The 57,181-nt window shown below is 67.1% G+C and carries 50 protein-coding genes; 31 read left to right on the forward strand and 19 right to left on the reverse strand.

What is annotated here, in order from left to right:
• Positions 1-438 precede the first annotated feature (438 nt).
• The 3 genes from ASC87_RS03890 to flgA form a co-directional block, all read right to left on the reverse strand.
• Complete coding sequence (locus tag ASC87_RS03890) at positions 439-765, reverse strand: hypothetical protein (RefSeq protein ID WP_235582041.1); 327 nt, start codon at positions 763-765, stop codon at positions 439-441.
• Between the two features lie 133 nt (positions 766-898).
• Positions 899-1,222, reverse strand: a complete 324-nt coding sequence (flgM, locus tag ASC87_RS03895) for a flagellar biosynthesis anti-sigma factor FlgM (protein ID WP_056656992.1) — start codon at positions 1,220-1,222, stop codon at positions 899-901.
• A gap of 115 nt (positions 1,223-1,337) precedes the next feature.
• The gene (gene flgA / locus ASC87_RS03900) at positions 1,338-2,081 is read right to left on the reverse strand and encodes a flagellar basal body P-ring formation chaperone FlgA (protein ID WP_235582042.1); all 744 of its coding nucleotides are present in this window, start codon (positions 2,079-2,081) and stop codon (positions 1,338-1,340) included.
• 141 nt (positions 2,082-2,222) lie between these two features.
• On the opposite strand from flgA, the gene flgB reads away from it, so the two are divergent.
• From flgB to ASC87_RS03975, 15 genes are all read left to right on the forward strand, one after another.
• A complete protein-coding gene (gene flgB / locus ASC87_RS03905) occupies positions 2,223-2,624 on the forward strand; it encodes a flagellar basal body rod protein FlgB (protein WP_056656995.1) in 402 nt (133 codons plus the stop codon).
• A gap of 2 nt (positions 2,625-2,626) precedes the next feature.
• On the forward strand, positions 2,627-3,043 hold the full coding sequence (gene flgC / locus ASC87_RS03910) for a flagellar basal body rod protein FlgC (protein WP_056657450.1): 417 nt from the start codon (positions 2,627-2,629) through the stop codon (positions 3,041-3,043).
• Positions 3,044-3,074: 31 nt separating this feature from the next.
• Positions 3,075-3,725: a flagellar hook assembly protein FlgD gene (locus tag ASC87_RS03915; RefSeq protein WP_056656997.1), complete on the forward strand. Its 651-nt coding sequence runs from the start codon at positions 3,075-3,077 to the stop codon at positions 3,723-3,725.
• Positions 3,726-3,765: 40 nt separating this feature from the next.
• Positions 3,766-5,031 (forward strand): flagellar hook protein FlgE, encoded by a 1,266-nt coding sequence (flgE, locus tag ASC87_RS03920; RefSeq protein ID WP_056657000.1) that lies wholly within the window; start codon positions 3,766-3,768, stop codon positions 5,029-5,031.
• A gap of 47 nt (positions 5,032-5,078) precedes the next feature.
• Positions 5,079-5,813, forward strand: a complete 735-nt coding sequence (gene flgF / locus ASC87_RS03925) for a flagellar basal-body rod protein FlgF (RefSeq protein ID WP_056657003.1) — start codon at positions 5,079-5,081, stop codon at positions 5,811-5,813.
• Between the two features lie 30 nt (positions 5,814-5,843).
• A complete protein-coding gene (gene flgG, locus ASC87_RS03930) occupies positions 5,844-6,626 on the forward strand; it encodes a flagellar basal-body rod protein FlgG (RefSeq protein ID WP_056657005.1) in 783 nt (260 codons plus the stop codon).
• 43 nt (positions 6,627-6,669) lie between these two features.
• A complete protein-coding gene (locus ASC87_RS03935; RefSeq protein ID WP_056657008.1) occupies positions 6,670-7,350 on the forward strand; it encodes a flagellar basal body L-ring protein FlgH in 681 nt (226 codons plus the stop codon).
• A gap of 53 nt (positions 7,351-7,403) precedes the next feature.
• Positions 7,404-8,549: a flagellar basal body P-ring protein FlgI gene (locus tag ASC87_RS03940; RefSeq protein ID WP_056657011.1), complete on the forward strand. Its 1,146-nt coding sequence runs from the start codon at positions 7,404-7,406 to the stop codon at positions 8,547-8,549.
• A 1-nt stretch (position 8,550) separates the two neighbouring features.
• A complete protein-coding gene (flgJ, locus tag ASC87_RS03945) occupies positions 8,551-9,483 on the forward strand; it encodes a flagellar assembly peptidoglycan hydrolase FlgJ (protein ID WP_056657014.1) in 933 nt (310 codons plus the stop codon).
• A 13-nt stretch (positions 9,484-9,496) separates the two neighbouring features.
• A complete protein-coding gene (flgK, locus tag ASC87_RS03950; protein WP_056657017.1) occupies positions 9,497-11,455 on the forward strand; it encodes a flagellar hook-associated protein FlgK in 1,959 nt (652 codons plus the stop codon).
• Between the two features lie 193 nt (positions 11,456-11,648).
• Positions 11,649-12,842: a flagellar hook-associated protein FlgL gene (gene flgL / locus ASC87_RS03955; RefSeq protein ID WP_056657020.1), complete on the forward strand. Its 1,194-nt coding sequence runs from the start codon at positions 11,649-11,651 to the stop codon at positions 12,840-12,842.
• A 60-nt stretch (positions 12,843-12,902) separates the two neighbouring features.
• Positions 12,903-14,108 (forward strand): EAL and HDOD domain-containing protein, encoded by a 1,206-nt coding sequence (locus ASC87_RS03960; RefSeq protein ID WP_056657023.1) that lies wholly within the window; start codon positions 12,903-12,905, stop codon positions 14,106-14,108.
• Between the two features lie 85 nt (positions 14,109-14,193).
• Positions 14,194-17,814 carry a PAS domain S-box protein gene (locus ASC87_RS03965; RefSeq protein ID WP_056657026.1) on the forward strand — a complete coding sequence of 1,207 codons (3,621 nt, stop codon included), beginning with the start codon at positions 14,194-14,196 and terminating at the stop codon, positions 17,812-17,814.
• Positions 17,815-17,835: 21 nt separating this feature from the next.
• Positions 17,836-18,360 (forward strand): glutaredoxin family protein, encoded by a 525-nt coding sequence (locus ASC87_RS03970; protein WP_056657029.1) that lies wholly within the window; start codon positions 17,836-17,838, stop codon positions 18,358-18,360.
• A gap of 76 nt (positions 18,361-18,436) precedes the next feature.
• Complete coding sequence (locus ASC87_RS03975) at positions 18,437-19,033, forward strand: response regulator (RefSeq protein WP_056657032.1); 597 nt, start codon at positions 18,437-18,439, stop codon at positions 19,031-19,033.
• A gap of 302 nt (positions 19,034-19,335) precedes the next feature.
• On the opposite strand, the gene ASC87_RS03980 is transcribed toward ASC87_RS03975, so the two are convergent.
• On the reverse strand, positions 19,336-20,940 hold the full coding sequence (locus ASC87_RS03980) for an ATP-binding protein (protein ID WP_056657035.1): 1,605 nt from the start codon (positions 20,938-20,940) through the stop codon (positions 19,336-19,338).
• Between the two features lie 155 nt (positions 20,941-21,095).
• Here ASC87_RS03980 and ASC87_RS03985 point away from each other — a divergent pair, with 155 nt between their 5' ends.
• The 3 genes from ASC87_RS03985 to ASC87_RS03995 all read left to right on the forward strand — a co-directional run bounded on the left by ASC87_RS03985 (position 21,096) and on the right by ASC87_RS03995 (position 28,487).
• Positions 21,096-24,317, forward strand: coding sequence for a response regulator (locus ASC87_RS03985; RefSeq protein ID WP_157603834.1), 3,222 nt, complete (start codon positions 21,096-21,098; stop codon positions 24,315-24,317).
• A 1-nt stretch (position 24,318) separates the two neighbouring features.
• A complete protein-coding gene (locus ASC87_RS03990) occupies positions 24,319-26,583 on the forward strand; it encodes a bifunctional diguanylate cyclase/phosphodiesterase (RefSeq protein WP_056657041.1) in 2,265 nt (754 codons plus the stop codon).
• A 65-nt stretch (positions 26,584-26,648) separates the two neighbouring features.
• A complete protein-coding gene (locus ASC87_RS03995; RefSeq protein WP_056657044.1) occupies positions 26,649-28,487 on the forward strand; it encodes a diguanylate cyclase in 1,839 nt (612 codons plus the stop codon).
• A gap of 19 nt (positions 28,488-28,506) precedes the next feature.
• On the opposite strand, the gene ASC87_RS04000 is transcribed toward ASC87_RS03995, so the two are convergent.
• Positions 28,507-29,631 (reverse strand): DNA alkylation repair protein, encoded by a 1,125-nt coding sequence (locus tag ASC87_RS04000; RefSeq protein WP_056657047.1) that lies wholly within the window; start codon positions 29,629-29,631, stop codon positions 28,507-28,509.
• Positions 29,632-29,793: 162 nt separating this feature from the next.
• On the opposite strand from ASC87_RS04000, the gene ASC87_RS04005 reads away from it, so the two are divergent.
• Positions 29,794-32,064, forward strand: coding sequence for a diguanylate cyclase domain-containing protein (locus ASC87_RS04005; protein WP_056657050.1), 2,271 nt, complete (start codon positions 29,794-29,796; stop codon positions 32,062-32,064).
• Positions 32,065-32,134: 70 nt separating this feature from the next.
• On the opposite strand, the gene ASC87_RS33665 is transcribed toward ASC87_RS04005, so the two are convergent.
• The 3 genes from ASC87_RS33665 to ASC87_RS04020 all read right to left on the reverse strand — a co-directional run bounded on the left by ASC87_RS33665 (position 32,135) and on the right by ASC87_RS04020 (position 33,931).
• Positions 32,135-32,581 (reverse strand): DUF4279 domain-containing protein, encoded by a 447-nt coding sequence (locus ASC87_RS33665; protein ID WP_082568376.1) that lies wholly within the window; start codon positions 32,579-32,581, stop codon positions 32,135-32,137.
• A gap of 283 nt (positions 32,582-32,864) precedes the next feature.
• Positions 32,865-33,500: an NAD(P)-dependent oxidoreductase gene (locus ASC87_RS04015; RefSeq protein ID WP_056657056.1), complete on the reverse strand. Its 636-nt coding sequence runs from the start codon at positions 33,498-33,500 to the stop codon at positions 32,865-32,867.
• A gap of 11 nt (positions 33,501-33,511) precedes the next feature.
• Positions 33,512-33,931, reverse strand: a complete 420-nt coding sequence (locus ASC87_RS04020) for a DoxX family protein (protein ID WP_056657059.1) — start codon at positions 33,929-33,931, stop codon at positions 33,512-33,514.
• Positions 33,932-34,025: 94 nt separating this feature from the next.
• On the opposite strand from ASC87_RS04020, the gene ASC87_RS04025 reads away from it, so the two are divergent.
• Complete coding sequence (locus ASC87_RS04025) at positions 34,026-34,412, forward strand: helix-turn-helix domain-containing protein (protein WP_056657061.1); 387 nt, start codon at positions 34,026-34,028, stop codon at positions 34,410-34,412.
• Between the two features lie 32 nt (positions 34,413-34,444).
• Here the strand turns inward: ASC87_RS04025 and ASC87_RS04030 are convergent, their stop codons facing one another.
• Positions 34,445-35,506, reverse strand: coding sequence for an ABC transporter substrate-binding protein (locus ASC87_RS04030; RefSeq protein ID WP_235582049.1), 1,062 nt, complete (start codon positions 35,504-35,506; stop codon positions 34,445-34,447).
• Positions 35,507-35,830: 324 nt separating this feature from the next.
• On the reverse strand, positions 35,831-36,823 hold the full coding sequence (locus tag ASC87_RS04035; protein ID WP_082568378.1) for a LysR family transcriptional regulator: 993 nt from the start codon (positions 36,821-36,823) through the stop codon (positions 35,831-35,833).
• A 137-nt stretch (positions 36,824-36,960) separates the two neighbouring features.
• On the opposite strand from ASC87_RS04035, the gene ASC87_RS04040 reads away from it, so the two are divergent.
• On the forward strand, positions 36,961-37,365 hold the full coding sequence (locus ASC87_RS04040) for a RidA family protein (RefSeq protein ID WP_056657067.1): 405 nt from the start codon (positions 36,961-36,963) through the stop codon (positions 37,363-37,365).
• Between the two features lie 35 nt (positions 37,366-37,400).
• Here ASC87_RS04040 and ASC87_RS04045 read toward each other — a convergent pair whose 3' ends face one another.
• Positions 37,401-38,168: a coniferyl-alcohol dehydrogenase gene (locus tag ASC87_RS04045; protein WP_056657069.1), complete on the reverse strand. Its 768-nt coding sequence runs from the start codon at positions 38,166-38,168 to the stop codon at positions 37,401-37,403.
• Between the two features lie 25 nt (positions 38,169-38,193).
• Positions 38,194-39,672 carry a benzaldehyde dehydrogenase gene (locus ASC87_RS04050; protein WP_056657072.1) on the reverse strand — a complete coding sequence of 493 codons (1,479 nt, stop codon included), beginning with the start codon at positions 39,670-39,672 and terminating at the stop codon, positions 38,194-38,196.
• A gap of 267 nt (positions 39,673-39,939) precedes the next feature.
• On the opposite strand from ASC87_RS04050, the gene ASC87_RS04055 reads away from it, so the two are divergent.
• From ASC87_RS04055 to ASC87_RS04065, 5 genes are all read left to right on the forward strand, one after another.
• A complete protein-coding gene (locus ASC87_RS04055) occupies positions 39,940-41,739 on the forward strand; it encodes a sigma-54-dependent Fis family transcriptional regulator (RefSeq protein WP_056657075.1) in 1,800 nt (599 codons plus the stop codon).
• Positions 41,736-42,194: a hypothetical protein gene (locus tag ASC87_RS32670; protein WP_200954302.1), complete on the forward strand. Its 459-nt coding sequence runs from the start codon at positions 41,736-41,738 to the stop codon at positions 42,192-42,194. The genes ASC87_RS04055 and ASC87_RS32670 overlap by 4 nt, the downstream gene beginning before the upstream one ends.
• Positions 42,195-42,266: 72 nt before the next feature.
• Complete coding sequence (locus ASC87_RS30555) at positions 42,267-42,662, forward strand: VOC family protein (protein ID WP_082568379.1); 396 nt, start codon at positions 42,267-42,269, stop codon at positions 42,660-42,662.
• A gap of 160 nt (positions 42,663-42,822) precedes the next feature.
• Positions 42,823-43,296 carry a GNAT family acetyltransferase gene (locus tag ASC87_RS04060; protein WP_056657078.1) on the forward strand — a complete coding sequence of 158 codons (474 nt, stop codon included), beginning with the start codon at positions 42,823-42,825 and terminating at the stop codon, positions 43,294-43,296.
• A gap of 164 nt (positions 43,297-43,460) precedes the next feature.
• Positions 43,461-43,748, forward strand: coding sequence for a hypothetical protein (locus ASC87_RS04065; protein ID WP_056657081.1), 288 nt, complete (start codon positions 43,461-43,463; stop codon positions 43,746-43,748).
• A 241-nt stretch (positions 43,749-43,989) separates the two neighbouring features.
• Here ASC87_RS04065 and ASC87_RS04070 read toward each other — a convergent pair whose 3' ends face one another.
• Both ASC87_RS04070 and ASC87_RS04075 read right to left on the reverse strand, forming a co-directional pair.
• Positions 43,990-44,754 carry a hypothetical protein gene (locus tag ASC87_RS04070; protein ID WP_056657084.1) on the reverse strand — a complete coding sequence of 255 codons (765 nt, stop codon included), beginning with the start codon at positions 44,752-44,754 and terminating at the stop codon, positions 43,990-43,992.
• A gap of 268 nt (positions 44,755-45,022) precedes the next feature.
• On the reverse strand, positions 45,023-45,232 hold the full coding sequence (locus ASC87_RS04075; protein WP_056657087.1) for a hypothetical protein: 210 nt from the start codon (positions 45,230-45,232) through the stop codon (positions 45,023-45,025).
• Between the two features lie 96 nt (positions 45,233-45,328).
• Here ASC87_RS04075 and ASC87_RS04080 point away from each other — a divergent pair, with 96 nt between their 5' ends.
• The 5 genes from ASC87_RS04080 to ASC87_RS04095 all read left to right on the forward strand — a co-directional run bounded on the left by ASC87_RS04080 (position 45,329) and on the right by ASC87_RS04095 (position 49,086).
• Positions 45,329-45,730: a pentapeptide repeat-containing protein gene (locus ASC87_RS04080; protein ID WP_056657090.1), complete on the forward strand. Its 402-nt coding sequence runs from the start codon at positions 45,329-45,331 to the stop codon at positions 45,728-45,730.
• Positions 45,731-45,818: 88 nt separating this feature from the next.
• On the forward strand, positions 45,819-46,181 hold the full coding sequence (locus tag ASC87_RS31570) for a hypothetical protein (RefSeq protein ID WP_157603835.1): 363 nt from the start codon (positions 45,819-45,821) through the stop codon (positions 46,179-46,181).
• Between the two features lie 100 nt (positions 46,182-46,281).
• Positions 46,282-46,917, forward strand: coding sequence for an SGNH/GDSL hydrolase family protein (locus ASC87_RS30560; RefSeq protein ID WP_082568390.1), 636 nt, complete (start codon positions 46,282-46,284; stop codon positions 46,915-46,917).
• A 153-nt stretch (positions 46,918-47,070) separates the two neighbouring features.
• Positions 47,071-47,628, forward strand: coding sequence for a dihydrofolate reductase family protein (locus tag ASC87_RS04090; RefSeq protein WP_056657096.1), 558 nt, complete (start codon positions 47,071-47,073; stop codon positions 47,626-47,628).
• A gap of 174 nt (positions 47,629-47,802) precedes the next feature.
• Positions 47,803-49,086 carry a glycosyltransferase family 4 protein gene (locus tag ASC87_RS04095; protein WP_056657099.1) on the forward strand — a complete coding sequence of 428 codons (1,284 nt, stop codon included), beginning with the start codon at positions 47,803-47,805 and terminating at the stop codon, positions 49,084-49,086.
• A 35-nt stretch (positions 49,087-49,121) separates the two neighbouring features.
• Here ASC87_RS04095 and ASC87_RS04100 read toward each other — a convergent pair whose 3' ends face one another.
• Genes ASC87_RS04100 through ASC87_RS04120 form a run of 5 tightly spaced genes read right to left on the reverse strand, consistent with a single transcriptional unit; the run spans position 49,122 to position 56,760 of the window.
• Positions 49,122-50,075: an alpha/beta hydrolase gene (locus ASC87_RS04100; protein ID WP_056657103.1), complete on the reverse strand. Its 954-nt coding sequence runs from the start codon at positions 50,073-50,075 to the stop codon at positions 49,122-49,124.
• Positions 50,056-52,533: an RND family transporter gene (locus ASC87_RS04105; RefSeq protein WP_056657106.1), complete on the reverse strand. Its 2,478-nt coding sequence runs from the start codon at positions 52,531-52,533 to the stop codon at positions 50,056-50,058. The genes ASC87_RS04100 and ASC87_RS04105 overlap by 20 nt, the downstream gene beginning before the upstream one ends.
• A gap of 42 nt (positions 52,534-52,575) precedes the next feature.
• Entirely contained in the window at positions 52,576-53,664 is a 1,089-nt protein-coding gene (locus tag ASC87_RS04110) for a YCF48-related protein (protein ID WP_082568380.1), read from the reverse strand.
• Complete coding sequence (locus ASC87_RS04115; protein WP_056657112.1) at positions 53,664-55,013, reverse strand: DUF1329 domain-containing protein; 1,350 nt, start codon at positions 55,011-55,013, stop codon at positions 53,664-53,666. The genes ASC87_RS04110 and ASC87_RS04115 overlap by 1 nt, the downstream gene beginning before the upstream one ends.
• A 19-nt stretch (positions 55,014-55,032) precedes the next feature.
• A complete protein-coding gene (locus tag ASC87_RS04120; RefSeq protein WP_235582043.1) occupies positions 55,033-56,760 on the reverse strand; it encodes a DUF1302 domain-containing protein in 1,728 nt (575 codons plus the stop codon).
• Between the last annotated feature and the right edge of the window lie 421 nt (positions 56,761-57,181).

Consider the following 57,181-nt stretch of genomic DNA (forward strand, 5'->3'; position numbering starts at 1 on the left):
CCGCGCAAGCCTTCGCCGCCGCCCAACCGCCCCTGTTCAACTGAGGGGGAAATTATTCCGGACAGTAGTGGGCGTTCGCCGGGATGACCCGAGATTTTCCCCGGACAGCAGTGGGCCTGCGCCGGGACGACAGGGCTGTGCGGGGAAACGCATTGGCGTTTGCGCAGAGCCGGTCTCTCAGGATCAGGCCCTCTGCCTGATTCGGCTTGCTTTGCACATGTTGCGCGGCCCTGTTGCTGATTCAGTTGGCGCTCCGTGCGGTTCCGGGGCGTTGCATCGCTTCGCTCGCTCGCCGTGCGGCCTCATCCCCTTGATGGGATGAGCCCGCAACAAGAGGCGAGCAAAGCGAAGCCGCAGATCAAGCTACCGCCGAGCCCGGGTCCCCCGGGCGACCGCGGGCGCCCCCATGGGGGGCAGGAGCGAAGCGACGTGGGGGCCCTATGCAGTAAGGTTGGTCCGAGCGCCGCGGTCGGCCTGGGTGCCGCCGTAGACGGGGGCGGGGCTGGTGCGGGGCATCAGGACGTCGATGGCGCGGTCGAGGGCGGCGGTGGCACGGGCCAGCGATTCGCGCTGGGAGGCCACGAGGCCGCTCGCGCGCATCAGGCGTTCGCGCAGGGCGGGGGGCACGGGGCCCGAGCGGGCGGCGTGCGTGAAGTGGTCCACCGCGCGGGCGAGCGCGCGATGCAGTTCAGACGCGTGATGGTCCACGGCGCCCATGTCGTTCGCGCGCAGCGAGTCGCCGAGCGAGTTCAACTGGCTTTCCACGGCCGCCAACGTGGTTTCGAGCTCGAGCCCGGGACCGTTTGGCGTTGGCAGTTGGGAAGGATGCACCGGGTTCGGCATATCGGGCCTGAAGGTAAAACTCAAGAGGGACAGGAGCGCGAACGAAAGCCCGCGATCAGTGTTGCGATTTTCCCAGGACTTCCTGGGCATTGGCCAACAGCTTGTCGGCGATGGCGCCAGCGTTGACCTGGTACTTGCCGTCCGAGATGGCCTGCGCAATGCGCGCCACCTTTTCGGCGTCGAAGTCGCCTGACACACCTTCGGTGCTCGACATCAGCTGCGTGGCGGCGCTGGACAGCGCCACTTGCGTGCTGGCTTCGGTGCCGGCCTCTTGCGTGGCGGCGGTCTGGGTCTTGCCGGCCCCGGTGGCCGACGTGCGGCCGGGGGTGACCGCCGCCGGTGCGGCGACGGGTTTGTCGTTCGGGTTGCCAATCTTCATGGTGTGCTCCTTGGGAGGGGGTCTTGCCCCCGTCCTTTCAACATGAACGGTATTTCGACCCGTCCAGGGGCAACTTTAATGTTTTTTGGCAGAAGCTTTTTGCGACAACTCGTTTTCACAATGTGATCTCCACGACCCGTTCGCCCACCGGCATGCCGCTCACCACCTTGCCGTTGTCAGTGCGCACTCGCACCGGCTGGCCTTCCATGCCGGCGGTGAGCGCTTCACCGGAGCCCACGATGGCAAAACCACCGCCCACGGCGCGCACCTGCACGGTTTCGCCTGGCCCGAACCACTGGCGGCTTTTGAGGGCCACTTCGCGGAGGGCCTGGCCGGCCGACAGCGGCTGCCCCAGGGTGCGGCCCAGCACGGCCTGCCCATCGGGGATGGCGGGGCTGCGCTGTTCGCTCAGGTTGATTTCGGTGGACCGCAGGTCGGCTTGAGCCAGGACGTGGCCGGCCGGCAGCGGTGCGGCCGCCACCCAGCCGGGCCCGAACACATGGACCGTGACCGGCAGGTAGACGTTCCACGGGGTGGGGCCGTCGACACACCGCAGGCCCACGCGGCTGCTGCCCCACAGGCGGGTGCCGGAGGGGATGTAGGCGTCGACCTTCTGGCACGCGGCCAGGCGCAGCCTCGGGTCGAGGCGGCCCAGGGCCACCTCGGCGCGTGGCGTGGCCGGGCCGACGACCCGGCCGAGGATGAGTTGGCGAACCTGCGCTTCGAGCGGGGCGCCGAGTGCTGGCCCGCCGGTGGGCTGGGCCAGCGCGCCCACGGCCGTGCAGGCGAGCACCGCGGCCGCCACGGGGGCGAACGCGGCACGGCGCGAGGGACGGAGGGTGGGCAGGGGGGAGTTCACATCTCCAATGTACGCGGGGCGGGCGGCGCACCGGTTGCGAAAAGGCCGGGAAACGGCCCGCTATTCGCGCTTATGTTTTCGCCCCTGCTGACCACAATCCTTTCAATTGCCCCTCGTGGGGCGCCCGCCGAGGGATGCACCATGCTGAACCGACTCACCAACTCGCTCGATTTCCACGGACAGGCCCTGAGCCTGCGGTCCGAGCGCCAGCGCCTGATCGCCAGCAACATCGCCAACGCCGACACCCCGGGGTATGTCGCCCGCGACATGAACTTCTCCCAGGCGCTGAAGGAAGCCACCGGCATGCAGGCGTCCGCCGGCATGGCCGCCACCCGCCCGGGCCACATCGCCACCGCCGGCGGCGCCCGCGCCGAGGCCAACCTCGAGTACGCCGTCGCCAGCCAGACCAACCTCGACCGCAACACGGTCGACATGGACCGCGAGCGCGCCAACTTCGCCGACAACTCGGTTCGTTTCGAAGCCACGCTGCGGTTCATCAACAGCAACGTGCGCACCATGATCGACGCCATCAAGGGTCAATGACCATGAGCATGTTCCAGGTCTTCAACGTCACCGGCAGCGCCATCAGCGCGCAGTCGCAGCGGCTCAACGTCGTCGCGTCCAACCTGGCCAACGCCGACACCGTGGCCGGCCCCGACGGCTCGGCCTACAAGGCCCGCCAGGTCACCTTCCAGGCCGAACTGATGGGCCAGATGGGAGACGCGGCCAGCACCGGCGTCAAGGTCAGCAACATCAGCGAAGACCAGACCCCCGGCCGCCGCGTGCACGACCCGAAACACCCGTCGGCCGATGCCGAGGGTTACGTCACCTACAGCAACGTGAACCCGGTCGAGGAGATGGTCAACATGATCGCGGCCTCGCGCTCGTACCAGAACAACATCGAGGTCATGAACACGGCGAAGAGCCTGCTGCTCAAGACCATCCAGATGGGCCAGGGCTGATCCCTGACGCCCTGACCTGAAGGACACCTCCATGGCAGCCGTCGGCACCCTCAACTCCAACACCCTGGCGAGCCTCAACGGCACCGGCGCCACCACGCAGACCGCGAACGAGGCCGGCAGCGCCGATCGCTTCCTGAAGCTGCTCGTGGCCCAGATGCAGAACCAGGACCCGCTCAGTCCCATGGACAACGCGCAGGTCACGACCCAGATCGCCCAGATCAACACCGTGAGCGGCATCGAGAAGCTCAACGGCTCCGTGCAGGGCCTGTCGGGCCAGTTCTCCCAGATGCAGGCGCTGCAGGGTGCGGCCCTCGTGGGCCGCGAGGTGGTGGTGCCCGGCGACGACCTCACCGTCAAGGACAACGTCGGCTCCGGCACCTTCGAACTCGGCTCGGCCGCCGACGAGGTGCAGGTCGAGATCCTGAACGCGCAGGGCAACGTGATCGAGAAGTTCCAGCTCGGCGCCCGGGCCGCCGGCATCAACGACTTCGACTGGAAACCCACCAGCACCGCTGGCGCCGCCACGTTCCGTGTCACGGCCAAGGCCGATGGCGCCACGCTGACCCCCACCGCGCTCGTGCGCGACACGGTGCGTTCCATCAGCACGTCAGGCAACCAGCTGACCCTCGAACTGAAGAACAACGGCAACGTGGCGTACAGCGACGTGCGCTCGTTCACCTGATTCTCCCGACGCACGCGTCAACAGCCTCCAGGAACATCCCATGAGCTTCCAGCAAGGTCTCTCCGGCCTGAACGCATCGAGCAAGAACCTCGACGTCATCGGCAACAACGTGGCCAACGCCAGCACCTACGGTGCCAAATCGTCGCGGGCCGAGTTCGCCGACATGTACGCCACCGCGATGACCGGGGGCGGCAGCAGCAACATCGGCATCGGCGTGAACCTGGCCGCGGTCACGCAGCAGTTCACGCAGGGCAACATCACCACCACGGCCAACTCGCTCGACCTCGCCATCAACGGCCAGGGCTTCTTCGAGGTGCAGTCGCCCGACGGCCAGACGCTCTACTCGCGCAACGGCCAGTTCCAGGTGAACAAGGAAGGCTACCTGCAGACGAACGGCGGCATGAAGCTGCTCGGTTACCCGGCCGACGGGCAGGGCACCATCCAGCCGGGCCAGGCGCGCCCGCTGCAGCTGCCCACCGCCGGCATCGATCCCAGCAGCACCACCGAGATGAACATCGAGATGAACCTCGATTCGCGTGTGGGCGCCACGCTGCCGGCCACCACGCCCATGATCAACTTCAACGACGCAGCCACGTACAACAACGCCACCTCGGTGACGGTGTTCGACGACAAGGGCCAGGACGTTGCGCTCACCTACTACTTCCAGAAGGCATCCACCGACACCTGGAACGTGTACGTCACCGCCAACGGCTCGCCGGTCAACGTCGACGGCGCCGGGGATCCGCAGCCGCTGACTACCATGACCTTCCCGGCCAACGGCGGCACGCCCACGGCCCCGGCCGGCCTCGTCACGCTCGACATCCCGGCGTCCACCAACGCGTCCGGCGCCCAGACGCTCGCCATCCCCGGCATCCAGCTCGACCTCTCCGGCGCCACCCAGTACGGCGCCACGTTCGGTGTCACCGACATGGCCCAGAACGGGTACGCCCCGGGCCAGCTGTCGGGCCTGTCCATCGAGAAAAACGGCATCGTGATGGCCACTTACTCGAACGGCCAGTCGAAGCCCGCCGGCCAGATCGAACTCGCCACGTTCCGCAACACCCAGGGCCTGAAGCCGCTGGGCGGCAACAACTGGGCGCGCACGTTCGAATCGGGCGACCCGATCGTCGGCACGCCCAGCCAGGGCAACCTCGGGGCGCTGCAGTCCGGCGCGCTGGAGGAGTCCAACGTCGACCTGACCGCCGAGCTGGTGAACATGATCACGGCCCAGCGCATCTACCAGGCCAACTCGCAGACCATCAAGACGCAGGACCAGGTCATGCAGACCCTGGTGAACCTGCGCTGATGAGCCGCACGGGCCCCCGAACTGACCTGACCTGACCGGAGCCGCCGATGGACCGCATGATCTACCTGTCGATGTCGGGTGCGAAAGCCAGCATGCAGCGCCAGGACACGCTCGCCAACAACCTGGCGAACGCGTCCACGCCCGGCTTCCGGGCCGAGCTGCAGGCGTTTCGTGCGGTGCCGGTGCAGGGCAGCGGGGCCAGCACCCGTGTGTATGCACTCGAATCCACGCCCGGCTACAACGATGCGGCCGGCCCCATCACCAGCACCGGGCGCAACCTCGACGTGGCGGTGAAGGGCAACAGCTGGCTGTCGGTGCAGGCGCTCGACGGCAGCGAGGCCTACACCCGGGGCGGCGCGCTCGATGTCACGTCCGACGGCACGCTGGTCACCCGCAGCGGCCTGCCCGTGCTCGGTGACGGCGGCCCCATCCAGGTGCCGCCCAACACCGAGGTGAGCATCGGCAGCGACGGCACCATCAGTGCCAAGGACCGCACCGGCCGCAGCACGTCGCTCGGCAAGCTCAAGCTCGTCACGCCCGAGGCCAAGCTCGACCGCGGCGAGGACGGCCTGTTCCGCGGCGCCGAAGGCAACCCGCTCGACGCCGACCCCGATGCCCGCGTGCAGGACGGCTCGCTCGAAGGCTCCAACGTGAGCGCCATCGAGACCATGGTGTCGATGATCGCCGCCGCGCGCCAGTTCGAGGCGCAGATGAAGATGGTGCAGACCGCCGAGGCGGACGAACGCGCCGCGTCACAACTGCTGTCCAACGCGCCGCGTTGACCCGCTGAACCGAAACTGAGGACCCCCGCCATGATGCGCTCGCTCTGGATTGCCAAGACCGGCATGGAGGCCCAGCAAACCCAGCTGGACCACATCTCCCACAACCTGGCCAACTCGGCCACCAACGGCTACAAGAAGTCGCACGCGGTGTTCGAGGACCTGATGTACCAGAACCTGCGCCAGACCGGCGCGGCCAGCACCGAACAGACCCAGCTCCCCACCGGGTTGCAAGTGGGCCTCGGCACCCGTGCCGTCGCCACCTCGCGCAGCTTCTCGCAGGGCAACCTGCAGACCACCGAGCGGTCGCTCGATGTGGCCATCCGCGGCAACGGCTTCTTCGAGATCCAGATGCCCGATGGCACCACTGGCTACACCCGCGACGGCTCGTTCCAGGTCAACGCCCAGGGCCAGATGGTCACGAACAACGGTTTCCCCGTGCAGCCGGGCATCACCATCCCGGCCAACGCCACCAGCATCTCCGTGGGCCAGGAAGGCATCGTCAGTGTCGTGGTGCCGGGCCAGGCCCAGCCGCAACAGGTGGGCCAGCTGCAGTTGACCAACTTCATCAATCCGGCCGGCCTCGAGCCCAAGGGCCAGAACCTGTACACCGAAACCGCCGCGTCGGGCACGCCCAACACCGGCACGCCCGGCCAGGAAAGCTTCGGCCAGCTCCAGCAGGGAGCCCTCGAAACGTCCAACGTGAACGTGGTCGAGGAACTGGTCGGCATGATCCAGACGCAACGCGCCTACGAGCTGAACTCGAAGGCCATCCAGACGTCCGACCAGATGCTCCAGCGCCTGACCCAGCTGTAAACCGGCCATCGCGCATCCCGAGTGATCCCCGAGTGACCCCCCGATGAAAACCACGCTCCTCGCCGCCGCTTCCGCCTCCGTGCTGCTCGCCCTCACGGGATGTGCCACGCCGTACCCGGTGCCCGAGGTGTCGGTGGCGCCCGGGGCCGACACGCGGCCGTTGCCCGTGGTGGCGCCGGTGGCCAGCAACGGGTCCATCTACCAGGTGGCCCAGTACCGCCCGCTGTTCGAGGACCACCGTGCCCGCCTGGTGGGCGATGTGGTGAATGTGCAGATCGTGGAGAAGGTCACGGCCAGCCAGAAGAGCACCAGCTCCATCAACAAGTCCGGGTCGGTGGAGGCGGGTGTCACCGCGCTGCCGATGCTCAAGGCCACTTCGCTCACCCGCGCCAGCGCGTCCGGGTCGTCCGCCAACGACTTCCAGGGCAAGGGCAGCACCGAAAACACCAACGACTTCTCCGGCACCATCACCGCGGTGGTGACCGAGGTGCTGCCGAACGGCCACCTCGTGATTGCCGGGGAAAAGCAGATCGGCGTGAACCAGAACGTGGATGTGCTGCGGTTCTCGGGCCAGGTGGACCCCCGGTCCATCCAGCCGGGCAACAGCGTGGCCTCTGCCCAGATCGCCAACGTGCGCGTGGAACACCGCGGGCGCGGAGCCCAGGCCGATGCGCAGGGAATTGGCTGGATCGGACGCTTCTTTTTGAACGTTCTCCCGTTCTAAAGTTCTCCAGAATCGGTGCCATGGGGGGGTTGACTCCTCCCGAGGTGCACCGAATGGAAACGACGTCCGACAACCTGCGCAAGACCCTCCTCCAAGGCCTCATCGGCCTGATCGCCGTGATCTTGAGCGGCGTGCTGTGCTGGCCCGTCGACGCCCACGCCACCCGCATCAAGGAAGTGGCGTCCGTCCAGGGCGTGCGCAACAACCAGTTGGTGGGCTACGGCCTTGTGGTCGGCCTCGACGGTACCGGCGACCAGACCACCTCCACCCCGTTCACCGCACAGAGCCTGAACGCGCTGCTGCAGCAGATGGGCGTGACCGTGCCTCCGGGCACCAACATGCAGGTGAAGAACGTGGCCGCCGTGATGGTGACCGCGCAACTGCCTCCGTTCGCGCAACCCGGCCAGCCCATCGACATCAACGTGTCGTCCATGGGCAATGCCAAGTCGTTGCGCGGCGGCACGCTCATCGCCACGCCACTCAAGGGCGCCGACGGCCAGGTCTACGCGCTGGCCCAGGGCAACCTGATCGTGGGCGGTGCCGGCGCGTCGGCAGCCGGCTCCAAGGTGCAGATCAACCACCTTGCCGCCGGCCGCATTCCCGAAGGCGCCACCGTCGAACGCGCGGTGGCCACGCCGCTGATGCAGGGCGAGTTCCTGCAGTTCGACCTGAACGCCAACGACTACAACACCGCCCGTGAAGTGGCCCGCGCCATCAACAAGAAGATGGGCGACGGCACGGCCCAGCCGCTGAGTGGCCGCACCGTGCGCGTGCGCATGCCGTCGTCGCTCGACGCCCGGGTGGGTTTCCTCGCCGACGTGGAAAACCTCGCGCTCGAACTGGCCGCGCCCGCCGCGAAGGTGGTCATCAACGCCCGCACCGGCTCCGTGGTGATGAACCAGGCCGTGTCGCTGAGCGCTTGCGCGGTCGCCCATGGCAACCTGTCGGTGACCATCAATTCGACCCCCGTCATCAGCCAGCCCGCACCGTTCTCGCGCGGGGAGACCGTCTCGCGCGACCGGGCCGACATCACGATCAAGCAAGAACCCGGTCCGCTGGTCCAGCTGCCGGCCAGCACGAAGCTGGCCGACGTGGTCAAGGCACTGAGCGCCCTCGGCGCCACGCCGCAAGACCTGCTGGCCATCCTCCAGGCGATGAAAAGCGCGGGTGCGCTGAACGCCGAGATCGAGGTGATCTGACATGAGCATCTCGTCGACCGGCCAGACCAGCAACGCCCTCGCGGGCGACCTGGGCCAGATCTCGAAGCTGCGCAACAGCGCGTCCACCGATCCGCGCGCCGCCATCAAGGAAGCCTCGAAGCAGTTCGAGGCGATCTTCATGCAGCAGATGCTCAAGGGCATGCGCGACGCGAATGCGACCATGTCGCCCGGCATGCTGGACAACTCGGGCACGAAACTCGGCACCGAAATGCTGGACCAGCAGTTCTCGAAGGAGATGACCGGGCGTGCCGGCGGCCTGGCGGAACTGATCGAGAAACAGCTTCAGCGCCAGATCGGCGACCCGTTGGCCACGATGGCCAGCGAAGCCGCCGCCAACCCGGCGCAGCCCGAACCTGCACGCAAGTCGTTCCTGAGCCGCGTGTTCTCGCGCGACACGGAAACCGCCGCGGCGCAGAAGCCCATCTCGCTGCAAGGCCGCGAGAAGCAGGTCGATTTCCTGAAACGCCACGAGGACGCGGCCAAGGCGGCCGAAGCCAGCTCCGGCATTCCCGCCACTTTCATGATGGCCCAGGCCGCCCACGAATCGGGCTGGGGCCGCCGCGAGATCAGGAACGCTGACGGCAGCACCTCGCACAACGTGTTCGGCATCAAGGCCGGTCCCGGCTGGACCGGCAAGACCACCGACGTCACCACCACCGAGGTGATCGGCGGCCAGGCGCGCAAGGTCACGGCCAGGTTCCGCGCGTACAGCAGCTACGAGGAGTCCTTCAAGGACTACGCGAACATGATGAAGAACAACCCGCGCTACGCGAAGGTCGTCGAGAACAGCGAGTCGGCCCAGGGCTTCGCGAAGGGCCTGCAGCGCGCCGGGTACGCCACCGACCCGCAGTACGCCGACAAGCTCACGAAGATGATCAACACCACGCTGCGCCTGCAGCGCGCCACGGCCTGATCGGAGAGACGGCATGTCCAGCTTGATGGGTCTCGGCACGCGCGCGATGTTCGCCAACATGGCGACGCTGCAAAGCATCGGCAACAACATCGCGAACGCCAACACCAAGGGGTACTCGCGGCAGGAAACACAGCTGGAGACGGCCGGCGGGCAGTTCACCGGCGCGGGGTTCTTCGGGCAGGGCGTCAACATCACGACGATCACCCGCTCGTACGACCGCTTCCTCACCACGCAGTCGGCGGCGGCCGCCTCCGTCGCGTCGTACGACAGCACCCGCGCGAGCCAGCTGTCCCAGCTCGAGAACGTGTTCACGCTCGGCGAAAAGGGCCTCGGGCACGCGGCCGGCCAGTTGCTCAATTCGTTCGTCGACATGGCCAACAACCCGAGCGACGCGTCGGCGCGCCAGGTGGTGCTGACCCGTGCGCAGGAGCTGTCGGGCCGCTTCAAGGCGGCCGGGGAACAGCTCGACGCGTTGCAGGGCGGTGTGGCGCAGGACATGAAGACGGCCACGTCCACCGTCAACGCGCTGGCCCAGCAGGTGGCGGCGCTCAACAAGCAGATCTCCGCGCAGAACGGCACCGGCCATTCGCCCAACGACATGCTGGACCAGCGCGACCAGCTGGTTGCGCAGATCAGCAGCTACATCAACGTCACCACCATCCCGGCCAGCGACGGTTCGGTGGGCCTGTTCGTGGGTGGGGGCATGTCGCTCGTGCTCGGCGGCAACGCCAACACGCTCAAGGCGGCCACCGACCCGTACGACCCGTCGAAGCTGCAGCTCGCGTTGCAGGAAGGTGGCGTCGACCGCCTCGTGCCCGGTTCGGCGATTGCCGGCGGCTCGATCGCCGGGCTGATGAAGTTCCAGAACGAGGATCTGACCGACGCCCGCAACCTGCTCGGCCAGATGGCCGTGTCGATCAGCGGTGCGCTGAACCAGCAGCAGGCCCTCGGCCTTGACCTCGGCCAGCCCGCATCGATGGGCGCGCCCCTCTTCAGCGTGGGTGCCCCGAAGACGCTGCCGGCCAATTCGAACAGCGGCAATGCCGCCATCGGCGTCACCGTCAGCGACTTCACGCACGTGCAGGCGAGCGACTACGAGGTGCGCTACGACGGCAGCGACTATTCGATCGTCCGCCTGTCGGACGACCAGGCCGTCACCGGCAGCCCGTTCTCGGCCGCCGCGCTGGCCGCCGGCGTCAACGTCGAGGGCCTGACGATCCAGCTGAACGCGGGCACGCCCGCCTCCGGTGACCGCTTCCTGCTGCAGACCGTCACCGGCGCCGCGCAGGACATGCGCACGGTGCTGAACGACCCAAAGGGCCTGGCCGCCGCGTCGCCCGTGACCGCGTCGTTCGGTGCGGACAACAAGGGCACGGCCACCGTGGCGTCGCTCGGTGCGGTCAACAACACACTCGACCGCACGCTGACGGCCAACTTCACGTTCACGTCCGACACCGGCGACTACAACTGGGAGACGGTGGATGGATCCGGCACGGTGACCGGCACCGGCACCGGCACGTGGACCGCCGGCCAGCCCATCTCGGTCAACGGCTTCGAGCTGAAGCTGAACGGCGTGCCGAAGAACACCGACACCATCAGCGTGAAGCCCACGCTCTCCACGGCCGCCAACAACGGCAACGCGCTGGCGCTCGCCAACCTCGACAAGGTGGCGTTCGTGGGGGCCCGGACGCTGCCGGACGGCACGCTGGTGCCCGGCAAGACCATCACCGATGCCTACGCGAGCGCGGTGTCGAGCATCGGTGTGCGGGTGCAGAGCGCGAACTCCGCCGCCAACATTTCCAGCTCGTTCGCGGCGGCGGCCGAATCGGCGCGGGTCAACAAGGCCGGCGTCAACCTCGACGAGGAAGCCGCCCGCCTGATCCAGTTCCAGCAGGCCTACCAGGCGTCCGCCAAGGTGCTGCAAGTGGCCCAGACGCTGTTCGACACACTGCTGCAGGCCGCTGGCGGCTAAGAGGCTGAGAGTCTTTCGATCATGCTCGCTCATCACGCCAAAAGACGGCCGCTCGTCGTTGCGAATGCTCGCCATAGCCCGAGCTATGGCAAGCATTCGCGCCTAGATCGGCCGCCTTTTGGCGTGCTGCTCGGGCACGCTCGAAAAACTCTCGGCCTCTGACCGTTCCTGAAGACTCCATCCGGGTGACCCCATGCGCATCAGTACAGCCAACGCCTATGACCTCTCGGTCGACGTCCTTGCCAAGCGGCAGATCGACCTGGCCCGCGTGCAGGAGCAACTCTCCACCACCAAGCGCGTGAACCGCGCGAGCGACGACCCCGCCGCGGCGGCGCGCGCCGAGCGTGCGCTGGCCGCCGAGATGCGCGTCGACGCGAACCAGCGCGCGGTGGATGCGAGCGCCAACGCCATGACCCTCACCGAAAGCGCGATGGGGGATGCGAACGACCTGCTCCAGCAGGCGCGCGACGCGCTGGTGAAAGCCGGGAACGCGAGCTTCAGCGACGCCGAGCGCAAGGGCATTGCCGACGAACTGGCCGGCCTGCGCAAGCAACTGCTGGCGGTGGCCAACCGCACCGACGGCGCAGGCACCTACCTCTTCGGCGGCCAGGGCAGCGACCAGCCGCCGTTCGTCGACGCCGCCGGTGGTGTCGAATACCGCGGCACCAGCGGCGAGGTGCAGGCCGTCTCCGGCGAAACCCTGCCGCTCACCGTGGACGGCGAAAACGCCTGGATGCGCGCGCGCAGTGGCAACGGCGTGTTCGAGACCGTCGCGGTGACGAGCGGCGGCACCGCCTGGGTCGACAGCGGCCGGGTGACGAACCCCGCGCTTGTCACCGGTTCCACCTACAGCATCCAGTTCGACGTCACCGCCGGTGTCACCACCTATTCGATCCTGCAGGACGGCAACCCGACCGCCGTGGCGGGCGCGCCGTTCAAGCCGGGCCAGACGATCGAGATCGACGGCATCGCCGCCAACATCACGGGGAGTCCCGCCACCGGGGACACCTTCGAACTGCGCCCGTCCGAGGCCGACCAAAGCATGTTCGACGTGATCGACCGTGCCATCGCCGACCTCAACACCCCCATGCGCACCGCCGCGCAGATCGCACAGTCCAACTCCTCCAACATCCGCGCCCTCGACGGGTCGATGAGCCAGCTCGCCGCGTCGCGCAGCAAGGTGGGGGAGACGCTGAACCGCATCGACAGCGTCACCGGCCGCCTGGAAGACTCCCGCCTGGCGAGCCAGACGGAACGCGCCGCAGCAGAAGGGCTTGACATGGTCAAGGCCATCTCCGAGTTCCAGAACAAGCAAACCGGCTACGATGCGGCGCTGAAGAGTTACGCCATGGTCCAGAAGCTCTCGCTTTTCAATTACGTCAGTTGAGTTGCCTGTGCCTTCTGTGCCTGCCTTGACGCCATCTTTCCTGAACCCGGGAGCTCCCGCGTGAGTGACAACAACATCCTCGGCCAGGTGGCCCTGGGTTATTCCCCCTTCATCGACAAGAGCCGCGCCGTGTCCGCCACCCGGCTCACGGTGTTCCCGCTGCGCCCCGAATCGCCCCCCGACATCGCCCAGTTGCTGAACGCCGTGGGCAACGTGTGGCCGGCCACCGGTGGCCGGGTGTCGCTCAACGTGCTGAACGAGGGCCTTCTCACCGACCTGATGAAGGCCGAGCCTGCGGCCAACCTGATGGTCGAGGTGCCGTCGTTCATGGCGTCCGATCCGGTCAACATCGACGCATTGCAGGCGCTGCACAGGGCCGGCAACACGCTGCTGATCAAGGGGCGCCCGGTGCGCGAAGTGCCGCGCGAAGTGCTGCACTGCTTCACGTACTCGATCGTCGACCTGGCGGAAGACCGCCGCATCAACGAAACCGCCGCCACCGCACCCACCAACATGGGGCGTTCCATTCCTCACGTGCAGGCTGGCGTGCGCACGCTGGTCGAGATGGAAGGCAGCTTCAACCGCGGCGCGGCCGCCGTGCTCGGCTGGCCCATCGATGACGCCATCACCGAGTCCCAGTCGAAGGGCAAGGCCGCGTCGACCGACCTGCAGGTCATCGTCGAGCTGATCCAGCGGGTGGATGCCCAGGAGCCCATCGAGCGCCTGGAAGCCACCCTCAAGCGCGACCCGTCGCTCGCGTTCAAGCTGATGCGCTACATCAACTCGCCGGCCTTCGGCCTGCGGGTGGAAATCAGCTCGTTCCGCCACGCCATCATGATGCTCGGTTACCAGCGCCTGAAGCGCTGGCTGGCCCTGCTGCTGTCCACCGCCGGCAAGGACACCAACATGAAACCCGTGATGTTCGCCGCTGTGCGGCGCGGGTTGCTGATGGAAGAGCTGGTGCGTTCGTCGGGCGACGAGGAGATGCGCAACGAGATGTTCATCTGCGGCGTGTTCTCGCTGCTCGACCGCATGTTCAAGCAACCGTTCTCCGAGTTGCTCAAGACCATCCCGGTGCCTGAGCGTGTGTACCAGGCCCTCGTGGACAACACCGGCCCGTACCAGCCGTACTTCAACGTGGTACAGGCGGTCGAGAACGAATCGCTCTTCGACTTCCGGGCGTCGGCCGAGGCCCTGATGCTGAGTGTCAGCGAGATCAACCGCTCGGTCCTCACCGCGCTGACCGCCGCCGCCGAGATCGAGTGACGCCCGCAGGGCCCGGCCCTGCGTACACTGCCGGAATCCCCCGGCCTCGCGGCCGGGCCCGTTCCCGCTTGCCGTTCCCCCGACCATGGCCGACCCGAAGGCGCTGCGTCATTTCCTCGATGTGGTTTCCGACGCCGTGGTCGTGCTCGACCGCGGCGCGGCCGTGCATTTCGCCAACACCGCTGCCACCCGCTTGTTGCACTGCCGCGCGGGCATGCCGGTGCGCGACCTGGCGCCGCTGCTCGGCGACGCCGTGGTGGAGGCCGTGTCGCAGACCTTGTCGCGCGGGGTGCCGCGCCTCGACGCACCGCGCCCGAACGTGCCCGAGCGCCTGGTGCTGCCCGATGGCCGCCCGTTCGACGTGGCCTTCGTGCCGTTCGAGGGCGAGCGCTGGGCGCTGCGCCTTGCACCGGCCGGGCCGGCCCAGGTCATCGACCCGCCGGCGGCCGGTGAGCTGATCGGCCTGTTCTGGGATTCCCCGTTCCCGGTGATCGTGCAGGCCCCGGATTTCCGCATCACCCACGTCAACCCCGCGTACGTCGATTTCACCGGGTACACCCCCGACCAGCTGATCGGCCTCGACCCGCTCGACCTGCAACCGGAGGAAGACCGCGAGTCGAACCGGGTGCTCCGCGAAGAGTCGCGCGCGGACCTGCCCGGGGCGGCCAGCGAACGGCTGGTGGAACGGCGCATCGTCGATGCCATGGGCCGCGAGCGCTGGTTCCGTGCCGCCCGCCGCACGCTGGCCGACGAACACGGCGAAACACGGTTTGTCAGTGTGTTGCAGGACAGCACCGCCGAACACGTCGCCCGCGAGCGGGCCGACCGGTCCGTGCGCGAACTCGACGACTGGTTCGACCTGAGCCCGGTGGCCATGGTGCTGTTCGACGACCAGGGGCTCGTCGTGCGCACCAACCCGGCCTTCGAGGGCCTGGCGGGGCACGTGCCGGTGCTGATGTCCGACGCGGACCCCCAGGTGCAGCAACTGCTCGCCTGGCAGGACGACGGGCCGTCGCCCGCGCTGCGCCCCGGTTCGACGCCGGTGGAATCGGTGGCCTGGTTCCCGCAGCCCGATGGCAGTGTCGTGCGGCTGCGTTCGCTCGTCCGGTGTTACCTGAGCGCCAGCGGCCAGCGCCGCTACATGGCGGTGATCGAAGACCGCAGCGTCGAGGAGGAACGCGACCTCGCCCAGGTGCAGATCGGTGCGCTGATGGACACGGCCGGCGTGGGCCTGGCCACCTTCGAGGAGTCCGCCGGCTGGGTGCAACACGGCAACGCGTTCGGCGCATCGGGGGGCGGGCAGGGCGGGGTGGTGTCCGCCGCGCTGCAGTCCATCCGGCGCGAGGTGGTGGTGCCCGAATCGCTGCCCGAATACGAACGCCTCCAGGCGGCGCTCCGGCAGTCGCAGCGCGCCGAGGTGCGCTACGCCATCCACCACCCGGACCTGGGCCAGCGCTGGCTGCTGACGCGGGTGGCGCCGGCCCGGCTGGCGTCGGGCAAGCAGACGCTGTCGGTGGTCACGCTCGACATCACCGACCAGCACCAATCCCACCAGCGCAGCGAACTGCTGCTGCGCGAGATGACCACCATCCTCGAAAGTGCCACGGTGGGCATCGCCTACCTGCGCGGCAACCGGCTCGTGCGTTGCAACCGCCGTTTCGAGGCGCTGCTCGGGTTCGGTGCGGGCGAGTCGATCGGCAACAGCCTGCAGGAACTGCTGGCCGGGCAACCCGATGCGGCGCGCCTCGTCGACGGCATCGAACGCGCCGTCGCGGATGGCACGCCGTTCGAAGCCGAGGTGGCGGTGAACCTGCCCGGGCGGCCGGGCCAGTGGTGCGGGCTGACCGTGCGCGCGGTGGGCGGGGCCGAGGGCGCGCCCGAGGTGATCGCCGTCCTCAACGACATCACGCGCCTGAAGGCGCAGCAGATCGAGCTGGAAGCCCTCGCGCGCGACCGCGAGCTGATGTTCAGCGTGTCTGACGTGGGCATTGCGTTCGTCCGCGGCGACCGCATCCAGCGTGCCAACGAGGCGCTGAGCCGGTTGACGGGCTACGAGGCCGCGCAACTCGGGCTGGCGCCGCTGGCCGAGCTGTTCGTCAACGCCAACGAGTACCGGCGCCTGCGCCAGTTGTCCGAACACGGGCTGCACCATGCCGGCCGCTGGAGCGGTGAACACCTGATCCGCCGCCGCGACGGTTCGCTCGTGTGGGTGCAGGCGAGCCAGCGGCTGGTGGTCGACGGTGACCCGGCGGGTGGCTTCATCGCGTCGTTCGTCAACGTCGACGACCGGCACCGCGCCCAGCAGGCTGTCGGGCTGCAGGCCGAACGCACGCGGGCCATCCTCGACTCGGTGCTCGTGGGCATCGTCACCGTGGGGCCCACCGGCATCGAGTGGATGAACCGCTCGGCACGGCGCATGTTCGGCGGCGACCTGGCCGACTTCGTCGACCAGCCCATCAGCACGGTGGCCACACCTGACGCGGACCACCCGTTTCGCCGCACGCAGTACCTCAACGACCTGGTCGAGGGCCAGGCCGAAACCTTCGAATGCCGCGTCAAGGCACGCGACGGCCGCGAGTTCTGGGTGGTGGGCAACGCGGTGGCCACCGGCCGCGAATCCACCGGCCGCCAGCTCACCTACGCGCTGCTCGACATCGAACGCCGCCGCCAGGCCGAGGCCCGCACCGCGCAGGCGCAGTCGTCGCTGCAGCGCATCATCGGTACCGCGCCGCTCGCCATCACGCTGTTCGACGCGGCGAGCCTGCGCATCCTGGAGGTGAACGGGGTCGCGGCACGCAGCGCCGAACACGTCGCGCACCAGATGGTGGGCCGCCTGCCCGAGGACATCTACCCGCCGGACGTGGCTGCGGTGCGCCGCGCCGACATGACCCAGGCGCTGTTCTCGATCGACGTGACGCAGCGCGAATACCGCGTGACCACCCTCGGCGAGAAGCGCCTGTGGGACGCCCGCTACCTGCCCCTCGCAGCACCCGGCCAGCCGCCCGACCAGCTGCTGCTGGTGGCCACCGACGTCACCGAGCAGCGCGCGGCGCAGGAAGCCCGGTTCGAGGCGGCCATCGCGCAGCGCGAGATGCTGGTCAAGGAAGTGCACCACCGCATCAAGAACAACCTGCAGGGTGTTGCCGGGCTGCTGCAGCAGATCGGCGCGCGCAAGCCCGAGATGGCCGATGCGATGGCCGAGGTGGTGGGCCAGGTGCAGGCGATCGCCCAGGTGTACGGGCTGCAGGTGGGCGTGGCGGGCCCGCTGCGGCTGCGCAGCGTGCTCGAGGCCATCACCGGGTCGGTGCAGCGCACCTTCGGCCGGGCCATCGTCTTCCAGGTTGACGGCGCCGTGCCAAACGCCTGGGGGCTGCCGGAGGCCGAGTCCATTCCCATCGCGCTCTCGCTGAACGAGCTGCTGACCAACGCGATCAAGCACAGCCCACCCACCGAGGGCGGTGCGCCGGAGGTGACGTGCCGCCTGGTCAGCAACGAGGGTGGGGTGCAGATCGTGATCGGCAACGTGGGGCAGTTGCCGGCGGACTTCAACCTCGCCCGGTTTCCTGGCGGGGTGTCGGGACTGGGGCTGATCCGTGCACTATTACCACGCCGCAGTGCCAGCCTGAAGATCGAGCAGGACGACAATCACGTGGTCGCCACCGTGGCCATCGTGCCGCCGGGAGTCACCCGGCTCGGCGACCCCTGAGTCCTGAGTCCTGAGCCGCCGATGACGACCACCTGCCCCAAGTGCCGCCATGTCCGTGAAGCCCACGCCACGGTGCCGTCGTGGCAGTGCCCGAAATGTGGCGTGGCGTACGCGAAGGCGGCCGACGCCGTGGCGCCGGCGCCGAACGCCACCAGCTGGACACCCTCTGCACGCAGCCGGTCGGCCGACGGTGCGCCGTGGGGCAAGATGCTGCTCGGCGCGGTCGTGCTGGGCGCCGCGCTCACCGCGTTCCAGCGTTTGCCGGCCATGGCGTCGGGTCCGGACGTGGCCAAGCTTGCCTCCGCCACGGGCCCCGGAGACGTCGTGATGTTCACCACCAGCACGTGCCCGTACTGCAAGCAGGCGGCGTCCTGGATGAACCAGTACGGTTTTGCCTTCACCGAATGCAATACCGAGACCCATGCGGCGTGCGCACAGACGTTCCAGTCCTATGGTGGCAATGGCGTGCCGTACCTCGTGGTGAAGGGCCATCACATGAAAAACGGCTTCAACAGCGACGAATTCCTGGAAGCTCTCACACCTTGAGACCCCTGCCGCCGACTCGATCGGCCACAATGCGGGTGTGTTGCCCTCATTCACTTTCCGCGCTGAAAGCCCATCCGTGAGCGCCAAAGGCAAGATCCTCGTGGTCGACGACGACCGGCTCGTGCTTGCCACGCTCACCCATGGCCTTTCGCAAGCCGGGTATGAAATCCTCGACGCCGACAACGGCGACGATGCCATCCTGCTCGCCCGGCAGCACCGCCCCGACCTGGCCTTGCTCGACATCCGCATGGAAGGCAAGAGCGGCTTCGACGTGGCGGAATACCTGCGCGACTACTGCCAGATGCCGTTCATGTTCCTGTCGGCGTTTTCGGACGACGCCACGGTGAACCAGGTCAGGGCGCTCGGCGCCGTGGCCTACCTCGTCAAGCCGCTAGACGTGCGCCAGATCGTGCCGGCGGTGGATGCCGCGTTCTCCGAGATCGGCCGTGCCGCCCGCGCCAGTGCCAGCGCGGCCGATACCACCGACCCGGTGGTCATGGCCGAGGTGCTGGCCCAGGCCGTCCCCATGGCCGTGGGCGTGCTGATGCACCGCTATTCGCTGTCCCGCACCGTCGCCTACGAACGCCTGCAACGCCAGGCCGTCGCCGAAGGCCGCCCTGTGCAGGAACAGGCCGAACGGCTGCTGCAAGCCGTGGAACTGCTGGGCAGCTGATCCCCGCAGGCATCGAGGTGCCGGCCTCGGCGCACACGCTGCGATTCGATTCGCAAGCCGCCTATCCTGTCGTCCCGGCGTAGGCCCATTGCTGTCCGGGGAAAATCTCGGTCATCCCGGCGAATGCCGGGATCTCCAGCGGTGGACGGGAACGCTGCTGTTGAGCGAGAAGGTGGAGATCCCGGCCGGACAGCAGTGGGCGAAGGCCGGGATTCACAACGGTGGCCGGAAACGCTGCTGATCAGCGAAACGGTGGAGATCCCGGGCCATGCATCGGGGATGACGGTGCATTCACCGCGCCGTCAATTGCCTAACCAGAATTGAAAGCGGGCGCCGCGGTCGACCTCTGCTTCCGCCCAAATATCGCCCCCATGCCGCCGCACGATGCGCCGCACCGACGCCAGCCCGATCCCGGTGCCCTGGAAATCGTTGGCGCTGTGCAGCCGCTGGAACACGCCGAAGAGGCGGTCGGCGAAGCGCATGTCGAACCCCGCACCGTTGTCACGCACGGTGATGGCGGGGCGGCCTTCGTGCTCGCTGCCCTCGAACCAGATGCGGCCCATGCGGCACTTGCCGGTGTACTTCCACGCGTTGCCCAGCAGGTTCTCGAGCACCACCCGCAGCAGCGTGGCATCGCCGTGGGCCTGCAGGCCCGGTTCGATGAACACCTCCACCTCGCGTTCAGGCGACTGGCGGCGCAGGTCGTCGATGATGTAGCTCGCGAGCATCGACAGGTTCACCGGCTGGCGCGACAGCGGCCGCGACGACAGCTGCGACAGCGCCAGCAGCGAGTCGATCATGCTGTTCATGCGGGCCGCCGCGGCCAGCACCCGGTCGAGGTGGTCGTTGCCAATGCGGTCGATGGCGTGGCCGTAGTCTTCCTTGACGATCTTCGTGAACCCCTCCACCACGCGGATGGGCGCGCGCAGGTCGTGCGACACCGTGTAGCTGAACGACTCGGCGTCGTCGGCGGCGGGGTCGATGCGGGCGGGCGAGGCGTCCATGCGCTGGAAGATGGCGAGCACTTCCTCGTCCTGCGCACCGGGGCAAGGCAGGCGGTGCAGGCGCAGCGTCCAGCCGCCGGGCACGTCGATGGGGGTGTCCACCGGGTGAGCCACGGCGCCTTCGAACACCGGGCGCACGGCTGGCGGCATGCCGCCCAGCAGGTCGTCCCATTGCGCGTCGCCACCGGGCGACGGTTCGCCGAGCCAGGGGCCGCTGGCGCAGTTGTACTTCAGGAGCCGCGGCGGTTGGCCGCGTCGGGGCAGGCCGATGCGGAATACGGGGCTCGGCAGGGCTTGCAACACGTCGGTCAGCAGGGTGGTGACACCGTCCTGCACCAGCCGGGCCGTGCCCACGTAACCCGCAAAATGCCCCTCGGCATCGAGCACCGGCTGGGCCTGCAGCACGAAGCTGGCCGCCGGCCCGCCCGACGCCACGGTCACCTGCAGCCCGGGCAACGGGGACGCCTGTTCGAGGCGCTCCTGGAGTGGCGCGCCGGACCCGTTCGACAAGGTGAAGACATCCCACAGCCGGGCACCGGGGCGCAGCACGGGGCCGCCCGGTGAGGCCGCTGGCGCGCGCCACTCGGTCAGCCGGTGCTGGGCGTCGCTGCGCCATTGCCAGACGTCGAGCAGGCTGCGCAGGGCGTGCGCTTCCGCACGGCACTGCTGGAGCTGGTGGGCGTTGTCGCGGGTGCGCCGGTGGGCGCGCAGGGCCCAGCCGATGATCCCCGCGGTCAGGGTGAGCGAGAGCAGGCTCACCACGGTGGCGGCCGGGGTACCGGCGTCGGCCGCCTGGGCGTAGGCGGGCAGCGCGGTCAACAACTGGGCCGAAGCCAGCGAGACACCGCCGGCGCGGAGCTTGCGCCGGCGCGGCACCGAGGGAGGCAGCAAGGCGCGAGTCATCGAAGCGATTGTACGGACGCCTTCCGGCCTCACGCGCCCGCTCGCCGTGAAGACGACCTCAAGTTCCGGGGCGCCGCACCGAATACAGTACGAACCAAGCGCCGAAGGCGCAGCTGGCACCGCTGGTGGCCGGTCCACCCCGTTCCCTGTTGCCGATGCCCGAAATCCTGACCCGCTCCGCCGAGGGCGATGCCGCCGGCTGGCTGGCCCTGTTGCACCACATCGCATGTGCCGGGGCGCGCTCGCCCGGGCTGCCACAGGTGCTGGCCGACGTGGCGGGGCTGCTCGCCCAGCGCTTGCCGGCACAAGGGTGCGACGTGCTGCGGGTGGTCTCGATCGAGGGCGACACGGCCTGGCTGCAACCGGCGGACGAGGCAGCGCCGTCCGAGGGCCACCCCCGGCGCGCCGGGGCCGGGCGGTCCGCGTTCGACCAGCAGGTGGTGACCGAACCAAGGGACGGCAGCCACGACGTGTTCATCCCCGTCGCACGCCGCGGCCGCGCCGAGGCGGTGCTCGCCGTGCGGTGCCTCGGGCCCGCGCCCGGCATCGCGGGGCTCCAGGCCACGCTCGAAACCGTGCGCCTGAATCTCGGGGCGCTGGCCGACCGCGATGTGTCGCCACGGCCGCCCGGTGAGGCGGAGACCGAGCGCGAGTTCCTGCAGGCCTTGATGGACAACCTGCCGGTCGGACTGTTCGTCTTCGACGTCGAGGAGCGGCGCATCCTCGACATCAACGCGCACGCCGAAGCCGAATTCGGGCTCCGCCGTGATGCGGTGCGGGGCAAGACCGTGGCCGAGGCTTTCGACAGCGGTTTCGCCAACCTCGACACCGACGCGATGACCCGCGCGCTCGCCGAGCCCGTCACCGTCGACACCGACCTGGCGCTGGGCGACGAGTCCAACCGCCGCATCGTCAACATGCGGCACGTGGCGTTGCGCCGCCCCGATGGCAGCCCCCGGTGGCTGATTGCGCTGGCACGCGACATCACGAAGGAACGCAGCGCCGAACGCGACCTGCAGGAATCCGAGCGGCGTTTTCGCGAGTTCGCGGAAACGATGGACGACGTGCTGTTCGTGTCCAACCCCACCCGCACCGCGTTCCACTTCCTGTCGGTCATGCGGTCCGACGGCTGGGGGGTTACCAGCGAGGGGCGCACGAAGGACCCGAAGGACTTCCTGCTCAGCATGCACCCGGACGACCGCTCGCTGCTGCGCCCCCGCCGGGAGGCCGAAGAGCGCCTGGAACCCACCGACATCAGCTACCGCGCCACGCACCCCGCCAAGGGGCTGCGGTGGCTGCGTGCGCGCACGCGCTCGCGGCGCCTGCCCGACGGCGAGATCCGCGTGTACGGGCTCGTCTCCGACGTCACCGACGAGCGCCAGCGGCAGCTCGACCTGCAGGCCGCGCGCGACGCCGCCGAATCGGCCAGCCAGGCCAAGAGCCAGTTCATGGCCAACATGAGCCACGAGATCCGCACACCCATGAACGGCATCCTCGGCATGACCGAGTTGCTGCTCGGCACGGCGCTGTCCGACAAGCAGCGCCGCTTCGTGCAGGCCGTGTACCGATCGGGTGAGTCGCTGCTCGAGATCATCAACGACATCCTCGACTTCTCGAAGATCGAGGCCGGCCGGCTCGACGTGGCCCGCATCGATTTCGTGATGCGCAGCGTGGTCGAGGACACGCTCGAGTTGCTCGCGCCCCGTGCCCACGAAAAGGGCCTCGAGCTCAGCTTCCGCGAAGCCGGAGACCTGCCCGCGGTGCTCAACGGCGACCCGCTGCGCCTGCGGCAGGTGCTCACGAACCTGGTGGCCAACGCCATCAAGTTCACCGAACAGGGCGAGGTGTCGGTGGAGGTGCGGTGCCTGCCCGACGCCTCCGGCGACCGCTTCGAGTTCGTCGTGCGCGACACGGGCATCGGCATCGAGCCCGACATGCTGCCGCGCCTGTTCAACGCCTTCATGCAGGGCAGTGTGGGCCTGGCACGCCGCTACGGTGGAACCGGGCTCGGGCTCACCATCAGCAAGCAGCTGGTGGAGCTGATGGGCGGCGCCATCGAGGTGCAGAGCCGGCCCGGACAGGGCTCGCAGTTCATTTTCACGCTGCCGTTCGGTGTCGTCGAGGGCGACGCGGCCGCGCACGAGGCCGACCTGGTCACGATGCCTGCGCTGCGCGTGCTCGTCGTCGACGACCTCGAAACCAACCGCGTCGTGCTCGACAACATGCTCCGCGCATGGGGCATGCAGGTGTTCATCGCCACCGACGGCCGGCAGGCGCTCGACATCCTCACCGGCCAGACCGCGATCGACCCGCAGTTCGACCTCGCCCTCGTGGACATGCACATGCCACGCATGGACGGCCTCGGCCTCGCGCGTTCGGTGCGGGGAGGCGGCAGGCACCCAGACCTGAAGATGATCCTGCTGTCGTCCATGTCCACGCACGACGACGTTCGTGTCGCTTATGAGGCAGGCTACGACCGCTTTGTCGCCAAACCGTTCAGAAAAGCTGAACTGCGGCAGGCCGTGCTGGCCGTGTCGGCCGGCCGGCCTGACGTTCCCCGGTTGACGCCCCGGCTGAACGCACACATCCTTGTGGTTGAAGACAACGTGGTGAACCAGGAGGTGATCGGGCAGATGCTGCGGGTCCTGGGGTGCCGGGTGCAGGTATGTTCCAGCGGACTGGCGGGATTGCGGGCGTTGTGCGAGGCTCGCTTCGACCTGGTCCTGATGGACATCCAGATGCCGGGCATGGACGGGGTCGAAGCGTTGAGCTGGTTCCGCCAGAGAACGTCGCGGCGGTTCCTGTTCGTCACATCCACCACCACGCCGGTGATCGCGGTCACGGCCAATGCCCTGGAGGGCGATGAAGATCGCTTCCTCGGACTTGGATTCGATGGCTATTTGTCCAAACCGTTCCGCCAACGTCAATTGCTCGCCATGCTGACCCAACACATCCGCACTGCGGCTCCGGCCGATTTCGAACAGAGCACCGGCAGTTCACCCGCCGCGGTCCCGCCCGCCAGCGGTGACGGGGTGCTCGACGTCCAGGCCCTCGACCGCCTGCGCGAGCTCGACCCCACCGGCGAGAACCGGCTCATGGAGCGCGTGGTGTCGGCATTCGAGACCTCCGTGACGCGCCTGATGCCGCAGTTGCAGGAAGCCCTGCAAGCGAATGAACTCGCGGGCATTCGGCACGTTTCCCACACCTTAAAATCTTCGTCAGCCAGCATGGGAGCCGTTAAGCTGTCGAAAATGTGTTCCGAAATCGAAACCATGGCCCGTCAAGGTCAATCCGATGGCATGAACGAACGCGTCGCCCTGCTGCTGGCGGAGGTTGAGGTGGTTCGTGCCGCGTTGAAGCGCGTCGTCAATGCCTGACATGACCGCCAGTGCCGCGTTGGTGGATGATGATCCGCTGGTCCAGCCACGTGTGCTGCTGGTCGACGACGATGAAGTCAACCTGCTGTTGACCGCCATTGCACTGCGCGAACGAGGGTTTTCCATTACCGAAGCCACCAGTGGCGAGCGGGCCATCCAGCTGCTGGCCGACTGGCTCCCCGACGTGGTGGTGCTCGACGCCCTGATGCCGGGCCTCGACGGTTTCCAGACCTGCCACGAACTGCGGCACCTGCCGGGGTTCGAGTCGCTCCCGGTGCTGATGCTCACCGGCCTCGACGACGATGCGTCCATCACCCGTGCCTACGAGGCCGGCGCCACCGACTTCTTCGTCAAGTCCACGCAATGGAGCCTGCTCGCGGGCCGGTTGCGCTACCTGCTGCGCTCGTCGCGCACGCGCCTCGAACTCGAACGCAGCAAGTCCAAGCTCGCCCGCGCACAAGACCTCGCCCGCATGGGCAGCTTCGACTGGCGCAGCGGCCAGGGCGGGCCGGTGTTTTCGCTCGAAGGCCTGCGTGTGTTCGGCATGGGCGCGGGCGACTCGCCCACCATGCGCGAAGTGCTCCGCATGATCCCGCGCGACGACCGCGACGGCTTCATGATGGTGGTGCACGAGGTGCTGCGCCACAGCTCGGTGCTGGCCACCGACATCCCGGTCACGCTGCCCGATGGCCGCCAGCAGCGCATCATCCACGTCGAGGCCGAGCCCGAGTTCAATGAACACGGCAACATGTCCGGCTACACCGGCATCGTGCAGGACGTGACCGACCGCCGCATGGCGGAAGACAAGATCAGGCACCTCGCCAACTTCGATGCACTCACCGGCCTGCCCAACCGCCGCCAGCTGATCTGGCGCACCGAGCGGGCCCTCGAACACGCGCGCCGGCTGAACCACCCGGTGGCGCTGCTGCTGATCGACCTGGACCGCTTCAAGATCATCAACGACACGCTGGGCCATGGGGCCGGCGACGAACTGCTGATGGAAGTCTCGCGCCGGCTGCGGTCGTGCGTGCGCCACTCCGACCAGGTGATGGAAAGCTCCATCGAGTCCATGGGCTCGCGGTCGCACCGCACGCTCGAAGCGGTGGGCCGGCTCGGCGGCGACGAATTCGTGGCGCTGCTGCCCGAGGTGGCCGACGAGACCGATGCCGAACGTGTTGCCGACCGCATCCTCGACGTGATGCGCGAACCCATCTTCGTGGGCGGCCAGGAATGTTTCGTGACCGCCAGCGTCGGCATCGCGATGTTCCCGCGCGACGGCAACTCGGTGGCCGACCTGATGCGCAACTCCGACGTGGCCATGTACTCGGTCAAGGCGCAGGGCCGCAACGCCGCGCTGCTGTACCGGCCGGCGCTGGCCGGCAAGGGCCGCGAGAAGCTCGAACTCGAGAGCGCGCTGCACAAGGCCATCGAACGCAACGAGATGGTGCTGCACTACCAGCCCAAGATCGACGTGCGCGGCGCCCGCATGGTGGGCGTCGAGGCGCTGATGCGCTGGCAGCGTGGCAACACGCTCGTGCCTCCGGGCGACTTCATCCCGCTCGCCGAGGAAACCGGCCTCATCATCCCGCTCAGCGAATGGGCCATCCGCGAGGCCGCGCGCCAGGCCCGCATCTGGCAGGACAACTTCGGGTTCTCCGACTCCATCGCCGTCAACCTGCCCAACCGCCTGTTCGAGCGCACCGACCTCGTGGAAAACATCCACCAGGCCGTCACCGCCTACGGCGTGCCGCACCGCGTCATCGAACTCGAGATCACCGAGACGGGCCTGATGAAGGACCTGCAGAACGTGATCCCGTCGCTGCACCGGCTCAACGAGATCGGCGTGGAGATCTCCATCGACGACTTCGGCACCGGGTACTCGTCGCTCGCGTACCTGACCACGCTGCCCATCAGCGAACTCAAGATCGACCGCTCCTTCGTGCGCGACCTCGGCATGACGCCGCAGAGCTCTGCCGTGGTCACCGCCATCATCGCGCTGGCCCGTTCGCTCGGCCTGCGCGTGATCGCCGAAGGCGTCGAGAACATGCGCCAGATGGAAGTGCTGCACCGCCTCGGTTGCGGGGTGATGCAGGGCTTCCTCTTCAGCAAGGCGCTGCCACCCGACGCGCTGGAGCAGTGGCTGCAACAGACGGTGCTGCCCCGCAAGGCGCCGTGGATCGTCAATGTCGATGAAACCGAGGCGGCCGACGCGTTGCGGGCCATCGCGGAAGCCCGCAGTGCGCGGTTCAACAACCCACCCGTCTGATCGCCCCCGCTGATCGCCTTGTTTTACCCGCTCCCCCGAGCGTTCATGCGACCCCTTCCGCCCCGATGGACACGTCCCGCGCTGCCTCTTTGCGAGCCGCACCTTCCGATGCACTCGCCCCGCAACTGGCCAAGGCCGCGTTGCGCCGCCTGGCCCTCGAAAAGCTCGAACCCACCCCGGAAAACTACGCCCGGGCCTACCAGCTCGAGGCCGGTGGCGTGCCCCCCGGGGCGCTGCCCCCCGGGGCGCTGCCCGCCGGGGCCTTGCCGGCGCTCGATGCCCTGCTGAGCCGCGCGCTGGCCGCCGGTGAGCCCGAGACCCGCGGCGAGGTCAAGGACGCGCTGCTGCAAGGCCAGTGGGACCAGGCCGAACGCCTCGTGAATGCCCAGCCCGGCCTGCCGCAGCAGGGCGCCGCGCTCGCTGACCTGATCGACCGCATCGTGCGCGGGGTGCAGCAGGGGGGCCGGCAATGGACCAGCGCCCGCAAGAAAGACAGCCTGGCCCGCGTGCTGGCCAGCACCAGGAGCGACCCGCGCCGCCTGCAGCAGCGCCTGGGCCAGCTGGTGCAGGGCTGGGAAACCGACACCCCGGACGAGGCCGTCGAAACCGACACCACCCCGTTCGACGACACCCCGCAGACCGAACACGCACGCGCCGGCGAGCCCGCGCTGGAGACGATCCGCCTGGGCCAGGCCGGCCCCGAGGTGAACGCAGCGCTGTGGCACCAGCTCATCGGCAGCCTCGGGGGCACCGTGCTCCAGGCGCTGCCCCCGCCGCCGTCGCCCAGCGCCGAGTTGTCCGAGGCCCTCGTGCAACTGAGCGAAAGCATCGTCGCCGCCGGCCCTACACCTGTTCAGTCCGAACAGATGGACCAGCTGTGCAAGCGCGCCAACCGCGTGCTGCTGCACCGCCACCACCTGATCGACCAGCTTGGCAGCCTGTGCAAGCAGCTCACGTCGAGCCTCGCCGAACTGGCCGAGGATGACAGCTGGGCCCAGGGCCAGGTGGATGCGATGACGCAGGAGATCGACTTCGGCCTCACCGCGCGCAGCATCCGCTCGGTGAGCGAGATGCTCGACAGCACCCGCGAACGCCAGCAGGCCCTGCGCGTCGAACGCGGCCAGGCCCGCGACGCGCTGAAGGCGCTGATCAACCAGATGCTCAGCGAGCTCGGCGAACTCGGTTCGCAGACCGGCCGCTTCCACGAAAGCCTCGACAAGTACGCCGGGGTCATCGACAAGGCCGACTCGCTCGAAAGCCTGGCCGGCGTGGTGCGCGAGATGGTGGCCGAGAGCCGCACCGTGCAGACGCTGGTGCAGCAGGCGCAGGGCCGCTTGCAGTACGAACACGCGCGGGCCACGGGCCTGTCCGAGCGGGTGGTGGAACTCGAGACCGAGTTGCGCCGCCTGTCGCAGGAGGTCTCTACCGACCAGCTGACCCAGATCGCCAACCGCCGCGGCCTGATGCAGGCGTTCGATGCCGAACGTGCGCGCCTGGAGCGCAGTGGTGCGCCGCTGTCCATCGGCCTGCTCGACGTCGACAACTTCAAGCGGCTCAACGATGACCTGGGCCACGCCGCGGGCGACACGGCCCTGAAGACACTCGCCGCGGTGGTCAGCAAGACCCTGCGGCCCACCGACCTGGTGGCCCGTTACGGCGGCGAGGAATTCGTGGTGCTGCTGCCCGACACCCCGCTCGAGGAAGGTGAACAGATCCTCACGCGGCTGCAGCGGTCGCTCACCGGCAGCCTGTTCATGCACGAGCAGCGCCAGGTGTTCGTCACGTTCTCCGCCGGGGTCACCGCCTACCGCGCGGGTGAACGCATCGAGGTGGCGCTGGAGCGCGCCGACGAAGCCCTCTACGAGGCCAAGCGCACCGGCAAGAACAGGACCTGCGTGGGCTGAGAAGGCCCCTCCTGGCCGCTCACACCAGGTCGAACGGCGCCTCGCCCACCACCACGCCGTTCACCCGTACCTCCACGGCGTGCGGGCCCGGGTACAGCGCCCGGGTGGTGCGGGGCACGAAGTCGCGCCGGAAGCGCAGCGGGCAGGCCTGCCCCGGCACCAGCGTGACCTGCGTGCCCTTGAACACCTTCACGCGCACGGCGCCGCGCGCGCTCGCATACCGCACGGCATAGTCCACGCAGGCCGACACGGGCTCGCCGCCGGTGCTGTGCAGCGCCGCGGTGAGTTCGATCTCGCCGCCCACCGGCACCGATCGTGCGCTCAGCGCGAGGCCGGTCAGCCGCACGTCGGCGTGGGTGTCGAACCCCAGCAGCTGCAGCGCTTCCGGGTGCCCCTTCTTGACGAGCGTGCGCACCGCGTGGCGCACCGTGCCCGCCGCGTCGCTGCCGAAGGTGTGGGTCCAGCGGGTGGCGTGCGCCAACGCGAGGTCGGGGTCGAGCCGGCTCACGTCGTTCAAGTGGTTGGCCGCCGACCGGCGCACCACCTCGTCGGGGTCCGCGGCCAGGGGGGCGATCAGCGCGAGCGCGCGGGCGGGGTCGCGCTTCAGCGCGGCGATGTGCCGGCCCCACGGCAGCAGCGGGCGGGTGCCTTCGGAGGCCAGCCGGCGCACGCGCGGGTCGGGGTCGGCCACCCAGTGCGCGGTGTGGTCGAGCGTGAGGTCGAGGTGGGCCTCGAGGAACGCGCGGATGGCGAACTCGGCCGTGAAGTGTTTCGTGAGGCGGGCGAGGGCGGGCAACGCGGTGTCCGGTGTGCCGACACCGGCGATGGCCACCCACTCGAGGAACGGTGCGATCCGGAAGGCCGCGATGCCTTCGCCCACCCGCTGCGTGGCCGGCGGTTCGTCGAGGGCCCGTTCGACGATGGCGAGGGCCGCACTGAAATCGGATGGCAACGTGGCGGCCAGCGTTTCGGCCACGCGGCGCACACGCGCCATCAGGCTCAACGCATCGAACTGCTGCCCTGCGAGCCGCTTGAACCGCGGGGCATCGAAGGCGGGGTGCGCGACGGCCACGAGCTGGGCAATCCCCGCCACGGTGGCCTTCGAAAAGCCGTCCTTCAGGGCGGGCGCAGGGGAGGTGTCCATCGGGCGGCCTGTTTGTCGGAATGCGGCAGTGTAGTGCTGCAGCCCCGTGGAAATGCCCGGTCTTCGGGGCGTTCCACCGCGGGCTGCGCGACGTGGGCACTGGCTTAATTCATGTTTTCGTGCCGGCGGCGTCGCCCGTCACGGCACCACAGGATCGCCACCATGGTCATCGCCCCGCCAACCCTCGACGAGCACCAGCGCATCACGCAGCTGCATGCGCTCGCGCTCCTCGACTCGGCACCGGAACCCGCCTTCGATGCGCTGACGCGGCTCGTGGCGCGGCTGCTGCGTGTGCCCGTGGCGCTCGTGTCGCTGGTCGACGAACACCGGCAGTGGTTCAAGTCGCGCGTGGGCCTCGACGCCACCGAAACCCCGCGTGACCTGGCGTTCTGCGCGCATGCGATCCATGGCGACGGGCCGCTTGTTGTGCCTGATGCCTTGCTGGACCCGCGTTTCGCGGACAACCCGCTGGTCACCGGTGCCCCTCACATCCGGGCCTACGCGGGCATCCCGCTGCGCACCGCCGAAGGCCATGCGCTGGGCACGCTGTGCGCCATCGACCACCAGCCGCGGGCGTTCTCCGCGGCAGACCTGGCGCTGCTGCAGGAGTTCGCCGATGTCCTGCATCGCGAGGTACGCCACCGCGAGGCGGCGCTGCGCGCGCGGCAGGCGGCCGAGTGCGAACGCGCGCGCAACGAGGCCAACCTGCAAGCGATGCTGCAGCATGCCCAGGACGCCTTCACCAGCCTCGAGCACGACGTCTCCCAGCGCAAGAGCGCCGAACGGCGGCTGGCCGACAGCGAACGGCGGCTCAACGCCGTCGTCAACGACCAGACCGACATCGTGTGCCGCTTCGACCACCAGGGGGCGCTGACGTTTGCGAACGCCGCGTGCCGGCGGCTTTTCTCGCTCACCGATGCCAGCATCGGCGTGGCCACGTGGCGCGCCGTGGTGTGGCCCGCCGACATTCCCGCGGTGGCGAGCCAGCTCAAGGCCATGTCGCCGGACAACCCCCTCGTGGTCACCGAGAACCGGTTCGTCGACGACGCCGGTGCGCTGCGCTGGGCCGAGTTCATCAACAGAGGTTTCTTCGACGCGGACGGTGTGCTGCAGGAAGTGCAGACCGTGGGGCGTGACGTGACCGAGCGCAAGAATCTCGAGGCGTGCCTGGCCGATGCCACCGAACGCCAGCAGGACCTGTACGACAACGCCCCGTGCGGCTACCACTCGATCGACGCCACGGGGAAGTTCCTGCAGATCAACCGCACGGCGCTCGCATGGCTCGGCTGCGAACGCGACGAGGTGGTGGGCCGCCTGGGGCCGGCCGACTTCTTCACTGAGGAAGGCCGGGCGCAGTTCAGCATCAACTTCCCCAAGTTCATTGCTGACGGCTGCATCGGCCCGCTGCAGTTCGACCTGCGCAGCCGCGACGGCACCGTGCGCCGCATCAGCGTGTCGGCCACCGCCGTGCGCGACGCGCAGGGCCGCCTGCTGATGAGCCGTTCGGTCATGTACGACATTTCGGAGATGGACCGCATCAAGCGTGAGCTCCAGCGGCTCAACCGCGAGCAGGCGCTGATGCTCGACAGCGACCTCGTCGGCATCGTCAAGCTGCGCGACCGGTGCGTGGTGTGGAAGAACCGGGCGCTCGACCGCATGTTCGGGTTCGAGCCGGGGGAGCTCGATGGCCAGCCCACGCGCATCCTCCACAAGGACCAGGACTCGTACGACAGGATGGGCCGCGAGGCCTACCCCGCGATGCAGAACGGCGGCACCTACAGGGCCCAGGTGCACATGGTCAAGCGTTCCGGCGAGCCCATCTGGGTGGATGTGAGCGGCGCGTTGTTGTCCGAGGAAACCGGCGAGACGATGTGGTTGATGATGGACATCACCACGATGAAGCTTTACCAGGAGCAGGTGGAGCGGCTCGCGTTCCACGACATGCTGACCGGCCTGCCCAACCGCACGCTGCTGATGGACCGCCTGGGCCAGGCCTTGTCGCAGGCCAAGCGGTCGGGCGACCTGCTGGCCGTGTGCTTCATCGACCTCGACGGCTTCAAGGCCGTCAACGACCACTTCGGCCACGACGCCGGCGATCGCCTGTTGCGCGTGATCGCCGAGCGCCTGCGCGACTGCATCCGCGGCACCGACACCGTGGCCCGCCTGGGCGGCGACGAGTTCGTGCTGGTGCTGACGCAGCTCGCCAACCACGACGAATGCCGCACCATCCTCGACCGCGTGCTGACCGCCGTGGCCGAGCCGGTGGTGCTGGGCGCGGGGCAGGTGGCCCACGTGTCGGCGAGCATCGGCGCGGCGTTCCACCCGAACGATGGCGTGGACGCCGAGGTGCTGCTGTCGTTCGCCGACAAGGCGATGTACCGGGTCAAGCAGGCGGGGCGGTTGTCGGTGCCGTTTGGTGGTTGGCGGGTTTGAGGGGGCCGTACACCGACCTGCTGCTCCACGGTATGGGCCTGGGCATCAGGAACACCTCTGAATGCACGAGTTATGCGTCACTACCCGCGCTGCTTGCGCGCCGGTCCTCCGCGTATTCAGCTTCGTCGGCGAAGTAGATGTCCCAGTGGATCTCGAGTTTGAGGTCTGCCAAGTCTCGCAGCGTCTGCAGATCCAGAAGGGGCCCACCCTGCCCAGAGGAAACCCAATAGCAGCAGATGTCGACGGCGCACCCTGCGGATCGGAGTTGGTCGAGTTGCTCAAGTTTCCCACCGAGTAGCGACGTCAAATGACGGACGTGAGCCAGACCATCTTGCGACTGAACGTAGCGTTCGGAGCACCAGGACCAGTAGTGTGCTGCTCTTCTCTGCTTGTATTTTGACTGGGGGTCGCGGGGGTATGCGCACGTTGGCTCGATGCCAAGCGTGCGAGCAACATCTTCCGGACTGACAGTGTCCGAGAAGATTCTGAGAGTGGCAAAGGTCTCGAGGCAGCTCATCTTTGTACTGGCAGCGTTGTGTGAAGGCTAACGTTGGACATGACGATATACGAGCCTACGGCGAGCACGAATGCCGCCAAATCAAGCAGTACCGGTCCTTGTGAGTTGGCCAGCAGCAATGACAACAGTCCTCCCACAGGAGGCCCGACTGCTATGAAAATGAAGATCGACTGGGCCGCATGCCCGGGCTTCGGCTCACGCCAGAAGGTGGGCGCGTGAATGGTCGGCTTCGCGCACTTGGGCTTTGCTATCGGCGACCGCTGCGACCCAATCCCCATCGCAGTCAACCCGTGCTGATGCCAGGTGCCTTGTGCACGAACTCGGGGTTCGATATCTGATCGAACATGAACGCGGCAACCTCTTCACGGGAGACCGTCATGGTGTGCCGCGAGTGACCATAGAGCCCCACGTTCAGGCGGGCGGAGGCGGGATGGTTCTTCAGGAACGCCACCCGAACCATCGTCCAGTCCAGCTGTGAATCCCGTATCGCTTCCGCCAGCCCGATGATGTCGCGATAGGCACTGGGCATTGCTAGCCTGATCAGCAACGCAGGCGCCCGGACCCTCCAATCCGGCCCGTCGCCAGGGTCGGCTGCCGTGCCGGTCGACACGGCGATAAGGCGCTTCACGTCCTCCTGCTTCATCGCGGAAATGATGGCTTGCGTGGCTCGGGTGATCGGCAGGTCCTTGGGGTGTGGCACTGCCGTTGGCCCGAGTGCTGACAACGCGGCGTCGGCGCCGCGCACGGCCTCTCTCACGCGATCGATGTCAGCCAGTTCCCCTCGGACAATGCGCACGTTCGGGCTTTCGAAGGGGGTGCTCGAACGCACGAAGACGGTGAGGTCCATGCCACGTTTCAATCCTTCATCGATCAGGTACTTCCCTGTTTTTCCGGTCGCACCGAACAGGGTTGCCTTCATGTTGGGCAACGTCATGAAACGCCCAGCGCGCTGTCGGTTGTCCGGTGTGTCGCCGCAGGGGCGTATGGCGACGCAACCTCGCGCGCCGCGTTCTGTGTCATGAACGACGTGACCAGCAGCACGAGGCCCACGGCAGCGGGCACGCCAGCGCTGGACTTGCGGACGCCGACATGTGCCGCGCCTGACAGCAGCAAGTGATAGAGGATTCCGGCGTAGGCGAGATCGCTGAGCGCGACGTTCGCGCGTGACAGCACGGCGGCCACTGCGAGGAGTTTCACGGTGGTGAGGACCGGCACCAGATAGCCGGGATAACCAAGGCCGGCGATGACCTTGCGGACCTGGTCCCCCTTTGCGATGTACATCGTGGCGGATGCCAGGTAGAGCGCAGACAACAGCGCAGTGCTTGTCCAGTAGAGATAGTTTCCAGTCATGGGATTTTCCTGGCCGGCGTGATTGCATCGGCTTGCAGCGAGGATGTCGTTTAATATGAATCGCCGCAAGTAGGATGAAAAACTGGTGCTTAGTATGAAAAAGCAGACCAATGGCGCCAATGGCACCTACGACATCAACATGCACGAGGAAATGCGCCGTGCATTCGGGCTGCTCTCGGGCAAATGGAAGCTGGAAATCATGTGGTTGCTCAACCAGCGGGTCTACCGCTTCGGGGAGTTGCGCAAAGCGATCCCCGGCATCACCCAGCACATGCTGACGGCGCAACTTCGCGAGCTGGAGGCCGATGGCCTGGTGTCGCGCACCGTGTTCGCGGAGGTGCCTCCGCGGGTCGACTACGAAATCACCGCGAAGGCCCGCGGACTGGGGCCCACGATGGAAGCGCTGACCGCCTGGTGGCAGTTGCATGGGGGCACCGTTCCGAAGCGGCCGGCCTTGCGAGGGCGCAAAGCGAAGGCCTAGTTGTCGAAATCAGCCGCTTGTTCGGCGTAGCCTCAACGCACGATGGTCAGGTCCTCGCGCACCATCGCCAATTCCACAAACGAAGAACCCCGATGCTTGCCGGGCCCGTATGTGAGCGTGAAGGGGCCGATCTCCTGGCGGCCCAACCCTTCCGCGGCATTGCGCAATGTCGCGCGGTCGATCTTGGGTCCGGCGTTCTGCATGGCCTTCATCAGCAACCGTGCTGCGACGTAGCCCTCCATCGCGAAGCCCGAGGAAGAGAAATCGTCCTTGCTGCTCGGCTGCTGCGCCTTCAAAGCGCGACGGAAGTCGCCGGCGATCGCCGTGGAACCTCTCGGATTGGGAACGCGCTTGGCGATCACGAAGCCGTGCACGGCACTGTTCGCCTCGCGCACGAGATCTGCAGCGCTGATGCTGGAGATGCCGTAGTGGAGCAGGCGGCCCGGGCCGCCCGCGCCCGAGCTATTCAGTTCCTTGAGCAGCCTGCCGCTGTATTGCGACGATGCCAGGTGGACCACAGCCTGTGGGTCGCCCTGCAGCAGCGCTTTGGCAGCCGAGGGGAAGTCTGGGGACTTTGGATCGCAGGGCACCGCTTTTGGCGTGGACAGCTTGTGCTCGCTTGCAAATGCGTTGACCAGCGCCAGCTTGCCCTGACCGAAGTCATCGTTCGGATAGAACACGCTGATTCGCTGCGAACCGATGGTGGTCAGGTGCGTCAGGATCTTGGTGATCTCGTCCGAATGGGTGCCGCGCACGAAGAAGACTTGCGGCTGGTTCTCCGATTGCAGGATATCGTTGCTCGAGACAGGCGCGAACAGCATCACGCCGGCCGCCTTGGCAAGCGGCATCACTGCCTTCGTGCAGGCCGTGCCCGTATAGCCGAACAGGGCCAAAGGCGCCTCGCTGCCGCTGAGCAACTGCGTGGTGTTCTGTACGGCCTTGTTGGCGTCATACCCGTCATCCGCGGAGATGAACTCGATGAGCCTGCCGTGGATGCCACCTGCTGCATTGGCAGCCGCGAAAGCGGCCTTCGCGCCGATGTTGAATGCCAGCCCGACGTCTGCCTGGGGCCCCGACAACGCGGCCGACTGCACGATGCGCAATCGGCTTGGTGTACCGATCTTCGGTGCTGGCGAGCTCTGTGCGTGGACCAGTGGCACGTGCGCGACTGTGCAAAGGGCGCCCATCAGGGCCTGGAGCGAGAAAGTTCGACGGGTTTGCATGAGAAGCCACTCTAGCTACGGCCCGCCATGCCGCCATGATGGAACATTGACGAAACCATGCTCGACCGGGCAAGACCGGCCGCTGCGCCAAAAAGTACCGCGGCGCTTGGCGCGGCAGCCGCTTCACGCAAACCTTGTTCACCGAGGGCCTCGGCCGCACCGGCAGGACGGTGCAACGCAGGTCGAGCTGCGCATTCACGTGGGAGATGGCCCATCGCATTCGGCACGGACGGCACCGGACCCTGGCGAAACGGAAGCCGATGGCCCAGACCACCGCCCGCTGACCGGCGCATGCTGCCCCATCAACTCTGCCACCCAATCGATGAACACGCGCAGCTTGGCACTGACGTGCCGGTTCGGCGGAAACGCCACGTACAGTGGCATCGGCTCCAGCCGCCAATCCTCGAGCAGGGGCACGAGTTCACCGTGAGCCACGTGCGCCTCGGCCATGTAGTGCGGCAACCAGAGGACGCCGAGGCCGGCCACGCCGGCGGCGAGGTAGGCGTTGCCATCGTCGAACGCGAACATGTGGCGGCCGTGCACCTCGATGTGCTCGTCGCCGCGGCGCATGGTGGACCGAAGCACCTTGCCGCTGCGTGACCCCAGGAACCCCACGATGCGGTGATGCGTGTCTTCCAGCTCGCCCGGGTGCGACGGTGAGCCGGCGTGTGCGAGGTAGCCCGGCGCCGCGTACAGGCCGAGCTGCAGGTCGCCCACGCGGCGTGCCACCAGCGACGGGTCGGTGAGTTCGCCGCCGCGCACCACGCAGTCCACGTTCTCGCCGATCAGGTCCACCATGCGGTCGCTCACGCCCATGTCGAGCTGGATGTCGGGGTAACGCGCGTGGAACGCCGGCAACGCCGGCACCAGGATCAGGCGGGCCAGCGGGGTGGGCACGTCCACGCGCAGCCTGCCCCGTGGTGACGCCGAGGCGCTGGACAGGCTGGTCTCGGCGTCGTCCATGTCGGCCAGCAGGCGCACCACACGCTCGTAGTAGGCCGCACCGTCGGCCGTGACGTTCACCTTGCGCGTGGTGCGGTTGAGCAGCTTCACGCGCAGCCGCGCCTCCAGCTGCTGCACCAGCTGCGTCACGCTGGTCTTGTTCATCCGGAGTGTCTCGGCGGCCTTGGTGAAGCTGCGTGTTTCCACCACGCGCGCGAATGCCTGCATGGCATCAAAACGGTCCATGGTCTTCCCGGTGGTGATTGGTTGGATTTCGCAAACAGTGATTGTTGGCCTGCTGCGTTGATCCGGGCGGCACGCGTCCCTAAAGTCCCTTCACCGTGATCCCCGGGTCGGCATCGACCCTCTCAAGAAGGTACCCCATGACTCAGCGTGATGTTGTTTTCCCCGCAGGGCGCCAGGCGCTCTACGACAAGAATCGCTACTCGCCGGCGATTCGGTCCAACGGCTTCCTGTTCGTGTCGGGGCAGGTGGGCAGCCGCCCCGACGGTTCCCCGGAGCCCGAGCTGGAAGCGCAGGTGCGGCGCGCGTTCGACAACCTGAATGCGATCCTCGCGGCGGCCGGTTGCACGTTCGACGACGTGGTGGACGTCACGGCCTTCATCGTCGACCCCGAGTCGACGTTCGAGACGATCTGGAAGATCGTGCCCGAGTATTGGGGCGAGGCACCACACCCGACGCTGACCGGCATCGGGGTGACGTGGCTTTATGGTTTCCAGTTCGAGATCAAGGTGATCGCGAAGCTGCCGGAGAACGCCGGGGGCTGAGAGGGTACAAGGCGGACCGCCCGGCGATCACCTGCTCACAGGTAGGTCGACGCCAACCCGCCATCCACCGGGAGGTTGACGCCACTGATCCAGCGCGAAGCGTCGTCGCACAGGAAGGCGATCACCGGCGCCACCTCGTCGCTGAAGGCCGGGCGCTTCATGCGGTGCGCGTCTTTCTGGACGCGTTCTTCGCCCAGCATGGCGACGAAGTCGCCCAGGATGGGCGTGAACACGGGGCCGGGCGCGACGCAGTTCATGCGCACCCCACGCTCCAGGAAGACCTTCTGCGATTGCGTGAAGGTCCAGACGATCAGCGCTTCCTTGAAGTACTGGTAGCAGGTCTCCTGCGGCACCGGGTGGTCGCGCAGCCACTGCGCGCCTTCGGCAAAACCCGTGGTGGCGCCCAGTGCCCGGTGCTGCTCCAGCCGCGCCGGCCATTCGGCCCCCAGGATGGACGAGACGTTGACGATGGCGCCGCCAGCCGTCATGCGCTCCAGCATGCGCTGCGTGAAGTGGCGCAGGCCCAGGTAGTTGACTTGGCCCACCAGGTCAACGGGTGCCGTGCCGGGCACGCCGGCGATGTTGGCCACTGCGTCGATGTGATCGGGCAGCTGGCCGATGGCGGCATCGATGGCGGCCGGGTTGCCGAGGTCGATCTTGACGAACCCGTCCAGGGTCAGCGTGGGGTCGTTGCGGTCCACGCCGATCACGCGGGCGCCTTGCAGGCGGGCGAGCTTGGCGAAGTCAGAACCGATGCCCGAGCAGCAGCCGGTGACGACGATGGTCTTGTTGGCGAGTGTCATGGGAAGTCTCCTGGTGGCGTCGGGGTCAGAACGGGAAGGCCGGTGGCGTGTCCTTGACGGTGAGCCACTGCCATTGTGTGTACTCGTCGATGTCGGCCGGGCCGCCCACGCTGCCGCCATTGCCCCCGATGCCGGGACCGCCGAACGGGTTGGTGCATTCGTCGTTGACGGTCTGGTCGTTGATGTGGACCATGCCGGCACGCAGGCGCTGCCCGATGGCCATCGCGCGGCCGATCGAGGGGCTGATCACGGCCGCGGCCAGGCCGCCTTGGCCGGTGTTGGCCAGTTCGACGGCTTCGTCGTCGGTGCGGAACGTGATCAGGTTGACCACGGGGCCGAAAGGCTCGTCATCGAAAGCGCGCATGCCGGGTTTGACGCCCGAGAGCACGGTGGGCTTGTAGAACAGGCCTTCGAAGGTGCCCCCGGCCTCCAGGGTGGCACCCGCCTTGACGGTGTCTCGCACCACGCTGTCGAAGCGCTGCAGCTGCTTGGCGTCGATCATCGGGCCGAGCGCCACCTGGCCGCTCGCGCCGTCGCCCACGGGCAGGTGCCGGGCCTTGCCGACGAGCCGCGTCTTGATCGCCTCGGCGATGTCGGCGTGCACCAGGATGCGATTGGACGCCATGCAGATCTGGCCCTGGTGGAACCACGCGCCGAAGGCCGCGGCGCTGGCGGCCTGGTCGGGGTCGGCGTCCTCGAGGATGATGAGATTGTTCGCGCCGCCCAGTTCCAGCGACACCTTCTTCAGGTGCTGGCCGGCCAAGGCACCGATGCGCCGGCCCACGCCCGGCGAACCGGTGAAGGCGATCATCGGCACGCGTGCGTCGGTCACGAGCGCCTCGCCGGCTTCGGCATCACCCGGCAGCACTTGCAGCAGGCCCGCGGGCAGTCCGGCTTCCTCGAACACCCGGGCCATCAGGAAGCCCCCGCTGACGGGGGTCCGGGTGTCCGGCTTGAGCACCACGGCGTTGCCCAGCGCCAGCGCGGGCGCGACCGAACGCAGGCCCAGGATCAGCGGGAAGTTGAAGGGCGAGATCACGCCCACCACGCCATGCGGCACGCGCCGCGCGATCGACAGGCGTCCGGGCACGCTGGGCAGCACCTGGCCCTGGGCCTGCATCGGCAGTGCGGCGGCGATCTGGCACAGCGTCACCGCCTCGCGCACCTCGTGCTGGCCCTTGGCCAGGATGGCGCCGGTTTCGCGGGCGATGGCCAAGGCCAGTTCGTCGAAGTGCCGCTGGAAGAGGGCGGCGGCGCGGTGGAAGACGGCAGCGCGGTCGCGCGGTCCCGTTGCGGCCCATGCCGCCTGTGCGTCCTTGGCGCGGCCGATGGCTTCGCGCATGTCGACCGCGTCGGCCACGCCCACGATGGTGAGGCAGGTGCCGGTGGCGGGTTCCATCACTTCGCGTGTGCCGCCCAGGGCGGTGCGCCACTGGCCGGTGTCATAGAGGCGGCCATGCCAGGCCGACGGATCGAGCAAAGAGATGGATTCGGGTGCACCCATGAGGTCTCCTCGGGAGTTGGGGGAAATCGTGAAAAAGGACCAATCGGTGTCATGGAACGCAAGTCATGCGCCTGTCTCGGCGAACGCACGTGCCGGATGCCGCGGCACAAGCCGTCTGTCGCAGGGGATCTCGGTGTTTTCCCAGGGTCTCGCGGGTCCGCCTCCCGTTGGCAGGACCTGGGTGTTTCCCCGGGGTGGACTTGCTGAAATGGTCAATCCGCGGACACACTGCGACCCCGGGTTGATCAACTCGTCCTGCCGTCAACGATGAAGCCGTCGCCATCCCGCATCTCGCTCGCAGAGGTATCACGCGCCACCGGCGCCATGATGCGGCGCGGCGAACCATCGCCGCTCGACTCCGGGCAGCACCCGCTGATGTCGGACCTCACCGAATGCCTGTTCTTCTCACCGGGCGACGGACGCATCTGGCTCAACGACCAGCGCATGGTGCTGATGCACACCAGCTCGCTCGGCGCGCTGAGGCGCGAGCTGATCGACAGCCTGGGATTGGAACGCGCGCGCGGCTTGCTCACACGTGCCGGCTATGAATCCGGCGCGCGGGATGCGGAACTGGTGCGCCAGCGCTGGCCCGACGGCGATGCCATCTCCACGTTCATGGCGGGCACCCGCCTGCACGCCTTGGAGGGGGTGGTGAAGGTGGAGCCCCTCGAGTTCGATTTCGACGTGGCGCGGGGCACCTATCACGGCGAATTTCTCTGGCATCACTCCAGCGAGGATGACGAGCACATCGGGGCCTACGGCCTGGGAACGGAGCCTGCCTGCTGGTCCCAGATCGGCTATGCGTGCGGCTACGTGACGGGCATGTTGGGCAAGCCGGTGATCTTCCGCGAGGTGGAGTGCCGCTCCATGGGCAGTGCGGTGTGCCGCGTGATCGGCAAGAACGCCGACGCCTGGGGCGACATCAGCGAGGACCTGCGCTACCTGAACGTCCAGGACTTCCTGAGCACCCAGGCCTTCGTCGGCGCGGCCACGTCCGCTGCCAGCCGGGCCGTGCTGGGCGGCGCCGTGCTGGCCGAGTCGGGTGAGCAGGAGATGGTGGGCGTGTCCTCGGCGTTCAAGTCGGCCTGCCACATGCTCTCGCGCGTGGCGCCCACGCAGGCCACGGTGCTCTTCACCGGCGAGTCCGGCGTGGGCAAGGAGCTGTTCGCGTCCATGCTCCACCGCATCAGCCCGCGCAAGGAGAAGCCTTTCGTGGCCCTCAACTGCGCGGCCATCCCCGACACGCTGATCGAGTCCGAACTCTTCGGCGTCGAGCGCGGGGCGTTCACGGGGGCCACCGTGTCCCGGCCCGGGCGCTTCGAGCGGGCCGATGGCGGGACGCTGTTCCTCGACGAGATCGGCACGCTGAGCCTGGTGGGCCAAGGCAAGCTGCTGCGCGCCCTGCAGGAAGGCGAGATCGAACGCGTGGGCGGTTCGCGCACGGTGAAGGTGGACGTGCGCGTGGTGGCCGCCACGAACGTGGACTTGCAGGCCGAAGTGCGCGCCGGCCGCTTTCGCGAGGACCTGTACTTCCGGTTGGATGTGTTCCCCATTCCGCTGCCCCCGCTGCGCGAGCGGCGCGAAGACATTCCCCTGCTGATGAACTACTTCCTGCACCGCTACTGCCGCCGCCATGGCCGCACCGTGCACGGCTACACGCCGCGGGCGGTGAAGGCGCTGTTGAACTACGAGTTCCCCGGCAACATCCGTGAACTGCAGAACCTGGTGGAGCGCGGCGTCATCACCGCGGATGACGGCGGTGTGATCGACGTACCGCACATGCTGCGGCGCGAACAGTTGCGCGATGCCGCGCTGCTGTCCGTCGGTGCCGGCGGCACGCTGGCCACCGCGTCATCCCCGGCCGAGGAGGACGCACCGGCGGCGCAGTCGTTGCTGGCGCGATTGCGTGAAACCGGCCAGCCCGGGGTCTCGCTGGATGCGATCGAGCGGCAGCTCATGGAGGAGGCGGTGCAGGAGGCCGATGGCAAACTGTCGGCCGCTGCGCGCCTGCTGGGGCTGACGCGAGCGCAGCTGGCGTATCGGCTCAAGGCGGTGCAGAAGGGGTGACGATCGGCACATCACGGGTTAGGCTGCACTCAGGGCTGCGTTTCTCAGATCACGATTGCTTTCTCGAAGTCGACGGTTCCGTCGAGGATGATCCATCGCTTCAGAGTTGCGGCGATGCAAGGCTCATTGTCCGCATCCAGTCCAACGGGTACTCGGGGCAGGCAACTGCATGGGTTCACGGGGAGGACCTGCTGAGGTTCAGGGAGGAGCTCGCTTCGCTGAACGCCTCGCTTCGTGGGAAAGCGGGCTTGTCTTCCATGTCTCCTGGGGTGCTTGCCATAGAAGTTCTCTCCGTCTCATCCCGCGGTCATGTTGCCGTCCAAGGTTCTATCGGTGGTCAGCTGTATGGCGAGAATGCCATGTTCTGGCACTCGGTGTCTTTCGGGTTCGAGTTCGAGCAATCGCAGCTTGAACAGGCCACTCGAGCATCTTGGCTGCAAGGAGATGCGGCCTGACCCATCCATCGAGCGGGTGTCTTGCCAACCGCCTCGCGGTCGTCAAGCCGCCGCTCACCTCGAAAGCAGGTCGTGTTCTCACACATCTTCGTCGGCGTCACCGACTTCAATCGCGCTCTTGAGTTCTACAACCCCGTGATGGCGGCACTCGGCATCAAGCCTCGCTTCTGCGATCCGGAGCGGCCTTGGGCCGGTTGGCAATCGGCACCCGATCCCAGGCCACTGTTCCTCATTGGCAAGCCATACGATGAACGCTCGCATGAGAGTGGTAACGGTCAAATGGTCGCATTTCTCGCAGAGAGTCGGGCTGTTGTCGACAACGTCTACGCCGCAGCGCTCGCCAACGGCGGCACCTCAGAAGGTCCGCCTGGCCTGAGACCCGAATACCATGAGCACTACTATGGCGCTTACTTCAGAGATCCCGATGGAAACAAGCTCTGTGCTGCCTGTCACTTGCCGCCAAGTTGAGCCTATGCAGCCCTTCGAAGCCACATCGCCTAGCCCTTCCATGTTTGCAGAAATTCCTTCCGACGAAGTAGAGCTGCATTGCTGTCTAACCATTCCTTCGAGCGGACGCGTTACGGCGCCGCTCAAGTCAAACGTTAGGCGTCTCTCTCCTCATCTCTCTATGCACTCAATCACGTCATACTCGAACGAAGCTCACAGGCTCCAAGTCGTTCATCTCTGGGAAACGGTCTTCGGCTACGAAGCGGCGCACAACACGCCGAGCCTTGCTATCGACAAGAAGTTGGAGGCCGATGACGATCTGTTCTTCGTTGCCCTTCTTGAAGGAGAGATCGTCGGCACCATCATCGCCGGATACGACGGACATCGCGGCTGGCTGTACTCCGTGGCTGTGCATCCTTCACATCGACAGAGAGGCCTCGGCTCAGCTCTGGTCCGCCACGCGGAACAGGCGTTGACCATGCGGGGTTGCATGAAGATCAATCTTCAGATCATGAGCGGCAATGAAAGCGTGGGCGGTTTCTACGAATCACTGGGCTACACGGTAGAGAAACGTGTCAGCATGGGAAAGCGCATCCCTGAAAACATCACGCAAAATCTCTCTTGCGCCTCGGAGCGCCAGCAACCCGATGCCTAACCCATCCATCGAGCGGACGTCCCAAAGCCTTCGGCTTTGCGCCGCCGCTCATGTCAAACGTTGGACGGCACTGAGCAGGAACTGATCGCCACGTGGCATCCGCAGAACGCAGGTCTACGGGCCACCTTCGTATCATCACGCGGATGCATTGAAGGAGAAAACGAATGTCAATCGTGAAGTTCCTCGTCGCAACGGTGCTTTCAGCCGCACCTGTGTTTGCGCTGGCAGTCGATGCCCGGGATCGCAGCTTCATCAGTCTCGGCATGGCCGAAGGAGAAGTCCTCTTCAAGATCGGAACGCCCGACCATGAGGCATTCATCCAGGACGTGAAGGGCCGACCTGAAGAGAAGACATGGACCTACTTCCCGCATTCACGAGATCCGCAGACCCTCACGATCATCACTTTGCGGGCAGGCGTGGTTACAAGCGTCGAGCGCAAGATTGCCCGGTAGCACGCGCAGCGATGGCTATGTCTTCCCTCGGAGGACGCGGTACACACCTTTCCGAGGTTCTCCCGTGAAGATGGCCTCGTCCCTCGGGATTCCAAGAGCGCATCCGGACCAGTGAAGAAAGGTCGAGTTGAGCGGAGCTTCCATCGAGCAGGATCGCGGCGAACATCGTGATCGTGAATGTGCTCATGCCAATGTTCGACTTAAGCGGCCTGCCGGAGGCCGGGTCCGCTTGAAGGAAGGGTTAGGAGGAGCGGCAATTTCCTGACCACTGCACGTTTCCGCCAAGCGCTCGGAACAGTAGGACGACCGCCGTAAGCACTGCAATGCCCCACATCGCGCTGACAACGATGAGCATGGACAGGGAGAGAGAGGCCTGAGCGGAAAATTCGTGCTTAGTGCCCAATAGATCGGCAGGGAGCTCGGAGAACACATAGGCCAAGAGCTCCGCGGAGAACCACGCCAGGAAGGGCGAGCCGAACACGAGGAGGAAGAGCGCGGCGAGTCGTGGATGGTTCGCTGCCGACTCCTTCGTTGCTCCCATCATTCGCAAAAGCGCTGCGACTGGGAGCAACGCAAGACAAGAGGCCAGCAGCCACGACGAAATGTTGGGGTGCAGAGAGTTCGCCCAAGCGGCGAGGCGAGGCTTGGCAAGTACTCGTTGCAGAGAGGCCTCCGAGACAGAGGTGCCCCCGTTTTGCAGAAGCGCAAAGCTCGGCGCAGTTGCCTTTGCTACCACGGCGAGAATCAGGAGTACCAGGGCGACCATCGGCAGATGGCGCACGATTGATGAACTGCGCAGCGATAGAGGAAAGAGGGTCAGGGACAGCGCGAGCCCGGCCACCAAAATTCCGAGCGACGCAAGAAGCGCGGACATTCCGCCGAAATGAACCATGCCGCGGCCGGGCACGAGATACAGGTGTCCGGTCGCAATTCCGACGACAGCCCATGCGATCAGCACCCAGGCCCCAACCGTGACTACAAGACTGCGGGTATTCAGCGTCGGCATCGAAGTGCGCAGTTGATGTGGGTTCCAGACAAGATGGCTTCGCGAAGCGGTTGGCAAGACGTTCGCTCGATGGATGGGTTAGGCCGAGAGCGTCCGCACGTGCTTCGTGTTACCGCGGCCGCCCGCTGACCTCCGAAGGACGGACAGCCTACACGAGCTTGCCAACAACCAAACTACAGAAGCGATCTCAGGCGAGCGCATGAGCCTCCGCATGAAGTTCGCGCAGGCCTAACGTGACTTGGTCGCGTGAAGAGCATGACCGCGCGCACTACAATCTGGAGCGATCTTGCCACACGAAACCAACCACGGCGGCCACGGCAAGGACAAGATGGGCAGGCCACAACGGAAGCTCCGTCGGTAGCGCCGACCAGTAGGCAAGCGCGATGACAAGAGCGGCGAGTGCTACACAAGCCATCGGCTTGCCGAACGATAGGTCGCCGATGAAAGCTAAGACGATCACGGTGAGATGTCGAAACATGCGGCCTAATCCATCCATTGAGCTGACGTCCCAATGTCTTCGGCTTTGTGCCGCCGATCATGTCATACGTTAGGCCTTCGGGAAGGTCTTGTGCCCATGTCCAAGCGATCCAACGCCTACACACCGCCAGAGAGCCGCGAGGAATTGGTGCAGCGCTATGAAGGCGGTGAGCGCCACTTCCCAGGCACCGACCTCAGCGACGCCGACCTCTCCGGTGTCAACTTGGATGGCGCGTCCTTCGAAAGCCTGTCCTGGTTCTTCAACAGCAACTTCGAGGGCGCGAGTATGCAAGGAACCAGCTTCCGCGAGTGCAACGTCAAATGCGCGAGCTTCCGAAATTCCGATCTGACCGGCGCGTCGTTCAAACTTGCTGCTATCGAATCGATCGACCTCGACGGGGCAGCAATGAATGGGGCAAGGTTCGTCGGAGCAACCTTCTATGGCTACACCATCGAAGATGAAAATGAACTCCCGCCAGCCGGCGGAGGCACCGCCTGACCCTTCCATCGAGCGGACGTGCTCCAGCGGGCTTCGCCCATTTCCACACGCCGCCGCTCATCTCGAACATCAGGCGACCAAACCTCCGATGAGCGCATTCAACTGGATCGAAGCGCCGTGCATCTGCCCCGCCTGCAGAACGTCGGCAATGCTGCGCGCGCAGACTCATGTCGCCGCGAGCTTTCAAGGTAATGGGCAGGGCCGCTTCTCCGGCAGAACCTATCGACTGAACGAATCTCTGGCTTGGTGGCCCCCAACTGATCCAAGGTACTTGAGCTGGCAAGAAGGCTGCGATCCCGCCCATCGCCCGCTCATCGAAGAGGCTTGCTATGCCGAATGTCTCAGCTGTCACGCAGAGCTGTGCGCAATCCTGGAGTTCAACGATCTAAAGGCCGTGCGCATCATTCAGGCCTCAGTCGAGCCCGAATGGCCTGCTGGCTATCAACGTTGAACGTCATGCAGATCATTCAGCACCCGTGACCCTACCATCGAGCTGACATGCGCCGGCAAGCCGGGTCATGCAGCTCATGTCAAACGTTAGGCAGCAACCAATGCCACATCTAGTTCTTATTGGTGATTCAGTCTTTGACAACGGCGCCTACACATCAGGCGGTCCCTCCGTCATTCAGCAGGTGACTTCTTCTTTGCCCCAAGGCTGGTCGGCCAGCCTGCGAGCCGTTGACGGGTCAACTACGGAAGACATCGATGCGCAGCTTGCCGCATTGCCAGAGGATGCCAGCCACCTTGTGCTGAGCGTTGGCGGGAACAATGCGCTTCTTCGAGCTGATGTCCTGCAGGCTCCGGTCGCGACTAGCGGCGAAGCGCTGCTGCTTCTCAGCAAGGCAGCAGATGATTTCGAGGTCAGCTATCGAAGGATGTTGGGGCAGTGTTTGAAAGTTGATCTGCCGGTCGTTACCTGCACCGTATACCACGGCAACTTTGCCGAGCCCAGCTACCAAGCCTGCGTTGCCGTTGCACTTTGTGCGTTCAACGATGTGATCATCCGGGTCGCAGCCGAGCACGGGCTAAAGGTCATAGATCTTCGACGAATCTGCTCTCAGCGGAGCGACTACGCAAATCCAATCGAGCCGTCGTCACTCGGCGGACAGAAGATCGCCTCTGCAATAGCACTGGCGGTAACGGAGGCGACTCCGCCACTCAGGGGCGCATATGTCGTTGCAGCCTAACCCATTGGTCGAGCGGACGTCCCAAGGCCTTCGGCTTTGTGCCGCCGCTCATGTCAAACGTTGGCGACACAGGGTGAGCACCTCGCGAGTTGGACCCGTGCCACTGGCGCCAGACGGCGAGCAGCTCGTCGCGTATCTCGAACGGAGGACACCATGGGACTCTTGACCTTCAGTATCAACGTCACCCTGGACGGCTGCGTCGACCACCAGGAAGGAATCGCCGACGACGAGACACACGCCTTCTTCACCCGCCTCATGGACGAGGGCGGGGCGATGCTGTGGGGCCGCGTCACCTACGAGATGATGGAGAGCTACTGGCCAGCGGTCGCCCGCGGCGACACGGAGGCACCGCCGGCGTTGCGCGAGTGGGCGGCCAAGCTGGAGGCTAAGCCGAAGTACGTGGTGTCCTCGACGCGAAAGGACTTCCCCTGGACCAACAGCCACCACATCGCCGGCAACCTGGGCACGGGCGTACAGAAGCTCAAGGACGCGACCCCGAACGGCGTGCTCCTCGGTAGCGGCAAGCTCGCGACCGAGCTGGATCGGCTGGACCTGATCGACGAGTACAAGTTGCTCGTCCACCCCAGGATTGCCGGCCACGGCCCGACCCTGTACGAGAGCGGGCTGCCCAGCACGCGACGGCTCGAGTTGATCTCGGCGAAGCCGCTCCGCAGCGGCGCGGTCGCCATGCACTACCGGCGCGCGCGCTGACTCGCAGATGGGTCATGTCGCCTGAGAACGCGCTGCACTCGGACGCCTCGCGTTGCTCGGCCCGCCGGTAGAGGGCGAGATGACATCTGACGCTGCGGGGATCGTCAGGCGCGCCGGATCACGGGTGCGGGAACACCGTTTGCTATAAGGGCGGATCACGAACCCGAATCGCCCATGTCACGCACCCTGTTGATCACCACCGTCGCGCCGTACCCGAAAAACGTGGGCAAGCGGGTGATGCTCGGCGGCCTGTGCGACTGGTTCGCGGCCGAACGGGCCGCTGCCGACTTCCGCGTGCTGTCGTTCGACATCCTGCCGCCCGCGCTCGACACCGGCTTCCCGCGCCTGTCGAGGCCGTCGCGGTGGCGCAAGTTCTGGAACCTGGCGTGGCACACCGGCGTGCGGCGCGACAAGAGCATGCAGGAGGCGCTGTTCTGGGCGCCCGAGGCGCAGCGCCAGATCGCCGAGGCCATCGCCGAGTACGAACCCAAGCTGGTCATCTACGACACGCTGCGCGCCGGCCAATACCACCGGCACCTGCCCGGGACGTCGTCGTTCCGCGCGGTGCTGTACCTCGACGACCTCTTTTCGGTGCGCTACGAGCGCATCCTCGCCACCCTCGCGCGGTTCCCCGGCGTCACCATCGACGCGCTAGGAAACTTCGTCGAACACATCCCGAAGGCATTGCTGTCGCTGTACCGCGCGTTCCCCGGCATGCAGCGCTGGCTGCTGCGGCGCGAGCGGCGGCTCATCACGAAGTCGGAGAACACCCAGCCGGTGGGCTTCGACCTCGCGCTGCTGGTCAGCGACCACGAGGTGCAGCGGCTGCGCCACCGCACCCGTTTCGAACACGTGTTCACGCTGCGCCCGTTCCTGAAGGCGACATCCGCCCGCAGCCCGCGGCGCTGGACCGGCCGGCCGGTGTTCGTGTTCCTCGGTTCGCTCAACCTGCCGCACAACGCCGTTTCGCTCGAGCTGTTCATCCAGATGCGCTTCGAGGCCCTGCTCAAGCAGATCCCCGACGTGCGCCTCGTGGTGGCCGGCCGGCACGCGGGGGCCCGGCTGCAGCTGCTCGCCGCGAAGTACCCGGACCACATCGAACTCGCCGGGTTCGTCGACGACCTCGAACCGCTGCTGGCCGGCTGCACGGGCATGATCGCGCCGCTGCTGTTCGGCTCCGGGGTGAAGATCAAGGTGATCGACGCGTTGCGCATGGGCGTGCCGGTGGTGGCCACCGACTACGGGGCCGAAGGCATCACCACCGACGGCCGCAACGGCCTGATCGTCGAGAACGACATCGACCAGTTCGGCGCGCAGTGCCGGCGCCTGCTGGACCCGGAGGTGAACGCCGCCCAGTCGGCCGCGAGCCTCGTGCTGTTCGAGGCCCACTACTCGGCCCGTGTGGTGCACGACGACTACGATCGCCTGTTCACGCTCCCGGCGCCGGCCCCGGCCTGAGGGGCCCGCATGACCTTCGGGCCTCCCATGAGGCTTTACGCCAGCGCCGCCTTGAGCTGGTCGGCAAGATGGCGCACCGCGGTGCGCGCGGCGTCCACGGTGCCGGCCATGGTGATGAACCCGTGTGCCAGCCCGTGGTACTCGACGATGTTCACTGCATTGCCGGCGGCCGACAGCGCGTGCCCATAGGCAAGCGCCTCGTCGCGCAAGGGGTCGTGCGATGCGAGCATGAGCAGGGTGGGGGGCAGGCCCGCAAGGCTCGCGGCCTGCAGCGGGGCGCCTCGGAAGTCTGGCGCCACGCCGGACGGTCCGAAGTAATGGCGGCCGAAGTAGTCCATCGTGCGCCGCGTCAGCGTGGGGCCGGCGGCATGGGTGGTGCGCGAAGGGAAGTCGCCGTCGTGGCCGCCCGCCGCGGGCGGATAGACCAGGGACTGGCACACGATGCGCGGCGCGCCCGCCTCCCTCGCCAACAGGGTCATGACCGTGGCCAGGTTGGCGCCGGCGCTGTCGCCGGCCACGGCCAGCCGTTGCGTGTCGGTGGCGGGGCCCAGGGCTTGCGCGCCAACGGGGCTGGCCACCCATTGCAGTGCCGCCCAGGCGTCTTCCACGGCGGCGGGGTAGGGGTGTTCGGGCGCGAGGCGGTAGCTCACGGCGACGACAACGGCTTGCGCGTCCACGCAGAGCTGGCGGCAAACACCGTCGTAAGCCTCCGGATCGCCCACCACATAACCGCCGCCGTGGTAGTAGACCACCGTGGGGTAGGGGCCGGTACCGCGCGGGGTGTGGATCCGCAGGCCCACTGTGATGTCCAGGCCGGCAGGCCCGGGGATGCGCAGGTCGCGGGTTTCCACGCCGGCGAGCGGCGCGTCGGGGGAAGCCACGATCTGGCGATAGAGCCCACGGGCCGCCAGAGGTGGCAGGTCGCAGAGGTCGGGCATGCCGGCGGCACGTGCCTGCTGCATCAGGACTTCAAGTTGGTTGTTCAGCATGGAGAGGCTCCGTGTGGGTGGTGGTGACGAGGTGGGCCTTCGCGCGGGCCTGGGGCGAGGTCTTCAGGAGGAAGTGCGCGAGCGCCGGCAGCAGCACGAGTGCGCCGACCATGTTCCAGACGAACATGAAGGCGAGCAGGATGCCCATGTCGGCCTGGAACTTGATGGGCGAGAAGGCCCAGGTGCCCACGGCCAGCGCCAGCGTGATGCCGGTCAGCATTACCACGCGGCCGGTGAACTGCAGTGCGCGCAGGTAGGCGGCCGACAAGGTCTGGCCGGCCCGAAGCTGCGCCAGCATGACCGAGAGCACATAGAGGGCGTAGTCCACGCCGATGCCCACGCCCAGGGCGATCACCGGCAGCGTGGCAACCTTCACGCCCATGCCCAGGCCAACCATCAGCGCCTCGCACAGGATGGAGGTGAGCACGAGCGGCAGCACCGCGCAGACCACGGCACGCCATGACCGGAAGGTGATCCAGCACAGCAGCACCACCGCGCCGTAGACCCACAGCAGCATCTCGCGCATGGCCTTGCCCACCACGATGTTGGTGGCGGCGTCGATGCCGGCCGAACCCGCGGCCAGCATGAAGCGTTCGCCGTCGGCGGGATGGGCCGCGATGAATCGCTCCACCTCGTCCACCACCCGCGTCAGCGTTTCCGCCTTGTGGTCCTTGAGGTAGACGTAGAGGGACAGGAAGGAGCAGGACTGGTTGAACAGCTCGCGAGGGGCGCGGGTCTGTACGCCGCCCAGTGCCGCGGCATTGGGAAAGAGTTCGAACCACTTCAGGTTGCCCTCGTTGTAGCCCACCATGGCCAGCTTGGAGAGTTGCGCCAGCGAGTTGGTGGATTCGACCCCGGGCAGTTGCTCCAGCTGCCAGGCCAGGCGGTCGAGCTTGGCCAGGGTGTCGTAGCGGGTGCACTGGTCTTCGGGCGTGGCGACCATCACCGTCAGGATGTCGCTGCTGGCCGTGTAGTGGCGTGCCAGGTAGTCGTTGTCGCGGTTGTAGCGCGAGTCGGCGCGCAGTTCGGGCGCACCGGGGTCGAGGTCGCCGATCTTCAGGTGCAGGCTGATCGCATACCCCACCACGGCCAGCACCACGCTGACGGCGATGGCCGCCAGCGCCGGGCCGCGCCGGGTGAAACGGTCGAGCTGGTGCCACATCCACGAGGTGCGTTGCGGCTGGGCATGCGCCTGCAGGTCGGGCCCGGTGGCGTCTCCGGTCTCCAGCTGGAGGCTGCGCCGCGCAGCCCGGGGGCTGACGCCGACACAGGACAGCAGGACCGGCAGCAACACCAGGTTGGTGAAGATCAGCACGGCCACGCCGATGCTGGCGATCGCCGCCAGGTCCTGGATGACCTGGATCTGGATGATGGACAGCACGGCGAACCCCACCGCGTCGCACAGCAGCGCGGTGGCGCCGGCGACGATCAGGCGGCGGAACGTGTAGCGCGCGGCCACCACCTTGTGCGTGCCCCGGCCGATGTCCTGCATGATGCCGTTCATCTTCTGCGCGCCGTGGCTCATGCCGATGGCAAACACCAGGAAGGGCACCAGCACCGAGTACGGGTCGAGTTCGTAGCGAAGCAGGGCCAGCAGGCCGAACTGCCAGACCACGGCGACCAGCGAACACGCCACCACCAGCGTGGTGCTGCGCGCGCAGCGGGTGTAGCCGTAGAGCACGGCTGCGCAGATCAGCAACGCCAGGCCGAAGAACTGCAGCACCTGCTGCAGGCCCTCGATGAGGTCCCCCGCCACCTTGGCGAAGCCGACGACGTGGATGCGCAGGGCATCGCTCTCGTATCGGGCGCGCAGGCCTTCGATCTTGCGCGAGAGGTCGCCGTAGTCCAGGGCCGCGCCGGTGCGCGGGTCCTTGTCGAGCAGCGGCACGAAGATGATGCTGGACTTGAAATCGCCCGCCACCAGTTGGCCGATCTCGCCCGAACGTTCCACGTTCGCCCGCACCTCGGCGAGAGAAGCGGGCGAGCCGTCGTAGCTGTCGCCCATCACGGTGTTGCCGTCCAGGCCGTCCTCGGTCACGGCCACCCAGCGGGTGTTCGAGGTCCACAAGGATTTCATGAACGGCCGGTCCACCCCGGACAGGAGGAAGATCTCGTCGTTGAGTTTCTGCAGTGCGTCGAGGTAGGCCTTGTCGAAGATCGAAGCCCCGGTGGTCTCGACCACGATGCGCATCGCGTTGCCCTGGCCGGCCAGGTTGCCCTTGTTGGCCAGGTAGTTGGCGATGTACGGGTGCTGTGTCGGGATGGTCTTCTCGAAGCTGGCGTTCAGGCGAAGCGCGGTGGCTTGCCAGCCCAGCAACAGGGTCAGCAACAGGCACAGGCCCATCACCCAGGCGCGGTGGTTGAAGAACGCCCGCTCGATCAGCGAGCCGGAGCCGGTGTCGAAATCTTCGAGTCGGGCGACGACCGGTTGGTCGTCAAGGGAGGTATCGGCGTGCATGGTGGAGGTCGGTCTTGCGTGCGTTCGTGCGCTGGTGGGGCATCACGGGTTGGTTTGGCGGCGCATGCCGCGCAGGCTGGCGAGCACCAGGTGCTGCCCATCGGCGGGCGCCAGGCCGGCGGCCGGCAGCGGCCCGCCCACGGGTGCGGACTTGCTGAAACTGAGGCCGTCGTCGCGGCTGGTCAGCAGGTCACCGGTCTGGCTCAGCAGCACGAGTTCGGCACGGTCGAGCTCGACCGCCGCGCTGATCGACACCGGCACACCCGTTTCCAGCTTCTCCCAACTGGCGCCCTGGTCCACCGAGCGCACGACGGTGCCGCGCAGGCCGTAGGCAAACAGCGTTCCGGAGCGCGCGGCCAGCAGGCCGAAGAAGCTGCCCTTGTAGGGCGACGGCAGCGTGCGGAAGCTCGCGCCGCCATCCTCGGATTTCAGCAGCAGGCCTTGTTCGCCGGCGATGTAGACGTTGCTGCCGACCAGGCGAACGCCGTAGAGGTGCAGGTTCTTCGGGTTGGGCAGGTTGTGCAGCGAGGGAGTCCAGGTCCGGCCGCCGTCGCGGGTGGTGAACGCCAGGTTGTAGGCGCCTACCGCGACACCGTGCTGCTCGTCGCTGAAGTGGATGTCGAAGAAAGGTTTGTCGGGGCCTTCCTCGACGAAGCGGCGCGCCGTGCGTTGCGCGCGTTCATCCGTGTTGCCCTTGGCCGCCGCGGCGACGGCTTCTGCCGCCTTCACGCCGTCGAGTTGCTTGACCCAGGTTTCGCCCGCGTCGTCGCTGCGCAGGATCACGCCCAGGTGGCCGCCCGCCCAGCCGGTGCGCTGGTTGATGAACTGCACTGCCGTCAAGGTGGCCTGCACGGGCACCTGGGCTTGCCGCCAGGTGGCGCCGGCGTCGTCGGACAGCAGCACGGTCCCGCGCTCGCCCACCGCCACCAGGCGTTGTCCCGCGCGGGCCACCGCCAGCGTGGCGGCACCCAGGGCCTTGGGACTCCGCACGGCGGGTTCGGTCAGCACGCGAGGCGTCTTCGCCTCGGGCACTGGCGACGGTTGTGCCGCCGCCAGGCCGCCCAGGCTCCACAGGCAAGCCGCCACGACCCGGCGGACGACCCTGCTCTTCCCGGAGAGGGCGGTGCCCATCAGCGCGTGCCCTCGTTGGCCAGTTCTTCAGGGCTGAAGAAGGACCGCGAGATCGGCGCCACCGGCTTGTATTGCCCGGGCAGCTCGTTCGATGCCATGTTCAGGTAGTAGGCCCCGGTCTGAAGGTCGTAGCCGCCCCACACCATGTTGCCGACCACCGCCGGAATGTCCGGCGCCACCAGCGTCAGCGTGTAGTTGGTGCGCCAGAGTTCGCCCTTGGCGTCCCAGCCGTCGAACAGGATGATCTGCCAGCTGTCTTCGTCGATGTAGTACTTGCGCTTGGGCACCACGTGGCGCTTGCCCGCAGCCAGCGTTGCCTCCACTTCCCACACCCGGTGCAGTTCCCAGCGCACGAGCGCGGGGTTCAGCGTCTTCGGCTTCACCAGGTCGGCCACCTTCGCGCTGGCAGCCTTGTTGTTGTTGTAGGGGATGTAGATCTCTTTCTTGCCGACCAGCTTGAGCTCGTGCTTGTCGATGGGGCCGAACAGGTTGAAGGCCTCGTCGAACAGGCCGATGCCCGAGGTCACCGAATCCGGCGTGTCGTAGGCGACCGAAGGGGCCTTGCGCACGCGGCGCTGGCCCACCAGGTATTGCCACAGGCCGCGCGGGTTGGTGCCGTTGAGGTTGTCGTGCGCGAGGATGGCTTCGCCGGCCTTCGAGCCCGGTTCACTGACGACGAACTTGCCGAGCTGGTAGTAGCCGTCGAATTTCTCCAGGCTGCCCTCGGGGTCGTAGTACTGCTTGCGGAAACTTTGCGTGCCACCCGAGGCCATCATGCGCGCGCCGTCTCCCGTCACCACCCAGACGCGCACCGGGGCCTGGATGTAGGTGCCGGTCCACGCGAGGCGATGGTTCTGGAACACTTCGTAGCCGTCCTTCGGCAGCGGGAAGGGCGTGCCGCCGTAGGCGTTCTCCGTGCCATGGCCGCCATCGGCGAGCTTGGCGCGCGTGGCGTTCTTGAAGGTGTTGTCGTACACCCATTGCGGCGCCGCCGCACTGCGGTGCGTGGGGTACACGTTGATGGCGAAGTCGGGGTACTTCTTCATCAGCGCCTTGACGCCGTCGGTCAGCTTGTCGGCGTGCTGGTCCATGTTCTTGGCGTTGATCGAGAGCAGCGGCTTCTCGTCGGGGAACGGGTCCGGGCGCGGGTCGCCGCTCTTGTAGCCTGCCGGGGCCTTGGTCAGCCCCCCGGTCCAGGCCGGGATGCTGCCGTCCTTGTTGGCGGCTTTTTCGGCACCCAGCGGCGTGAGCGTCGTCTTGAGCTTGGCCGCCTCGTCGGCGGAGACGGCGGCGAAGGCGGGTGCTGCCGCCGCGGCCATCAACGTGGCCAGAAGGTGTTTGCGGATCATGGGAAGTGCTCCAGGAAAATCAGAAAGTGCGGGACACGCTCATGGTCACGAAGGCTCGGTCCTTGAGCGACTGGCCATAGGTGAGCTGACGCGGGTTGCCGGACCCGGTGACCAGGGTTTCGGTGAAGGTCTCGGCCTTGCCGAAGTAGTCGGTGTAGGCCATGGCGACGTTCCAGGCGTTCTGCAACTTGGCCTTGAGACCGATGCTGTAGTCGCCCGCCTTCGAGGCGCCGCCGGCGTAGTTGAAGATGGCCGAGGAGCGGCCGCCGAAGTTGTAGCCCAGGCTGATGGGCACCGACAGGTCCACGCCCGGCAGCACCTGGAAGTACTGGGGTTCGAAGATCATGCGGGCGGCCCAGGCGCTCTTGGTGGTGTTGGGGTCCAGGCCGCCGATCCCCACGTTCTGGCCGTCCACGGCGAAGATGTCCTTGGTGACCTTGAGCGTGCGGTTCCAGGCCAGCTCGCCCACCAGCGCGCCGCCCTGCCACAAGTCATTGGGCTGCAGCACGTAGATGCCGGAGAGGTTGACGTGGGCGGTGCGCCCCACGGCATAGCAGGGGTTGGCGTCGGAGTTGTCGCAGGCCAGCACCGGGCCCAGGCCCAGCACGGCGGGGTCGTTGGCCAGCGGCGCGTTCCAGCGCACCGAGGTTTCCATCGCCCAGTTCAACTGGCCGACCGAGGAGGTCACGCTCGCACCCAGGGTCTTGATGTTCTGCGCGTAGGCCAGGTGCGTGTTGCCGTTGACGAAATCGAACACGGGAACGGCGGGTGTCTTGTCGTGGTAGCGCGCGGCGTAGAGGCCGAACTCGTAGTCGCTGCCCACGGGGCTCCATCGCATCTGCAGGCCGCCCTGGCCCGAGTTCTTGGGCTCGAGGTTCTTGCTGCGATCGGCGTAGAGCACGATGGGATTGCCGGACGCGTCGTTGCCGAAGTTGACCGAGCCGGTGCCCACGTAGTCCTGGTTGGAGAAGTAGCTGCCGACACCGGGGATCTTGCTGGGCCGCCATTTCAACTGGTAGTACGCGCCAGCCGACAGGCCCGGCGCGATCTGCAGCGAGCCCGACACCTGCTCCACGGGCAGCAGCACTTCCTTGAATTGCCAACCCGGCACCGACAGGATCTTGGCGACGTCCACCGGACCTTGCGCATTGGCGATGCCGTTCTGGCCGAAGAAGAGGCTCTCGCCCCACTGCAAGGCCTGCTTGCCCACGCGCAACGTGCCCTTCATGTCGCCCACGTCGCCCTTGACGAAGACGAATGCGTCCAGGATCTCGGTGTTGCGCCCATGCTGGCGCCGCGTGGCCGGCAGGAACTGGTTGGCTGCACCCCCTTGCTCGGTGTTGGCCGTGGACACGGTCGTCCCGGCGGGCGCGCCCACCACCTGCGCGCCGGCGTTGTCGTTGGGGCGCATGTAGACGCGGTCGTAGAACGCGTTGGCGCTGATGCGCCCACCGAAGTTCGGTGTCGACACGTCGAACTCGCTCAGCAGGTCGAGCCGGTTGGAGATCAGGCCCCGGCGGAAATTCCGGTTGCCGTCGTCTTCGTTGATCGTGCCGGGATCGGCGGCAGGATTGAAGTCCGTCAACGCGCCGGAAGGGTTCTTCAGGCGATAGCCCATGCTGTACTTGGGCGTCAGGTCGAACCGTACCTTCAGGTCGGGGTCCGGCGTGTCAATGTTGAAGGCCTGCGCGGAGGGACTCAGCGCGAGTGCGGCTGCGGCGGCGAGCATCGAGGGGCGGTAAATCACGTTCTCTCCTCAGGGGTTGTCGAAATGGGTCGGCTTGTAGGCTCTGTGGCCTTTGAATCGCAACGCCCGTGCCGACACCGTCCGGATCCACCGGTTTGCACCGCGTGCGGCGCGTGTCTGTCGAGGAGAGACTCGGTGCTTTCCCGAGGGTGTCGGCCATGCGGTCAGCAGGCCCGGGGTTCGGTGTTTCCCCTGAGGCCGCATTTCATGAGATGAGCAAGAGGGACGTTCGCGATGCGGGTGGCGTTGCTTCAATTCAGCACGGGACGGCAGGCGCGGCAGGCGCGGGCAGCACCGCCGGTGCGGGAGTTCGATCCGGCGTCGAACGGCGTGCGCTATTCGCCCGGCAGGGCTGCACCTGGCCCCTGGACCGGCCGCGATGGTCCGTCAGGAGGTGTGCCGGGCCGATGCATCCGGCCGG

Source organism: Rhizobacter sp. Root1221, assembly GCF_001425785.1.
Taxonomy (GTDB): Bacteria; Pseudomonadota; Gammaproteobacteria; order Burkholderiales; family Burkholderiaceae_C; genus Rhizobacter.

Bases quoted from the DNA above. Each gene is read 5' to 3' on its own strand.
- flgM (WP_056656992.1), bottom strand. From the start codon at position 1,222: ATGAAGATTGGCAACCCGAACGACAAACCCGTCGCCGCACCGGCGGCG.
- flgB (WP_056656995.1), top strand. From the start codon at position 2,223: ATGCTGAACCGACTCACCAACTCGCTCGATTTCCACGGACAGGCCCTG.
- flgC (WP_056657450.1), top strand. From the start codon at position 2,627: ATGAGCATGTTCCAGGTCTTCAACGTCACCGGCAGCGCCATCAGCGCG.
- ASC87_RS03915 (WP_056656997.1), top strand. From the start codon at position 3,075: ATGGCAGCCGTCGGCACCCTCAACTCCAACACCCTGGCGAGCCTCAAC.
- flgE (WP_056657000.1), top strand. From the start codon at position 3,766: ATGAGCTTCCAGCAAGGTCTCTCCGGCCTGAACGCATCGAGCAAGAAC.
- flgF (WP_056657003.1), top strand. From the start codon at position 5,079: ATGGACCGCATGATCTACCTGTCGATGTCGGGTGCGAAAGCCAGCATG.
- flgG (WP_056657005.1), top strand. From the start codon at position 5,844: ATGATGCGCTCGCTCTGGATTGCCAAGACCGGCATGGAGGCCCAGCAA.
- ASC87_RS03935 (WP_056657008.1), top strand. From the start codon at position 6,670: ATGAAAACCACGCTCCTCGCCGCCGCTTCCGCCTCCGTGCTGCTCGCC.
- ASC87_RS03940 (WP_056657011.1), top strand. From the start codon at position 7,404: ATGGAAACGACGTCCGACAACCTGCGCAAGACCCTCCTCCAAGGCCTC.
- flgJ (WP_056657014.1), top strand. From the start codon at position 8,551: ATGAGCATCTCGTCGACCGGCCAGACCAGCAACGCCCTCGCGGGCGAC.
- flgK (WP_056657017.1), top strand. From the start codon at position 9,497: ATGTCCAGCTTGATGGGTCTCGGCACGCGCGCGATGTTCGCCAACATG.
- flgL (WP_056657020.1), top strand. From the start codon at position 11,649: ATGCGCATCAGTACAGCCAACGCCTATGACCTCTCGGTCGACGTCCTT.
- ASC87_RS03965 (WP_056657026.1), top strand. From the start codon at position 14,194: ATGGCCGACCCGAAGGCGCTGCGTCATTTCCTCGATGTGGTTTCCGAC.
- ASC87_RS03970 (WP_056657029.1), top strand. From the start codon at position 17,836: ATGACGACCACCTGCCCCAAGTGCCGCCATGTCCGTGAAGCCCACGCC.
- ASC87_RS03980 (WP_056657035.1), bottom strand. From the start codon at position 20,940: ATGACTCGCGCCTTGCTGCCTCCCTCGGTGCCGCGCCGGCGCAAGCTC.
- ASC87_RS03985 (WP_157603834.1), top strand. From the start codon at position 21,096: ATGCCCGAAATCCTGACCCGCTCCGCCGAGGGCGATGCCGCCGGCTGG.
- ASC87_RS03990 (WP_056657041.1), top strand. From the start codon at position 24,319: ATGACCGCCAGTGCCGCGTTGGTGGATGATGATCCGCTGGTCCAGCCA.
- ASC87_RS03995 (WP_056657044.1), top strand. From the start codon at position 26,649: ATGGACACGTCCCGCGCTGCCTCTTTGCGAGCCGCACCTTCCGATGCA.
- ASC87_RS04000 (WP_056657047.1), bottom strand. From the start codon at position 29,631: ATGGACACCTCCCCTGCGCCCGCCCTGAAGGACGGCTTTTCGAAGGCC.
- ASC87_RS04005 (WP_056657050.1), top strand. From the start codon at position 29,794: ATGGTCATCGCCCCGCCAACCCTCGACGAGCACCAGCGCATCACGCAG.
- ASC87_RS33665 (WP_082568376.1), bottom strand. From the start codon at position 32,581: ATGAGCTGCCTCGAGACCTTTGCCACTCTCAGAATCTTCTCGGACACT.
- ASC87_RS04015 (WP_056657056.1), bottom strand. From the start codon at position 33,500: ATGAAGGCAACCCTGTTCGGTGCGACCGGAAAAACAGGGAAGTACCTG.
- ASC87_RS04020 (WP_056657059.1), bottom strand. From the start codon at position 33,931: ATGACTGGAAACTATCTCTACTGGACAAGCACTGCGCTGTTGTCTGCG.
- ASC87_RS04025 (WP_056657061.1), top strand. From the start codon at position 34,026: ATGAAAAAGCAGACCAATGGCGCCAATGGCACCTACGACATCAACATG.
- ASC87_RS04035 (WP_082568378.1), bottom strand. From the start codon at position 36,823: ATGGACCGTTTTGATGCCATGCAGGCATTCGCGCGCGTGGTGGAAACA.
- ASC87_RS04040 (WP_056657067.1), top strand. From the start codon at position 36,961: ATGACTCAGCGTGATGTTGTTTTCCCCGCAGGGCGCCAGGCGCTCTAC.
- ASC87_RS04045 (WP_056657069.1), bottom strand. From the start codon at position 38,168: ATGACACTCGCCAACAAGACCATCGTCGTCACCGGCTGCTGCTCGGGC.
- ASC87_RS04050 (WP_056657072.1), bottom strand. From the start codon at position 39,672: ATGGGTGCACCCGAATCCATCTCTTTGCTCGATCCGTCGGCCTGGCAT.
- ASC87_RS04055 (WP_056657075.1), top strand. From the start codon at position 39,940: ATGAAGCCGTCGCCATCCCGCATCTCGCTCGCAGAGGTATCACGCGCC.
- ASC87_RS04060 (WP_056657078.1), top strand. From the start codon at position 42,823: ATGCACTCAATCACGTCATACTCGAACGAAGCTCACAGGCTCCAAGTC.
- ASC87_RS04065 (WP_056657081.1), top strand. From the start codon at position 43,461: ATGTCAATCGTGAAGTTCCTCGTCGCAACGGTGCTTTCAGCCGCACCT.
- ASC87_RS04070 (WP_056657084.1), bottom strand. From the start codon at position 44,754: ATGCCGACGCTGAATACCCGCAGTCTTGTAGTCACGGTTGGGGCCTGG.
- ASC87_RS04075 (WP_056657087.1), bottom strand. From the start codon at position 45,232: ATGTTTCGACATCTCACCGTGATCGTCTTAGCTTTCATCGGCGACCTA.
- ASC87_RS04080 (WP_056657090.1), top strand. From the start codon at position 45,329: ATGTCCAAGCGATCCAACGCCTACACACCGCCAGAGAGCCGCGAGGAA.
- ASC87_RS31570 (WP_157603835.1), top strand. From the start codon at position 45,819: ATGAGCGCATTCAACTGGATCGAAGCGCCGTGCATCTGCCCCGCCTGC.
- ASC87_RS30560 (WP_082568390.1), top strand. From the start codon at position 46,282: ATGCCACATCTAGTTCTTATTGGTGATTCAGTCTTTGACAACGGCGCC.
- ASC87_RS04090 (WP_056657096.1), top strand. From the start codon at position 47,071: ATGGGACTCTTGACCTTCAGTATCAACGTCACCCTGGACGGCTGCGTC.
- ASC87_RS04095 (WP_056657099.1), top strand. From the start codon at position 47,803: ATGTCACGCACCCTGTTGATCACCACCGTCGCGCCGTACCCGAAAAAC.
- ASC87_RS04100 (WP_056657103.1), bottom strand. From the start codon at position 50,075: ATGCTGAACAACCAACTTGAAGTCCTGATGCAGCAGGCACGTGCCGCC.
- ASC87_RS04105 (WP_056657106.1), bottom strand. From the start codon at position 52,533: ATGCACGCCGATACCTCCCTTGACGACCAACCGGTCGTCGCCCGACTC.
- ASC87_RS04110 (WP_082568380.1), bottom strand. From the start codon at position 53,664: ATGGGCACCGCCCTCTCCGGGAAGAGCAGGGTCGTCCGCCGGGTCGTG.
- ASC87_RS04115 (WP_056657112.1), bottom strand. From the start codon at position 55,013: ATGATCCGCAAACACCTTCTGGCCACGTTGATGGCCGCGGCGGCAGCA.